Origin of the sequence: Pseudothauera nasutitermitis (assembly GCF_004801295.1) — a bacterium.
Lineage (GTDB): Bacteria > Pseudomonadota > Gammaproteobacteria > Burkholderiales > Rhodocyclaceae > Pseudothauera > Pseudothauera nasutitermitis.
The window spans coordinates 227,845-282,914 of sequence record NZ_SSOC01000004.1; the positions used below are offsets into that span (position 1 = coordinate 227,845).

Sequence of the window (55,070 nt, forward strand, 5' to 3'; positions counted from 1 at the left end):
GTCTTCGGCTCCAGGCACGCTGGTCTCGCTGACCCCGCCATGAATGGCGGGGATTGCGCTCGACCCGTGGTCAGTCAGAGGTAGTTGGATACCTCGATCAGGTTGCTGTCCGGATCGCGGAAATAGACCGACAGGATCGGCCCCATCGTGCCCGTTCTGCGAATCGGTCCTGCGATAATCCGCACTCCAACACGCTGAAGGTGGCTGATGACTGCGGAAATGGCGGTTTCCGCGATCAGGCAGATATCGGCCGAACCGGGTGTGGGCCTGTCTGCTTTCGGCTCGAACTCTTTCCCGACCTCGTGGAGATTGAACTTCTGCTGGCCGAAAGAAAGCGCCTTGCGCCCCTCGCCGAAGGTGACCACTTCCATGCCGAGGGTGCGGGCGTAGAACTCGCAGGCGACGTCGATGTCTGCGACGGTCAGGACGATATGGTCGATCCGGGATATCTTCAATGTCGAGGGCCGATTATTTCGAGAGACAAGTGTCAGTGATCTGCTCGTGCTTGAGCACGGTTTCGATATCGTACGCTTTCCGGGCAGCTTGGTTTGTCCGGCAGGGTGATCGCGGCCTCGTCGATATTGAGCATTGAGGCGTCCTTTGCTGGTCAACGATAGGGCAATCCGGCGCCGGATTGCATGAACTGTCAGGCGCTGTCCAAGCGGCTTTGGCGATATGCCTCAATGTCGGGGGTTGGGCAGTAGCAGTGCCGCACGAAGCTGTTGCGTTCATGCCAGATCACCTCAAGATCCCACAGGCAGAACGAGTAGCGCTCCGGGTCTTCCACCCAGCCATCCGGAGTCTGCACGGAAACCGAGGTGAACAGTTCATTGTCGTTGCCCCACCAGGCCAGAACCAGGTAGCGGGCACTTGCTCCGTCATGGAAGATGGCAAATGCGGGAGTGATGCCCCACGGTTTGTTCCGGGCCTGTTTCACCTCGGCGAGGCGTGACAGGTAGGGTGCCTGGTCGACATCATCACCGTGAGCGGAAATCGTGTAGATCTTGATTCCGTCGGTGTCCAGCCAGTCGGGGTAGCTCTCGGTTCTTCTGGGCAGGAATTGCATGCTTTCTCCTGGTGGACAATGCTCGGCATAACGACAAAGCTCAGCAGACGCCGAAGGCGGCCCGCTGGAGTGAATTGTTAGATTGACGATCTTCTGGAGCGCATCCAAGCAACAAGGCGTCCCAGTGCGAGACCAATCGACAAACCGCATAGCGCACCGACGCCTATACTTTCATCTGTGAAAGATGCGACGGCGTAGCCAATGATCAGTCCAAAGACTGCGAACGAGGAAAGGTCTCGGAGTTTCTCCCTGCGTTCGAATTCGGCGGCGTGCTTATTTTTGCGCTTATCGAGTTCCTGGACGTGTGGCTCCAGTATCGCTTGAGCAACTGCATCCGCTTGTGCTTTATTCATTTCTACACCTTATTGCAATCTAACGTGGAAACCGCCGAATGGCAAAGGCGTAGCTTTTGACGGTCCACTGTAAGCGCGGGTTAGCCGTTATTTGGGGGCTTGTTTTTTGCTGCAGCCTCGCCTTCCAATATCGCCACTTCTGCCGTAATTTTGCGCAACTGAAGCTCTGCAAGTTGGTCGTCTCGCTGCTGAACAGTCTGGTGCCACCTGGTGGCGCCAAAGACGCTAAATGCTATGCCAAAGGTGAGCGTCACAGCAATTACATGGCTTGCGGTGCTTTCGTTCGACAGCGTCACCTCGATAAGCTTCTTGTTCAAAGCAAGAAGGTCTTCTTCTGTCTTGGTTCGATCTGCTTTTGCCTCTAACGGGATGATACTCTCTGAGTACTTTACCTTTCGATCAAACGAAGAACTGTAAACCAGCACGAACGAGAAGATTGCGGAAACGATCAGAGCTAGCCCAAAGAGACATGCGAACTTGTAGATGTTGTCAGTTGGAATCGGGATAGATGGTTGCATGATATAAACGGCTAACAGTTGTAATGGACGGAAAGGGCCGATATCAAGTTAGACGGATTCCACATATCACTCTTATGCGGAAGGCTTCGTCTTCGCCCCCCTTCTTTCCCGGCATATCCCAATGACCGGACGGTAGCCCGCGCTCATTCCCATGTCAAACAGCTTTTCTCCACCATCGGTTCGTGCCGTGCATCATCGCTAAGCATCGAGTCGCCTGCCCTGATGGGTAGGGAGTTCGCCCCTGCTCCCTCTGCTTTCGCCAAGCGCAAGTCCGCAGCGGCGAGCCGTTCCGATTGGAGCGACAGATGGTATCGTCAGGCGGTACTTGATTCGGCGGTGCTGCAAAGAAGTGCATCGAAGAATATCCTTCACGCATCTTCAACACCGCAGCCCCCCCCCACCATGAGCACTTCCGCCGATCTCGTCGCCGCCCTCAAGTCGGAGTTGCGCGACGCTCACATTACCTATGCTGCGCTGGCCGAGCGCATCGGGCTGGCCGAATCTTCGGTCAAGCGCATGTTCTCGCGGGGCGGCGACATGCCGCTTTCCCGCGTGGATGAGATCTGCCGCGTGCTGGGGCTGGATTTCGCCGACCTCGCCCGCCGTGTGGCGGACCACCAGCCGTTGCTCGCCGAACTGACCCTGGAGCAGGAACAGGCCGTGGTGGCGGACCGCCGCCTGCTGTTGGTGGCGATCTGCTGCCTGAGCCTGTGGAGCGCGGAGCAGATCGTCGCCACCTATCGCATGGACGCGGCGGAATGCACCGCCCACCTGCTGCGCCTGGACCACCTGGGCATCATCGAGCTGCGCCCGCTCAACCGCTACCGCCTGCGCGTGGCCAAGGGGTTCCGCTGGCGCGCCAACGGGCCGGTGATGCAGTACTTCCGCGACGAGGTGCTGGACGACTACTTTGCCGGCGGTTTCGATGGCGAGGCCGAGATGCTCTCGGTGGTGCACGGGCAGATCGGCGCCGGACTGGCGAACAGTTTCCGCGAGCGCCTTGCGCGGGTGTGCGAAGACTTTGCCCGTCAGCACATCGTCGACCAGAAGCTGCCCGCCGCGCAGCGCCGCCCCTACACGCTGGTGATCGCCATGCGTTCCTGGCTGCTCGCCGCCTTCCGCGATCTGAAGCGCGACGACGTGGCCTGGCCGGACATCCGCTGACCGCTCGCGACTTTTCGCCGCATTTCCCCTTCCCTTTTTCTGCTACTGGAGCCACATCATGCTGCGTTCCCTGGCCAAGTTCGTTCTGCGCGCGGTGGCCCGCGTGCTGTTCCGCGTGCGCGTGGAGGGCTGCATGCCCGCGCCGCAGGACCGCCTGCTGGTCATCGCCAACCACGAATCGCTGCTCGACGGCCTGCTGCTCGGCCTGTTCCTGCCGCTGGACCCGGTGTTCGTGGTGCATACCACGGTGATCCGCAACCCCTTCTACCGACTGGTGCTGATGCTGGTGGATCACCTCACCGTCGATCCCACCAGCCCGATGGCGATGAAGCGCGTGGTGCGCCTGCTGGAGTCCGGCCGCCCAGTGGTGATCTTTCCGGAAGGGCGCATCACCACCACCGGCAGCCTGATGAAGACCTATGACGGCCCGGCCTTCGTGGCCGCGCGCACCGGCGCCACCCTCCTGCCGGTGCGCATCGACGGCGCCGCGCGCACCTATTTCTCGCGCCTCGACGGGCGTTACCCGCGCCGCCTGCTGCCGCAGATCAGCCTGTACATCCAGCCCACCACGCGCATCGAGATGCCCGCCGCGCCTACGGCGCGCGAGCGCCGCCGCAAGGCGGGTGAGGCCATGCGTCGCATCATGCAGGAGATGATCTTCGCCAGCCGTCCGCGCCAGACGCTGTTCGAGGCGTTGCTGGACACCGCCGCCATCCAGGGCCGTTCGCGCCGGCTGGTGGAAGACCTGAAGCGGCAGGAGTACTCCTATGCCGAACTGGTGCGCATGGCGCTGGCGCTCGGCCGCCTGGTTGAGCGCGAAACGGCGCCGGACGAGAACGTCGGCGTGCTGCTGCCCAACCTGGCGCCCACGCTGGCGCTGGTGTTCGGCCTCAGCGCGCGGCGGCGCGTGCCGGCCATGCTCAACTACACCGCCGGGGTGGAAGGCATGCAGGCCGCCTGCGACGCGGCGCGCATCCGCACGGTGATCACCTCGCGCGCCTTCGTCGAACAGGCCAAGCTGGGCGACAAGCTCGCCGCCTTGCACGATCTGCGCGTGCTCTACCTGGAAGACCTGCGCGCCAACATGAAGCTGGCCGACAAGCTGTGGCTGCTGCTGTGGGCGGCGCATTTTCCGCGCGCGGCCAGCCACATCGGCGACGCCGAGGACCCGGCGGTGGTCCTGTTCACCTCCGGCTCCGAGGGCAAGCCCAAGGGCGTGGTGCTCTCGCACCGCGCGCTGCTCGCCAACATCGCGCAGATCCGCGCGGTGGTGGATTTCTCGGTGGATGACAAGGTGCTCAACGCCCTGCCGCTGTTCCACTCCTTCGGGCTCACCGCCGGCGGGCTGCTGCCGGTACTGTGCGGCGCGCGGGTGTTCCTCTACCCCAGCCCGCTGCACTACCGGGTGATTCCGGAACTGGCCTACGACCGCGCGTGCACGGTGCTGCTGGGCACCTCCACCTTCCTGGGCAACTACGCCAGGCACGCCCACCCCTACGATTTCCACCGCCTGCGCTACGTCATCGCCGGGGCGGAAAAGCTGGCCGAGCTGGTGCGCGAGCAGTGGTTCGACAAGTTCGGCATCCGCATCTTCGAAGGCTACGGCGCCACCGAAACCGCTCCGGTGATCGCGGTGAACACGCCGATGGCCTTCCGGCGCGGCACTGTCGGCCAGGTGCTGCCCGGCCTGCACGCCAGGCTGGTGCCGGTGCCCGGCATCGACGCCGACGGCGGGCGGCGCGGCATGCTGCACGTGAGCGGCCCCAATCTGATGAGCGGCTACCTCAAGGCCGATGCGCCGGGCGTGCTGCAGGCGCCGGCCTCGGAAATCGGCGAGGGCTGGTACGACACCGGCGACGTGGTGGAGATCGACGACGAAGGCTTCGTGCGCATCGTCGGCCGGGTGAAGCGCTTCGCCAAGATCGCCGGCGAGATGGTCAGCCTGGAAGTGGTGGAGAAGATCGCCGCCACCGCCTCGCCGGCCGCCCAGCACGCCGCCAGCAGCCGCCCGGATGAGGGCAAGGGCGAGGCGCTGGTGCTGTTCACCACCGACCGCGCGCTGACCCGCGAGGCCCTGGCCGCCGCCGCACGCGCCAGCGGCGCGTCCGAACTGGCCGTGCCGCGTATTCTCGTCGGCGTGGAAACACTGCCGTTGCTGGGCACCGGTAAGATCGACCATGTCATCCTCAAACAGCGTGCGGAGGCCGCCTGATGCGCCTTGCTTCCTCTCCGATTTTGCCGGCGCGCCGGCGTTGGCTGCGTGCCGGGCTGGCCGGTGGCGCACTGGTGGCGGCCGGTGGCGTGGCGGCCGTGCTGGCTCGCGGCAAGGTGCTCAACCCCTGCCTGTCCGGCCTGCCGGCCGAACTGTCCAGCCACCCGCTGGTCGCCGCTTCCTGGCAGGGCCTCGACCCCGCGCAAGTCTGGGACGCCCACGCCCATCTGGCGGGCAGCGGCGACGGTGGCTACGGTGTGGCGCTGGGGCCGGACATGACCCGTCTGCGCAATCCGCTGCGTTATCTGCAGACCCATGTGTTCCTCAACGCAGCATGCGCCAACACGGAACCCGGCGGCGTGGATGACCGCTACGTCGAGCGCCTGCACACCCTGATGGCCGACATGGCGCCCGGCTACAAGACCGTGCTGTTCGCCTTCGACCGCGTGCATACGCCGGACGGCATGCCGGTGCCCGAATACAGCACCCTGTACGTGCCCAACGAATACGCCCGCGACGTGGCACGCGCCGCACCGCAGCGCTTCGAGTGGGTGTGTTCGGTGCACCCCTACCGTGCGGATGCCGAGGACGCCCTGGAGCGCGCGGCGGAAGAAGGCGCCCGCGCGGTCAAATGGTTGCCTCCGGCCATGGGTATCGATCCGGCCGTTCCGGCCTGCGAGCGTTTCTACCGCGTCCTGGCCCGCCTGGACCTGCCGCTGATCACCCACGTCGGCGAAGAACGCGTGGTGCATGGCCTGGGCCGCGCGGAATGGGGCAATCCGCTGCTGCTGCGCCGTGCGCTCGACCAGGGGGTGAGGGTGGTCATGGCGCACTGCGGGACGGCCGGCGAGGACATCGATCTGGACCGCGGCGTGCAGGGTCCGCGTGTGTCCAGCTTCGAACTGTTCCTGCGCATGATGGGCGACGAGCGCCATCGCGGGCTGCTGCATGGCGACATCGCCGCCGTCCTGTTGCGCAACCGTCCGCCCGAGGTGCTGCGCACGCTGCTGGAGCGCGACGATCTGCATCCCCGCCTGCTGTACGGCACCGACTACCCCCTGCCTGGCATCCTGCCGGTGATTTCGCCCGCAGCGCTGGCACGCGCCGGCCTGCTGGCCGAGGAGGCCGCACCGGTGCTTGAAACGATCCGGCGCTACAACCCGCTGCTGTTCATCTTCGTGCTCAACCGCCACCTGACCAGCCACGGCCGCCGCCTGCCGGCGAACGTGTTCGAAACCCGCCGCTTCTTCGACCGGAAGTCCAAATGAGCTCCCAGTTCAAACTGATGCGGGAACGCCGTTTCCTGCCCTTCTTCCTGACCCAGTTCCTCGGCGCGTTCAACGACAACTTCTACAAGAACGCCCTGGTGGTGCTGATCACCTTCCAGGCCGCGCGGCTCACCACCCTGTCGCCGGGCGTGCTGGTGAACCTGGCCGCCGGGCTGTTCATCCTGCCCTTTCTGCTGTTCTCCGCCACCGCCGGGCAGTTCGCCGACAAGTACGAGAAGAGCCGGCTGATCCGCTTCACCAAGCTGCTGGAAGTGGTGATCATGCTGCTCGCCACGGCGGCCTTCGCGCTGTCTTCAGTGGGGCTGATGCTGTTCTGCCTGTTCCTCATGGGCACGCAGTCGGCCATCTTCGGGCCGGTCAAGTACGCCATCCTGCCGCAGGTGCTCGACGAAACCGAACTGGTGGGCGGCAACGCGCTGGTGGAGTCCGGCACCTTCCTCGCCATCCTGCTCGGCACCATCGTCGGCGGCCTGCTGATCGCCGTGCCGTCGGGCAGTGTGTGGGTGTCGGCCGGCACGCTGGCGGTGGCGGTGCTGGGGTATCTGGCCAGCCGCGCCATCCCGCCGGCCGCGGCGGTCGATCCGGGCATGAAGATCGACTGGAACCCGGCCACTCAGACCTGGCAGATGCTTGGCTTCGTGCGCGAGAACCGCACGGTGTTCCTGTCCATCCTGGGCATCTCGTGGTTCTGGTTCTACGGCGCGGTGTTCCTCTCGCAGTTTCCCGGCTTCGCCTCCACCGTGCTGGGTGGCGACGAGAAGGCGGTGACCCTGCTGCTGGCGGTGTTCTCGGTGGGCATCGCGGCGGGTTCGCTGCTGTGCGAGCGCCTGTCCGGCAAGCACGTGGAAATCGGCCTGGTGCCCTTCGGCTCCATCGGCCTCACGGTGTTCGGCCTGGACCTGTGGTGGGCCAGCTCGGCGATGGATGCCGGCGGCGCCACGCTGCGCCCGCTTGCCGAACTGCTGGCCGAACCGGCCACCTGGCGCATCCTCTTCGATCTGGTCATGGTGGCGCTGTGCGGCGGTTTCTACATCGTGCCGCTGTACGCGCTGGTGCAGAGCCGCTCCGTGCCCTCGCACCGCTCGCGCATCATCGCCGCCAACAACATCCTCAACGCGCTGTTCATGGTGGTGGCCGCCGGCATGGGGGCGGGCCTGCTGGCCGCCGGGGCCAGCGTGCCGCAGCTGTTCCTGATTACCGCGCTGCTCAACGCCGCGGTGGCGATCTACATTTACACCCTGGTGCCGGAATTCCTGCTGCGCTTCATCGTCTGGCTGCTGGTGCACACGGTGTATCGCCTGCGCGTACAGGGCATGGAGCACGTGCCGGAGCAGGGCGGTGCGGTGATCGTCGCCAACCACGTGAGCTTCGTCGATGCGTTGATCATCATGGCGGCCTGCCGTCGGCCGATCCGCTTCGTCATGGACCATCGCATCTTCCGCTGGCCCATCCTGTCCTTCGTGTTCCGCACCAGCCGGGCGATTCCCATCGCCCCGGCGAAGGAAGACCCGGCGATGATGGAGCGCGCCTTCGACGAGGTCGCCCGCGCGCTGGAAGCCGGCGAACTGGTGGGCATCTTCCCGGAAGGGGGCATCACCGGGAACGGCGAACTGCAGCCCTTCCGCCCCGGCATCGCGCGCATCGTCGAGCGCACCCCGGTGCCGGTGGTGCCGCTGGCGCTGCGCGGGCTGTGGGGCAGCTTCTTCAGCCGCAAGGACGGCCCGGCGATGACCCGGCCGTTCCGCCGGGGGGCGTTCAGCCGCGTGGAGCTGCTGGCCGCGCCGCCGGTGGGGGCGGCGGAAGCGACGCCCGAGGGCTTGCGGGAGAAGGTGGTGGCCTTGCTAGGGGGCGTGCGCTATTGATATGGGATGATTCGGGGGTGGCGCCCCTCCTCAGAGGCGCCGCCCGGACCACACCACGCGGCCGACGACGGTCAGGTCGGATTGTTCCAGTTCGGCCAGTTTGATCAGCCAGGGAACGAAAGCCGCGTTGTCGCTGGAAATCTGCAAGGTGCCGCCAGGCATGGCCTGGATGCGCTTGACCAGCAGCATGCCGTCCATGCGCAGGATGTAGACGCCCTCCCGGTTGGGGTGGCGGGCGCGGGTATCGACCAGGATCACGTCGCCCGCACGCAGCATGGGCTCCATGGAGTCGCCGCTGACGCGGATGAAGCACAGGTCGGACGGCGCGGCGTCCAGCTCGATCCGGATCCAGTCTTTCCTGAACATCAGCGCATCGCCGCAGGCCCCGGAGTCGGCGCGCTCGCCGGGGTCCGCCGCGTCCCGTGCTGCGCTGCAGGGCGGGAGCGCGACGTAGTCGGCGGACGCGCCCTGGGTCTCCAGCTCCTGCGCGGAATCCGCCACCGGGCATGGCTGCCCGTCCAGCAGCATCGCCCCCGTCCCCGTCAGCAGCCAATGGGCATTGATCCCGAGCCGGGTGAACCGGACGATCGCCTCCGCCCCCGGCTGGCTCGGGCCATGCTCGTATTTGCGTAGCGTCCCCAAAGGTATCCCGGATATCCTCGCCGCCTCGGACTGCGACAATTTGAGCACATCACGGGCTTTTTTGATCCGCTCGGCGATCATGCTGCTCTTCCGCAATGAAAGCGCGACGCCCGGGACAGACGGACACCCATGTGCCGTTCTGCCAGGAAAACCGATATACGCCTCGATTTCAGCGCCACATCAATCCTCACCGGATGGCACTGAAGCAGATGGTTCAAATTTGAATATGCATCGTTGTTGACAGTTAGCAAATTTGAGTATGTAATCCATCCAACGCACCTGCCAAGGGAGGTAAAGGGCATGCACTGCTCCTGCGTGGAAAGCCGGTCGAACGGTTTGACGCCCAGCCGGCATCGGCACCTCCCCTGGAAAAGGGCAGGCGCTGTATGCACGCTGGTACATCCGGCTGACACCACAGCCTGAGGCCTTTCGCTTCGCTTGCGCATGCCCCCGCCGCGTTTTGCGTCGGCCAACAAACGGCCCGCCGGGAGACGCATGGCGTCCCCGGGCAGGAAATCCGGCCGGATTGCGACAACGATAACGAACGCCGAGGCCGCACGGGCTTCGGGGAATGCATGGGCTCGCCCAGTCTACCGCGAGCGTACGCCAGCGCAATGGTAATCAACAGGCAGTGGCGCAGACACCCGCTGCATCGCTAGCGATCGAACCAAACTATGCGCATGGACAAGCATGCCGGTTTCACGCTTATCGAACTGATGGTGGCGCTTGCCATTCTCGCGGTCATCGCCGGGCTGGCGGCACCGTCCTTCACCCAGATGATCCAGCGCAACCGGGTCGCGGTGGCCGCCAATGAGTTGCTGGCGGCGCTGCAACTGGCCCGTACGGAAGCCATCCGGCAGCGCAAGCCGATCACCGCCTGCCGGCGCAACGAAGCGGGGGATGCCTGCGAGGACGGCACCGACTGGTCGGCGGGCTGGCTGGTCCTGAGTGCGAATGGCGTGATCCGTGTATGGGATCCGTCTCAAGTCGTTTTCACGGGCCCGGAAGGGGGCGCGGTGTTTCTGGCCGACGGACGCGCCGGCGGCGCCCGGGTCTTTACCGTCGAATCCGGCAACGCTTCACGGGGCGTCAACCTCGACGCCACTGGGCGGGCCGGCATCGCGCACTGACCTCACGCCCCGGACCGCGGCAGGCCATTCACAACTCAAGGCCCAGCATGAACAAGCAAACAGGCTCCTCGCTGCTCGAAGTACTGGTGGCCATGCTCGTCCTTGCGTTCGGCCTGCTCGGGCTGGCAGGGCTGCAGGCCACCTCGGTGCGGAGCAACCACAGCGCCTATCTGCGCACCCAGGCCACCCTGCTTGCCTACGATCTTGCCGACCGCATGCGCGCCATGCAGGCAGCCGTGGAAAACGGCGATTACGACGACAGCAGCACCGGGGACGAGCGCAGTGCCTGGAACCAGAGCGTCACGCGCGCACTCGGCGCCGGGGCCACGGGTACGGTCGTGCGCAACGGCGGCTTCGTCACCATCACCATCGCCTGGGACGACAACCGCGGCCGTATCCGCCAGAGCGGCGCGGCCGACGAAAACGCCCAGTCCTTCGTTTATGAAACGGAGCTTTAGCGCCGTGCCGGCCATCCAAGCATCCCAACGGGGCCTGACCATCGTCGAGCTGATGATCGGCCTGCTGCTCGGCGTGCTGCTGCTGGGCGGCGTGCTGTACGTCTATCTCGGCAGCAGCCAGACCTACCGCAGCACGGAGGCGCTGTCCCGCGTGCAGGAAAGCGGCCGCTTCGCCATGGATTTCCTTTCCTCCGACCTGCGCCAGGCCGGCTACAAGGGAGTCTGTAGCCGCGATACCGAGGTCGTGAGCCACCTGAACACGGGCGGCACCGGCTACACCGCCGAAAAATTCGAACTGGACGAAGGCATTCGCGGCTGGAACGGCGGAAACGGCGGGTACGCGCTGACCGGCTACCGCGCCGGCAGCGATACCCTGCTGCTGAAGCACGCGGCCGCGCCGGCCGGGGTGAGCATCGCCGACGACGACATCCCCACCAGCGCGGAAGAAATCAACCTCACCGCCAGCAGCGGCATCCCCGCGGGCCAGATCGTCCTGATTTCCGACAGTGAAGGCTGCGACCTCTTCCAGAACAGCGCGCAGAGCAGTGCCAGTGTATTGGCCCGGCAAGGCGGGGCAGGCGAGGGCACGGAGGAGGAAGGATCGGGGGAAGAAGGGGAAGCGGAAGAAACGGCGCTCGAACCGGGCAACAGGTCCGGCTCCCCGCTCAGCCACGACTACACCGGGGACACGGACGTCCACCTCTTCCGCAGCGCCATCTATTACATCGGCGACGGCGCGGGCGGCCTGCCCGCACTCAGGCGGCTGCGCTTCGACCGGGGCGCCCCCATCGGCGAGGAGCTCGTCGAAGGCATCGTCGACATGCAGATCTGCTACGGCGTCGACACCGACCAGGACAGCGACGCGGACAACTACGTCGCCGCCGGCGCGGTGGCCGACTGGGACGAGGTCGTCGCCGCGCGCGTCACGCTGGTGGCGATCAGCCCGGAATCCAACGTGGCCACGGGAGCCCCCACGGTCTCCTTCGCCGACTGCGACGGCACGGTGCTGACCCGCGACTCCACCCACTACCCCGCACTGGGCGAGCTCCGGCTCGCGCGGGTGTTCACCTCGACCATCGCCCTGCGGAACAAGCTGCCATGATGCACGGCCTCCTCCCTCAAGACCGGCGGCAATCCGGCACCGTGCTGCTGATCGCCCTGGTCATGCTGCTGGTCATGACGCTGCTGGGACTGAGCAGCATGCGCGGCACCGCGCTCGAAGAGCGCATGGCGGGCAACTGGCGGGACCAGAACATCGCCCTCCAGGCCGCCGAAGCGGCCCTGCGCGCCGCGGAAACGGCGATCGCTCCGCTGATTTCGCCGCCCACGCCCAGAAGTTTCCCCTGCGCCACGGAATCGGACACCGGCTGCCAGGTGTTCGAGTTCGACCCGGCGCACACCAGCGTGCTGCTTTCCAGCGATCTGGACGAGCTTCATGCGTGGATCGCGGGATTCACGCAATACGGAAGCGGAAGCGAAAGCGAGGATGAAGGCGAAGGCGAAAGTTCAGGCGGAAACAGCATGACCAGCACGGTGGAGGCCCCCCGCTACCTGATCGAGCACCGCGGCTACCTGCGCGACCACCTGGGCGTCGGCCACGGCGCCGACAAGGAAACCGGCCGCGACCTGTATCAGACCACCGCCGTGGGCAGCGGGCAGACCAGGGAAGCCGTGCGCCTCCTGCAATCCATCTATGCCAAACGCTACAACTGAAGGAGCCGCGACGATGAGAGCCGGTGGCACTGCCCGTACCCTGCGAATCGCGCTGGCCCTGTGCGCGGCCAGCGCCGCGGGCGCGTTTGCCGGGCCCCTGGCCCTGTCCGACACCCCGCTGACGGTGTCGACCTCGATCGACCCCAACGTCATGCTGCTGATCGACAACTCCGGCAGCATGGACCACATGATCTGGCACGAGGATTTCGACCAAGCAGGCAGCTATGGCCACTGGCAATACCGCAGCGGCAATTCGTGGGTCGATATCGATGCCGAGACGACGTATTACCCGAACAACCTCGGGCGCGACAGCTGTTCAAGCGGATACAGCCGGTTCCGCCTGGGCAGTTCGAGCACGTACAAATGCCTCAGGCTGCCACAGCCCCGCGGCAGCGGCAGCACGCGCTACCTGGGCAACTACCTGCGCTTCCTGCTCGACAGATTCCTCGACGGCGACACTGACCTGACCCAGGGGCAGATTCCCGCCGACTATCGCATGAACGTGGCACGCGACGTCGCCAAGGATCTCGTCCAGAACACGCCGGGCATGCGCTTCGGCGTCAGCCGTTTCAATTACGGTTACGAGAACACCCGGAACGGCTACAGAGACGGAGGGAGCATCCTTGCCAACTGCGGCAGCGGCACGAGCACGCTGGTCAGCGCGATCGACGGGCTGAACGCGGACAACTGGACGCCGCTGGCCGAGAGCCTGTACGAAGTCACCCGGTATTTCCGCGGCCTGTCGAGCGCCTACAACACCGGCGTCAGCTACACCAGTCCCATCCAGTACCGCTGCCAGAAGAATTTCACCATCGTCATCACCGACGGTCTGCCCACCTACGACGCCACCTTTCCCACCAACGACCCGGACGACCCCGACGGGAAACTGCCCAACTGGGATGGCATCGACAACGACGGCTCCAATCCGACGGTGGAATCCGCCACCGAAGGCCATGCGCTTTTCCTCGACGACATCGCCAAGTTCGCCTGGGACATCGACATGCGCAAGGGTGGGACCGATGCGGCCGGCGAGAGCTTCGACGACCCGCGCTACCCCCAGCAGAACATGTACACCTATACCGTCGGTTTCACCACGGACAACGATATGCTGCGGGATGCGGCCGCCTACGGAAACGGCCTCTACCTGACCGCGGACAACGCCGAGCAATTGAGCGAGGCACTGGGCGGGGCACTGGCCGACATCCAGGGCAAGCTCGGCTCCGCCTCCTCTGCTGCGGCGTCCGGCGGCTTCATTTCCGACGGCACCAAGGTCTATCAGGGCCGCATGAACAGCGAGTACTGGACGGGCCAACTGCTCGCCTTCGGCATCAATACCACCCCCGGCCCGACGTTCGGGCAACTGCTGAAAAACGGCCCGGGCCCGGACGGTTCGCTGTGGGACGCCGGCAGCCTGATCAATGGCGCCAACTGGGGAACGCGGACCATCATCACCAACAAGGCCGGCGGCATTCCGTTCCGTTGGGATGGGTTCACCGCCACCGAGCGCAACGACTACTTCAACGGCCAGCAGAACCTGCTCGAATACCTGCGTGGCAGCAGCGTCGCCGCCTACCGCAGCCGGCCCAGCCTGCTCGGCGACATCGTCAACTCCGCGCCGCAATATGTCGCCGCGCCCAGCGCGCGCTACCCAGACAGCCTTGAAACCGCCCCCTACAGCGCATTCAAGCAGGCCCGGGCCAACCGGACGCCGATGATCTACGTGGGCGCCAACGACGGCATGCTGCACGGCTTCAACGCCCAGACGGGGGCCGAAGGCCTGGCCTACATTCCCGGCCATCTGCTGGGCCGCCTGAAGCTGCTGGCGGACCCCGATTACAACGACAACCACAAGTTCTACGTGGACGGCACCCCGACGGTGGTGGACGCCTTCATCGGCGGGGCCTGGAAAACGGTGCTGGCCGGCGGGCTCAACAAGGGCGGCCAGGCAATCTATGCGCTGGACGTGACCAATCCGGCGCAGTTTTCCGAGGCCAATGCGTCCTCCATCTTCCTGTGGGAGTTCACCGACGCGGATGACGCCGACCTGGGCTATACCTACAGCCGGCCGGCCATCGTCAAACTGCGCAACGGCACCTGGGCCGCGGTGTTCGGCAACGGCTACAACAACACCATCGCCGACGGCCATGCGAGCACCACCGGCAACGCGGTGCTCTACATCGTCGACCTGCGCACCGGAGCGCTCATCAAGAAGATCAGCACGGGAGTGGGCACGGCGCAGGACCCCACCGGGCAGAATCGCCCGAACGGCCTGGCGACGGTCACGCCGATCGACCTCAACGGCGACAACCTGGTCGATTACGTCTACGCCGGCGATCTGTTCGGCAATATGTGGAAGTTCGACCTGAACGACAGCAGCGCCAGCAACTGGACGCTGGCCTACAAACTGTTCCAGGCCTGCGCGGCAAACACCTGCACCGCCGACAACCGTCAGCCGATCACCACCGCGCCAACGGTGATCCGCCACCCGAACCTCGGCGGCCAGATCGTGCTGTTCGGCACGGGCAAATACCTCGAACAGGCGGACAACATTTCCCAGAACGGCGGCGTGCAGTCCTTTTATGCCATCTGGGATCGAAACACATCGACCTCCATGCCGGTCGGCCGCAACCTGCTGCGCCAGCAGCGCATCCTTTTCGAATCGACGTACACGTTCACCGATCCGGACGGCGAGGAGATCGAGGAGGGCCTGCGGGTCACGACGGACCATGCGGTCAACTGGGCCAGCCAGCGCGGCTGGTACATCGATCTGGTCTCGCCGCACGGTTTCGAGGGCGAACGCCAGGTCACCGAATCGCTGGTGCGCAACGGCCGCCTGGTGTTCACCACCATGATTCCATCCAATTCGAGCGACCCCTGCGCACCGGCGGGCACGAGCTGGATCATGGAGATGAATGCCGTCACGGGCGCGCGCCTGACCTATTCGCCATTCGATCTCGACCGCGACGGCCAGTTTTCGGCGACCGACTACGTGACCGTGACCATCGACGGCGAAACGTTCAGGGTGCCCGCCACCGGCAGAAAGACCGAGGGCGGCCATGCGCAAACCCCAACGGTGGTGTCCGCCGACGGACGGGAACTCAAGTACGTCTCGTCGACCGAGGGCCTTGAAGTGATCGTCGAAAATCCCGGGCACCTTCTCACCGGCCGCCAGAGTTGGCGCGAACTCTTCCTCCAGTGACAGGAATGAACATGTCCATACGGCTCAACAGGGCGCTATGCGCGGCCCTTTTCCTTGGATTCGTGGCCTCTCCGCCATCCGGTGCGCAAAGCGGCGGTGATGCGGACTTCCCGCAAAACGACGAAATCCGCCGGACCGGCATCGTGGAGAGCCTGGACGGGGCCCGCGTCGTCATCAGTGGCGAACCCTTCCAGATTCCCGCCCTGACGCCGATCAGGGAACCGTCCGGCCACATTCACCACGACCCGCAGAGCCTCGGCACGGGCATGCACGTCGAATTCACCGGCGAACCCCCCGCCGGCCCGGACGGCGTGGGCATCATCAAGACGATTCGCATCATCCCGAACTGAAGGTGATACGCCCTATGATGCAGACCCGCTCCCACGGCGCGCAGCGGCCACCGGGCCAGCGCGGCTTTTCGCTGATCGAACTGATGATCGTCGTCGTCATCGTCGGCGTGCTGGCATCGATCGTCTATCCGTCCTATCAGGAACACGTCCGCAAGACCCGCCGGGCTGACGCCCAGGCGGCCTTGATGGAACTGACGCAGTTCATGGAACGCCGTTACACGACGAACGGCCGTTACGGCGCCGCGGGCTGCGCGGGCGTTGCCCTGCCGTTCACCCGTTCCCCCAAGGATGGCGGAACCGTGTTCTACAACATCGGCATCGTGTGCAACGCCGACACGTTTACCCTGACGGCGGTGCCGACCGGCCCGATGGCCAACGACGCCTGCGGCAATCTGGCCATGACCCACACGGGCGCGAGGGGCCGCTCGGGAGGTGCCCCGATGGAGTTGTGCTGGCGGCGTTAGAGCCGGCCTTTGGCAATACAGTTTGATCACGCCGGGCAAAGCCCCTCCCGTGGGAGGCGGGCCGTTCAGCGGCGCAGCACCAGCAGGCCGCCGAGGGAGCGCAGGCCGACGACTTCCTCCAGCACCAGCCCGGCGCGTTCCTCCAGCCCGGCCAGCGTCCAGCCCTCGCCGAGCAGCAGCATGCGGGTGTGCAGATCCTCGCGCACGGTGGGTTCCACGCTTTCGCCCAGGTAGCGCAGGGTCTTGCAGCGCAGGTCGACGAAACCCAGCGGGTGCCGGCGGCCCAGGCGCAGCCACAGCGCGTGGGCGCCGGGGGATTGGCGCGCGCCGCTGAGCAGGCAGAAGCCGCGCGCCAGCGCCCAGCCGTAGATCGCCGTGGCGATGCCGCGCCGGCGGTATTCCGGGCGGTATTTGGAGTGCGGCGCGCGCAGATGGCGGTCGGCGCGGCGGTCGATTTCGATCAGGCGGTTGAACACGGTGTAGCCCGCCAGGCGGCGCCGTTGCGGGTCTTCCACGTAGACGTAGTGTTCGCCGTCGGCCTCGCGGTAGTGGAAGATCAAGTCCGGCAGCAGCGGAGTCAGCCGTTCCAGGCCGTGCAGGATGTCGTCCGGCGTGTTCAGGCGCTGTTCCAGCGTGGCGAGTTCGTTTTCCAGGGTGTCCGGCGGGTGCTGGACGTCGATGCGCAGTTCCAGCCAGGGCCGCAGCAGCGCGCGCACGGCGGCTGCCCAGTCGCCGGCGGGCACGGCCGGCCATTCCAGAGTGTGCATGGGCGGCGCCTCATCGACCGGCTTCCGGCCCGGTCCACAGGCCGCTCATCAGGCCGTCCGGGCGTCGCGCGGCGACGATGCGCGCCGAGCTTTCCCAGTCCGCGCGCTGCACGTCCAGCCCGGCGAAGATGCCGTAGTCGCGCCCGGCGCGGATTTCCCCGCCCGCTTCCAGCCCCTCGCCGCTGCGGATGGCGCCGCCGGCCGTGATGGCGTCGCCCGCGCGGATGCCCCAGCCGGCTTCCAGGTGGGTACCGCATTCGATGGATTGTCCGGCAAGGATGCCCTGCGCCGCGCGGATGCGCGCGGCGATCAGGTCTTCGCCGCATTGCAGGCCCTTGCCGCAGCGCACCTCGCCGTCGGCCTGCAGCGTGCCGCCGACGTGGGCATTGCCGCCCAGCGCGAGGCCGCCGCCGCAGGTCACGCCCCAGCCGCTGCGCAGTTCCCCGCCCACGTTCATGTCGCCGTGGGCGTCGATGCTCCAATGCACGCGCAGGTCGCCACCGACTTCGAGCTGGCCGCCGACGTGCAGCGCGCCTTCGCAGCGCAGGTCTTCGCCGGTGCGCAGGTCGCCGCCGCAGCGGATGCCGCCGTCCACGTGCAGGCTGCGCCCGCAGCGCAGGAGTTGCCCGGCGTCGACGTGGCCGCGCACGATCAGCGTGCCGGCGAACACCATCGCCTCGGCGTCCAGGCTGTCCAGTTCGCGCACCCCGTCGGTGGGGCCGAACTGGTCGAGCAGCCAGCAGGCGTCGTTGGCGCGCCCGTCCGCGACCAGCGCGTCGAGGGTTTCCTGATAGTTGCTGACATCCGGGCAGTGGCGGATGTACCAGCGGAACCCGTCGGTGCACGGGCGCTTGGCTTTGAGAAAGTGCTTGCTGAAATCCATGGCGGGGCCTTGTGTGCGTGCCGGCGCCGTACATGGGGTACGGCGCTCTGATCGCAGCCGGGGTGGCCCTGTGGTGTCTCTTTCCGCCTGGCCTTAAAGGCCGGTGCCGCCCGGTATGGGGCGGAAAGTGCGGAATTGCGTGGGGTGCTTGAGGAACCGCTCCGGCTGCACGTTGAACGGGGCGTGTCGCGGGTGCCCCGGGCAAGGTGCCGTGCGGGGCGGCCGGGTTTCAGTCCCCGAACCGGCCCCGCACGGCCATGGAAAGCACGGCGGGCGACCCCTTGACCTTGAAAGCCAGCTCCGGGCCGACGCAGCGCAGCGCCTGGGCGGCCCGGCCGGCGCCCACGCGCCCGCCCGCGCGTTGCGGCGCGGGGAATACGGCGGCGTGGGAGAAGGCGGTCATGTTCGGAAGTGAAGGCGGAGGGTGTTCAGCAACGGCTATTGTAGGCGAAGCGGCGGCGAGCAGGGACAAGCGCCGCGTCCTGCCTCAATGCGAGATCGACCTGGAGAACACGTTGATCACCACCACGCCGGCGATGATCAACCCCAGCCCGATGATGGCCGGCAGGTCCAGCGACTGGCGAAACACCACGTAGCCCACTAGCGAGATCAGCACGATGCCCAGCCCGCTCCAGATCGCATACGCTAGCCCCACCGGGATCACCCGCAGCGCCAGCGAGAGAAAGTAGAACGCCCCCAGGTAGCACACGGCCATGACCAGCGTGGGCATCAGACGGGTGAACTGTTCGGACTTCTGCAGGAAGGTGGTGCCGATGATTTCCAGCACGATGGCCACGCCGAGCACGGCGTAGGCGGAGAGCAGGGGGTTCATCATGGTTCGCGGGTGGGTTGGGGGAGGCAGTGTACCGCTGCCGCCCCGGATTCCGGCAGTGATGGCCGGCCAGGTCGCGGATGTGCCGTCCGCCCGGGTACGATCCATCTGTACCTATAGATAGTCCAGCGTTGCAGTGGCCGCCGGCCACTGATTCAAGCAAGCCTTCGCAAAGGAGAACACCATGTCCATCCCCATGCCCGCCATCGGCCTCGGCACCTTCCGCCTGAAGGGCCAGACCGCCATCGATTCCGTGCGTACCGGCCTGGAACTCGGCTACCGCCACATCGACACCGCGCAGATCTACGGCAACGAGGCCGAGGTCGGCCAGGCCATCGCCGAAAGCGGCGTGGCGCGCGAACAGCTCTTCCTCACCACCAAGATCTGGACCGACCGCTACACCCGGGACAAGCTCATCGCCAGCCTGGAAGAAAGCCTCGCCAGGCTGCGCGTGGAGCAGGTCGACCTCACCCTGATCCACTGGCCCTCGCCGGATGCTGCGGTGCCGCTCGCCGAAACGCTGGGTGCGCTGGCTGAAGCCAAGCGGCGCGGGCTGACCCGGCTGATCGGCGTCTCCAACTTCCCCATCGCCCTTCTGCGCGAAGCCATCGCACTCGTGGGCGCGGGCGAGATCGCCACCAACCAGGTGGAAATCCACCCGCTGCTGCAAAACCGCGTGCTGGCCGAGTTCGCCCGCAGCCAGGGCATCCACCTCACCGCCTACATGCCGCTGGCCTACCGCAAGGTGCTGGTCGAGCCGGTCATCCAGCGCATCGCCCAGTCCCGCAGCGCCACGCCCGCGCAGGTGGCGCTGGCCTGGCTGCTGCAACAGGGCTACGCGGTGATTCCGTCTTCCACCAAGCGCGAGAACCTGGCGAGCAACCTGGCCGCCGCCGGCCTGCAACTGAGCGAGGCGGAGATGGCGGAAATCACCGCGCTGGACCGTGGCGAGCGGGTGGTGAATCCGGATTTCGCGCCGGCCTGGGACTGAGGGAAGCAGCCCGTCCGCCCTACCGGAGCCGTACGCGGCGGGCTCCGGTGGGGCATGTGCGCCACGCAAACAGGAATGCATCTCAATAAGCTTATCCGCTACCATGCGGATGCTCGTTCCTCCCGCCTCTTGCCATGAATCCGCCCGCGCCCTGCACCGCCCCCACCACTGCCGACGTCTCGCCGAATGGCGCCAGCGATGGCCTGCTCGCGGTCTTCCAGCACCAGTACGGCGCGCTGCTGCGCTACGTGGCGCGGCGCCTGGGCAACGGCGACGACGCGCAGGAAGTTGTACAGGAACTCGGCGCCCGGCTCAGCCTGGGTACTGAGCAGACCCGCCCGGACAACCCGCGCGCCTATCTCTTCGCCATGGCGCACAACATGGCCGCGGACCATCTGCGCCAGCTCCAGCGCAAGCGCCAGCTCTTCGTCGCGCACGCAGGCGATGCGCTGCCGGAGCCGGAAGGCCACGCCAGCGCCGATACGCTGGACCGGCACCTGCACCGCGAAGCCCTGCGGGAAGTCGCCCTTGCCCTGCATGCGCTGCCGGAACGCACGCGCGAAATTTTCCTGCTTTCCCGTGCCGAAGGCATCGGCCACGACGAACTGGCCGTGCGCTACGGCGTCACCCGCAGCACCATCGAGCGCGAAGTCATCCGCGCGACCGACCGCCTGCACAACGCCCTCGGGCACTGGCGCGGCGATGCGCCCGCCGGCCTGGCCGAACGCGGGCGCAAGCGGCGCAGCCTGCAAGCCCTGCTCGGCATGCTGGTACTGGGCGTCGGCGCGGGTGGCGCGGCCTGGCAGGCGCAGCGCGAAAGCCGTGTGGAATGGCGGCAGGCGTGGCGCAACCCGCAGCGCTGGGCGCAGCCGTACGGCCTGCCCGACGGTTCGCAGATCGTCCTCGATGCCGGCAGCGCCGCCGAAATCGTCTTCGAAGCCGGCCGCCGCCACGTGCGCTTGCTGCGCGGTAGCGCCTGGTTCGACGTCGCCCATGCGCCGGAACGGCCTTTCGTGGTGGACATGGCCGACGTGCGTGTCACTGTGCTCGGCACCCGCTTTGCCGTGGAAAGCGAGCGCACGGCGCAGGACGACGGCTGGATCGAGGTGCACGTTGCCGCCGGCCGAGTTGCCGTGACGCCGCGCGGCTGGCGTGCCTGGCTGAGCGGCGAGCGGGAAGTGGTGCTGGGCGCGGCGCAGCGCATGCGCATCGTTCCCGGCCTGCCTTGGCAGGCCGCCCCCGCGCAGGCCGGCGCGGCGGAGGAAGTCGCCCCGTGGCGGAATGGCCGCATCGGCTTCAGCCGCGTGCCGTTGAAGGAAGCCGTCCAAAGGCTGGCGCGTTACCACGACCGTAGCGTGCAGGTGGATGAAACCGTGGCCGCGCTGCCGGTCAGCGGCGATGTCCGCCTGGATCGCGTCGAGGACTGGCTGCGCGCGCTGCCTGCCGCCTTGCCGGTCGAACTGCGGGACACCGCCGCCGGCTTCTTCATCGACGCCAGCACGATACCGGCGCGGCCCTTGGGGTGAGGCGCGGCGCCCGGCGGACTCGGTGCTTTGTCACCCCGACAGGCCGGCGATCCAAAAATTCGTGCTGGAATCCGCGCGCAAATCCGACTTGTGGACGGTAAGCCCAACCACGACCGATCGGAGTCTTGCCCATGAAACCGCACAAATGCCGTGAACCCCGGCCCTTCCTCACCCGTCGCACGCTCGCCCGGTGGATCGCCGGCGCCCTGCTGGCCGGCGCCCAGGCCGCCCACGCGCAAAATTTGAATCTCGACCTGCCGGCACAATCGCTGGAAGGCGCCCTGGCCAGCGTCGCCCGCCAGAGCGGCCTGCAGCTGGCACTGGACCCCGCGCTCGCCGCCGGCCGCGCCGCGCCGGCGCTCAACGGCCAATACACCACCACACAGGCCCTTGACCGCCTGCTCGCCGGCACCGGCCTGCAGGCCGTGCGGCGAGGGGAGACGCTGGTGATCCAGCCCGCGCCGAGAGGCGGGGATGTGCTGCTGGCGTCCGTCACGGTCACCGCCGGCACCGGCTACAGTGGCACCACCGAGGGCACCGGCAGCTACACCCAGCAAGGCCCCAGTCGCGCGGCGACCAGGCTGGCGCTGACGCCGAAAGAAACGCCGCAGTCCGTCAGTGTCGTCACGCGCCAGCGGCTGGATGATCAGCGGCTGGAAAAAATAGTCGATGTGCTGGAGGCAACCGTTGGTGTTTCGACTTTCCGCCAAAGTGTCGGGGCCGACCTGGACCAGCCCTATTCCCGAGGATTTTCCATTTCCAATTACCTCGTTGATGGTGTATCCCGCTCAAAATCGGCAAGAAGCACGCAAATGAACACGGCCGCATTTGACCGTGTCGAGATACTGCGCGGCGCCACCGGCCTGACCAGTGGCATGGGTTACCCCGGCGCATCCGTCAACATGGTTCGCAAGCGGCCGACCCGTGAAGCACAGACCAGCCTCAGCCTGGAGGCGGGCAGTTGGGATCGCTATGGCGTGGGCCTGGATATGGCTGGCCCACTGACCGATAGCGGTCATGTTCGAGGCCGCCTGGTGGTCGATTACAAGGATCAGAAAAGCTGGTTGGATCGTTATGAAACCCAGCGCAGCCTGATTTATGGCGTTACCGAGATAGACCTGAGCAATGATACGTTGCTGACTCTGGGATTCAGCCATCAGAAAAACGGCAATGATTCTCCCTTGAGGTCAGGTGTCACCCTGTACTACAGCGATGGCAGCAAGATTGACTTGCCACGTTCCTATAATAATGCGCCAGACTGGTCTTACTCCGACATCGAGGAGTCGTATGCATTTGCCTCCCTTCGCCACAGCTTTTCCAATGGCTGGAAAGCCAATCTCGAATTCAATTATCTGGAGGACCGCCATGATGAAATTTCATACTGGCGCACCGGGAGTGTCGATCGTGCAACCGGGCTGGGGCAGGCTATAGCCCCGGCACGTTGGTACGGCGATGGTCGGCAATATGACGTCGATGCATCTCTGAGTGGTGATTTTTCCCTGTTCGGCCGCAGCCATGAATTCGTTTCCGGGCTCTCTCTTTCTCAGCGAAAAAATCGCAGCGACAACTATGGTGGTTACGGGGGGTGGCTCTGGCCCTGGAACAGCAGTTACGACGGGACGATCAACAGCCCCATCCGGGAGTGGGATGGAAGCCAGGCCAACTATCCGGAATTCACCAAGAATAGCGATGGCAGGGGAAAGACAACGGAATATACCGCCTACTTCTCGTCGCGTTTCAACTTGACCGATCAGGCTAATCTGATCGTCGGCGCCAGGGTGATGGACTGGGAAGACGTGAGGGAAACGATTCCCTTGTCGGGCGCCAGGAGCAAAACCGTCAAAAAAGAGACGGGTGTCGTGGTGCCCTATGCCGGTGTTACCTATGACCTGAACGATACCTGGACACTGTACGGCAGCTACACACAGATATTCCAACCACAGAGTGCATCGGTAGTCGATATCAACAGAAAACCGCTGGACCCGGAAGAAGGTACTGCGTATGAAGTCGGCGTCAAGGCCGGTTTCTTCGATCAGAAGCTGAACGCTAACCTGGCCTTGTTCAAGGTGGAACAGGAGAAGGTGGCGGAATTCGATGCTACGACCAACGCTTACAAGTTGCTGGAAGGTATCAATACCCAAGGCGCGGAAGTGGAACTGAGTGGCGAATTGGCCGATGGCTGGAACGTCTCCGCAGGTTACGCCTACAGCGTGAGCGAGGACAAGGAAGGCATGCGTGTGATGGAACGCATTCCGCGCCATACGGTAAAAGCCTTCACGACCTACCGTCTGCCGGGCGAGTTCAATCGCTGGACCCTCGGCGGCGGTGCCATCTGGCAAAGCAGGTATGGTTGGGAAGGCGCCAGGGACTATGGATGGGACGATCAAAAAAGCTACGTTCTGGCAAATTTGATGGTGCGCTACAAGCTGTCCGGTTCGACGGAGATCACTGCCAATCTCAATAACGTCTTTGACAAGAAATACTATACGGCGCTTGCCGATATCGGCGTGTATGGCCCCCCGCGGAACGTCATGCTTTCCCTGAAGCACAGGTTCTGAGCTTCGATTCCACAGCGGCGCATGGCGCCGCTGTGGGTGGTTCTCCCTGTCGCCCGCACCCGCGTGCTTGCAAAGAACTGTGTCGCGCGCAGTGGTTCGTGATGAACCGTGTGCTGCGTCACGGTATACATCCGCCACGGCGCTAGGCTGCTTGCAAACAAAAACGCGCCAGCGTTGCGCCCCCTGCCCCAATCTTCCCGACACGGAGTCGATCATGAAGCCTTATTTCGCTGAGTTTCTTGGAACCTTCTGGCTGGTCCTGGGCGGCTGCGGCAGCGCCGTGCTGGCGGCGGCCTTTCCGGAACTCGGCATCGGCCTGCTCGGCGTATCGCTGGCTTTCGGCCTCACCGTGCTGACCATGGCCTTCGCCATCGGCCACATTTCCGGCTGCCACCTCAATCCGGCGGTATCCATCGGCCTGTGGCTGGGCGGGCGCTTCTCCGCCAATCAACTGCTGCCCTACATCGTCGCGCAGGTGCTGGGCGGCATCACCGCCGGCGCGGTGCTGTACGCCATCGCCTCCGGCGCCCCGGGCTTCGACGTATCCGCCGGCTTCGCCGCCAACGGTTACGGCGAGCACTCGCCCGGCGGCTATACGCTGGGGGCCGCGCTGATCACCGAGATCGTCATGACCATGTTCTTCCTCATCGTGATCCTCGGCGCTACCGACAAGCTCGCCCCGCAAGGCTTCGCCGGCCTGCCCATCGGCCTGGCGCTCACGCTGATCCACCTGATCAGCATCCCGGTGACCAACACCTCGGTGAACCCCGCGCGCAGCACCGGCGTGGCGGTTTTCGTGGGTGACTGGGCCGTCGCGCAACTGTGGGCGTTCTGGCTGGCGCCGATTGCCGGCGCGGCACTGGGCGCGCTGGCCTACAAGGCCATCCAGCCGCGCATGGCCTGAGCCGTTCTCGCCGGCAATGCAACGGAGCAGGGCAGCGCGCCCTGTTCCGCGCTTGCGCACCGCGCAGGCAAGGTAAGCTGTGCCCCGGGTCCGCCCCGCCAACGGCGACAAGGAGGCAAGCATGCACGAAGAAATCCTGCGTTTCTGGTTCCAGGAGATCCAGCCCGCGCAATGGTGGAAGGTCGATCCCGCCTTCGATACCCTGCTGCGCGAGCGCCATGCCGGGCTGCTGGATCAGGCCGCCCAGGGCGAATGCCATGCCTGGCGCGGCAGCGCCCGGGGCCGCCTGGCCGAAATCATCGTGCTCGATCAGTTCTCCCGCAACATCCACCGCAACACTCCGCGCGCCTTCGCCCAGGACGGCATGGCCCTGGCGCTGGCCCAGGAGGCCGTCGCCGGCGGTGCACTGGATCGACTCGAGCCCATCGAGCGCGCCTTCCTGCTGATGCCCTGGATGCACAGCGAATCGCGCCTGATCCACGCGGAAGCGGAACGCCTGTTCAAGGCCTGGGCGCCGGAAAGCAATTACGACTTCGAACTGCGCCACAAGGCCATCATCGACCGCTTCGGACGCTATCCGCACCGCAACGCCATCCTGGGGCGGGAATCCAGCGCAGAGGAGGTGGAGTTCCTGAAGCAGCCGGGGTCGAGTTTCTGAGGATGGGTTGGTGGAGGGCGGCTTCGATCCGCTCAACCGTTTGGGGCGAGTTGGCCTGAAGGCATTCAGATATCGTTCATCCGTTTCAGATGCGCGGCCAGCGCCGAATCCATGGTGCTCAGGTGCAGGTCGAACCATCCCGGCAGGCTTTCGCACACGTAGGCGCGCGCCAGTTGCAGACGGCCGGCCTGCACGCTGCGGTTGAAGGCCATGAGTTCGCCGAGCACGCGCTGGTGTTCGTTGGTGTGCTCGCCGATGGCCGGGAAGCGGGTGGCGCGCATGCGGGCGTCTTCGGCGGCGAAATGCGCGCGGGTGTGTTCGAACAGTTCGGCGTACAGCGCGGGGAAATGTTCGTTGTCGGCCGTGGCCAGCGCGGCGGCCAGGGCGACGAATTCGCGGTGGGTGTCGTCCATTTCCGCCACGCCGAGGGTGTGGCGGTCTTCCTGGAAGGTAATCATGCACAGGCCGCCGGTTCGGGCAGGCCGGCGAGTTCGCGCACGTCGGCTTCCACCAGGGTGAGGCCGAGGCGGGCGCAGAAGCGGCGCTCCTTGTCGTTGGGCTCGGCGATCAGCGCCCAGCCTGCGGGTTCGGCGGCGCCGAAGATGAAGTCGGAGAGCAGCATGCGCGTGGTGTCGCGGTTGAGCCGCGTGCCAGCCACCAGGTACTTGAGGCCCTTGCGGCGTTCCTTGAGGAAGGGCGGGATGGCGAAGCCGCCCATCAGTTCGGTGATGTAGTCGACGTAGTCGGCGTCGGAGGCGATCCATTGCGGCACCGGCCACGGCGTGCCACAGGGCTTGAACAGCACCGGGGCGGCGGGGTCGATGCCGTCGTCGGTGGTTTCCGCGCCGTAATCCTGGCCGTCGTGGCGGTAGAGCCGGTAGCGCAGGCCGCTGTTGATGCGCGCGGTGCCGACGATGAGGGTGTGCGGGCGTTGGGCGTAGCGTTTCTGCAGGCCAGTGTCGCGGTTCAGGTCGATGAGATAGGGCAGTTCCAGCCCGGCCAGCCAGCGGTGCACGCCGGCCTCGCTCCAGGCGTCGTCGGCGTAGATGCGCTCCAGCGCGCGATTGACCGCACTGCGCCCGCGCTTGAGTTCGATGTTCATCGCTGCGCGGGGGAATTCGTACATCAGCCGGGGGGCCATGGGCTGGCCGTTGTTGAGCGCGAGGATGAGTTCGTCGCTGCTGGCGGGGATCTTCTGCCCGGTGTCGCGGTGGGTGACGTCGGCCAGCGTGTCGGCGCCCAGAAAGGGCACGACCGTGCCGGCGGCGAGTCCGGTACGGATTTCGTCCAGGACGGTTTGCATGGCGGCTCTCCTGTCGGATGGGCGGGGTGTACCGCGTTTTCCGCAAGAAAGGTGCCATGCCGGCCGTATGCGCGCCGCGCCCCTGCCACGGCGCTCCGGCGGTAGCAGGTGCCGGTGCAAGGCTGTCGCCTTTGCGACAAATACGACATTAGAGCTAAATTTCGGTCGCGCGGTGTCGATATGCTGGCATCGGCATTCGGTGAACAGAGCGGGCCACGGGTGTGGCCGCCTGCACAGCGGGGTACGGCGTGAAGAACAAGAACATCGTGGTGACCGGGCGTGAGGTGAAGCTCCACCCGGACGAGCAGATCATCAGCAAGACCGACCTCGCGGGGCGGCTGACGTACGCCAACCGCGCGTTCATGCGCGTGGCGGACTATGCCGAGCCGGATTTGCTGGGGGTGCAGCACAACATCGTGCGCCACCCGGACATGCCGCGCGGGGTGTACCAGATGATGTGGGAAACCCTGAAGGCCGGAAACGAGTTCTTCGGCTTCGTGAAGAATCTGACCGCCAACGGCGATCATTACTGGGTGTTCGCCAACGTCACCCCCGACCGGGATCTGGGCGGCGAGCCAGTGGGCTATTACTCGGTGCGCCGTATTCCGTCGGTGCGCGGCGTGCAGGTGGCCAGCGCGCTGTACGCCGAAATGGTCGCCGCCGAGCGCCAGGCCGGTCCGGCGCGCGCCATGGAGGCCTCGCGCGCGCTGCTCGCCCAGCGCCTGGGCGGGGAATCGTACGAGCGCTTCGTGCTCGCACTGCAACTGGGTTGAGGAACGCGCCATGCCGCCCGTCGTGGATTCCGAACTGCATCATCCCGCGCACCACCAGAGCCACCATGCGCTGTTCCTGTCGCGCCGCATGCTGGTGCTGTGCTGCGTGTTCTGCGCCATCACCATCGCGCTGGCGGTGAGCGAGGCCGTGCGCAACGGCTTCTACTACAGCCATGCGCTGTTTCCGCTGGTTTCGGTGGTGTTCGCGGTGTTCGCCTACCAGCAGTTCCACCGCCCGCTGCACACCCTGGGTTCGATGCGCGCGGTGCTGCGCGAGGCGCGCCGGGGCCGCCTGCACAAGCGCATCACGCGCACCGCCAAGCTCGGCGAGGTGGGCCAGGTGGCCTGGGAACTCAACGAGATGCTCGATCTGGTGGAGACCTACTTCAAGGAGGTGTCCACCTGCTTCGCGCGCGCGGCCAAGGGCGAGTACCACCGCCGCGCGCTCGACGGCGCCATGCCGGGGCAGTTCGCCGAATCCATGCACCGCATCAACGAAGCCTTGCAGGCCATGGAGGACAACGCCCACTACATCGCGCGCAACCGCCTCAGTTCCGGCATGCACGGGCTCAATATGAGCAAGCTGCTGGGCAATCTGCAGGGCAACCAGTCCGACCTGAGCACGGTGAGCCGCGAGATGGACGAGGTGACCCAGATCGCCGACGACAACCTGGTGGCTGCGCGCGAAAGCCGGCAGACCGCCGAGGAGATCAGCGGCGCGTTGGAGAACATCGGTACGCGCATGGAGGAAATGCGCCTGGCCGCCGAGGAACTGGGCGAGGCCAGCCGGCAGATCGACCGCACCATCCTGATCATCGCGGAGATTTCCGACCAGACTAACCTGCTGGCGCTCAACGCCGCCATCGAGGCTGCGCGCGCCGGCGAGCACGGCCGGGGCTTCGCGGTGGTGGCCGACGAGGTGCGCAAGCTGGCCGAGCGTACCAAGAGCGCGGCCAGCGAGGTGGGCGGCATCATCGAGGGGCTGCGCGGGCGCGTCGACGGCATGATCGGCCAGACCGGACAGGCCAGCGAACTGTCTTCCGCCGCTGCCGGGCGCGTCACCGATTTCCGCGCGCGCTTCCAACGTCTGGCCGATTCTTCCGAACGCACCCTGCAATTGCTCGACCGCGCCAAGGATGTCTCCGACGCCTCGCTGGCCAAGCTGGATCACGTGCTCTACATGCAGAACGCCTACATGGCGATCGAGCGCAACGGCGAGGGCGACGAAGCCGGCCGCGCGGCGCAGAGTGCGCAGGATGCCGAACTGGGGCGCTGGTACCTGCACGGTACCGGACACACGCGTTTCGGTGCCACCGCCGCGTTCCGCCGCATCGCCAAGCCCAACGAGCGCGTGCACGAACGCGTGCACGAAGTGCTCGGCCTGCTCGGGCAGAACTGGGAGAACGATCCGGCGCTGTGCGAGCGCATGGTGGCGGCGATGCGCGAGGCCGAGGCGGCGAGCAGCGAGGTGCTGGCGTCCATCGACGCCATGGTGGCCGAGCGCCACGGTTGAGCGGGCTGCCGGTCGGCTGCCCGGTGCGTGTTCAATCCACCCGGCGCACGGCGGCCACGCCGCCGATCACTAGGTATTCGTCCTCGCCCTGCAGGCGGCCGGGCAGCAGGCGGGAGTGGGCGAGGATCTTCGCGGCGGGTACCGCGCATTCCAGCACCCGGTCGCCGAATTCGCCGGCGCGTTCGCGGCTGGCGGAAAACGAACTCAGATTGTTCAGCACCACCACCAGGCGGCCGTCCGCCAGGCGCTCCAGCGGCGCCAGCGTGTCGCGTCCGGAAACGCCCCGGTACAGCGTGAGGTGGCGGCGCGCGTCGGGCTGGCGCGCCAGTTCGTACTGCGCATAGGCGTACAGCAGGTCTACCTGGGCTTCCAGCGCGCCGGTGGCATACAGGCCGGCGGCGCGCTCGCGTTCGAAGGCCGCGCGCGCCGGGCAGTCGGCGTCACCCAGCGGCGCGCGGTGAAAACCGGTGAGCAGGCCGAAGCGCGATTCCACCCAGCCTTTCAGCACGGCGCCCTCGCGTCCTTCCGAATCGAACAGCCAGCCGCGCAGCAGGCGCAGGTAGTCCAGCCGGCTGCGGTCGATGCGCGCGCCTTCGGTCAGGCCCTGCGCGGCAGCGTCGCCGAGCAGGAAGTGGGCGGCCATGTACTGCATGAACAGCTGGGCGCGCGTTGTCGCATCGCCGACAACCGACAGATGCTCGAACAGGGCATGGTGCAGCGGCAGCACGCCGTCCAGTTCCAGTTCCGCCGGGGCGAGCTGGAAGGCCAGGCTGGCCAGGGCTTCGGCCGGCAGATTGCAGCGGTTGTAGGACAGGCGGGCGGCAGGCGGGGCGCTGAGCCGGGCGAGTTCGGGGGGAATGTCCGTGGCCCGACAAATTGTAGGGGCTTTGTCGCACGCGTCGTGCGCGCAGAGGGCTTGCGGTGCCCCGCCAAATGTATTCATTTCAATGCGTTAAGTCTTGTTTTCGGGATTGGCACAGTCCTTGCGGAAACCTCCGCGTGGTCCTGAGCAGCACGATCGATTCACGAATCCCGTTTCGACAAGGAGTAACGCATCATGGCAAAACTTCGTCAAGCCGCCATCTACGGCAAGGGTGGCATCGGCAAGTCCACCACCACCCAGAACCTGGTCGCCGCGCTGGCCGAGGCCGGCAAGAAGGTGATGATCGTCGGCTGCGACCCGAAGGCCGACTCCACCCGCCTGATCCTGCACAGCAAGGCGCAGAACTCGGTGATGGAACTGGCTGCCGAGGCCGGCTCCGTGGAAGACCTCGAACTCGAGGACGTGATGTCCGTGGGCTTCGGCGGCGTCAAGTGCGTCGAGTCCGGTGGCCCGGAACCCGGCGTGGGCTGCGCCGGCCGCGGGGTGATCACCGCGATCAACTTCCTGGAAGAGGAAGGCGCCTACGACGAAGACCTCGACTTCGTGTTCTACGACGTGCTCGGCGACGTGGTCTGTGGCGGCTTTGCCATGCCGATCCGCGAGAACAAGGCGCAGGAAATCTACATCGTGTGCTCGGGCGAGATGATGGCCATGTACGCGGCCAACAACATCTCCAAGGGCATCGTGAAGTACGCCAACTCGGGCGGCGTGCGCCTGGCCGGACTGATCTGCAACAGCCGCAACACCGACCGCGAAGACGAACTGATCATCGCCCTGGCCGCCAAGCTGGGCACCCAGATGATCCACTTCGTGCCGCGCGACAACGTGGTGCAGCACGCCGAAATCCGCCGCATGACCGTCATCGAGTACGACCCCAAGGCCAAGCAGGCCGACGAATACCGCGCGTTGGCGCAGAAGGTCATCGACAACAAGCTGTTTGTCATTCCCACGCCCTGCACCATGGACGAGCTGGAAGAGCTGCTGATGGAATTCGGCATCATGGAAGTGGAAGACGAGTCCATCGTCGGCAAGACCGCCGCCGAACTGGCCGCTGCTGCTGCCGCCTGATCTGCCGGAGCGGGTTTGCACCCGCGCAAACTGCCTGGCGGGACGGCTGCCGCCCTGCCGGGTATAGAGCAAACCTACGCATGCCGTGCACGGATTGGTGCCGGCGTGAACAGGAGAAGCAGCATGACCACGCTCACCCGTGAAGAAACCGAGAGCCTGATCCAGGAGGTCCTGGAGGTCTATCCGGAGAAGGCCCGCAAGGACCGCGCCAAGCATCTGGCGGTCAATGACCAGTCCATCGAGCAGTCGAAGAAGTGCATCACCTCCAACCGCAAGTCGCAGCCCGGGGTGATGACCATCCGCGGCTGTGCCTACGCCGGCTCGCGCGGCGTGGTGTGGGGCCCGGTGAAGGACATGATCCACATCTCCCACGGCCCGGTGGGCTGCGGGCAGTACTCGCGCGGCGGCCGGCGCAACTATTACGTCGGCGCCACCGGCGTGAACACCTTCTCGGAGATCAACTTTACCTCCGATTTCCAGGAGAAGGACATCGTCTTCGGCGGCGACAAGAAGCTTGCCAAGCTGATCCAGGAGATCGAGCAGCTGTTTCCGCTCAACAAGGGCATCTCGGTGCAGTCCGAGTGCCCGATCGGCCTGATCGGCGACGACATCGAGGCGGTTTCCAAGAAAGCCGGCAAGGAGCTCAACAAGATCGTCGTGCCGGTGCGCTGCGAAGGTTTCCGCGGCGTGTCCCAGTCGCTCGGCCACCACATCGCCAACGACGCGATCCGCGACTGGGTGCTCTCCAACCGCGACGGCCAGGAATTCGAATCCACCCCGTACGACGTCACCATCATCGGCGACTACAACATCGGCGGAGACGCCTGGGCCTCGCGCATCTTTCTGGAAGAGATGGGCCTGCGCGTGATCGCCCAGTGGTCGGGCGACGGCACCGTGGCGGAAATGGAGAACACCCCCAAGGCCAAGCTCAACCTGCTGCACTGCTACCGCTCGATGAACTACATCAGCCGGCACATGGAAGAGAAGTACGGCATCCCCTGGATGGAATACAACTTCTTCGGCCCCACCAAGATCGAGGAATCCCTGCGCCGCATCGCCGCATTCTTCGACGATTCCATCAAGGAAGGCGCCGAGCGCGTGATCGCCCGGTACAAGCCGATGATGGAAGCGGTGATCGCCAAGTACAAGCCGCGCCTGCAGGGCAAGAAGGTCATGCTGTACGTCGGCGGCCTGCGCCCGCGCCACGTCATCGGCGCGTACGAGGACCTGGGCATGGAAGTGGTCGGCACCGGCTACGAGTTCGCCCACAACGACGACTACGACCGCACCATCAAGGAAATGGGCAACGCCACGCTGCTCTACGACGACGTCACCGGCTTCGAGCTGGAAGAGTTCGTCAAGCGCGTCAAGCCCGACCTGGTGGGCTCCGGCATCAAGGAAAAGTACATCTTCCAGAAGATGGGCATCCCCTTCCGCCAGATGCACTCGTGGGACTACTCCGGCCCCTACCACGGCTACGACGGCTTCGCGATCTTCGCGCGCGACATGGACATGACGCTCAACAACCCGTGCTGGGGCCAGCAGACCCCGCCGTGGAAGAAGGGCGCCGCCGCTGGCGACGAAGTCAAGGCCGCAGCGTAAGCGCGTAGCCACCAGGCGGGCGCCGGCCGCGATCCGGTGCCCGCCGCAAGGAATAAACCTCATGCCCGCGTCCACAGATGGGTGGCCGGGCCAAGGAGCCTCAAATGCAGATCGTTGATGACATCAAGCCGTGCTACCCGCTGTTCCGCGACGACGATTACCAGGCGTCGCTGAAGAACAAGCAGGACAAGTTCGAAGAGAAGGTGCCGGACGACAAGATCGCCGAAACCTTCGAATGGACCACCACCAAGGAATACCAGGAACTCAACTTCGCCCGCGAGGCGCTCACCATCAACCCCGCCAAGGCCTGCCAGCCGCTGGGCGCGGTGCTGTGCGCGCTGGGCTTCGAGAAGACCCTGCCCTACGTGCATGGCTCGCAAGGGTGTGTGGCCTACTTCCGCACCTACTTCAACCGCCACTTCAAGGAGCCGATCGCCTGCGTGTCCGACTCCATGACCGAGGACGCGGCGGTGTTCGGCGGCCAGAAGAACATGTTCGACGGCCTGGCCAACGCCAAGGCGCTGTACAAGCCCGAAGTCATCGCGGTGAGCACCACCTGCATGGCCGAGGTCATCGGCGACGACCTCAACGCCTTCATCAACAACTCGAAGAAGGAAGGGCACATCCCGCAGGATTTCCCGGTGCCGTTCGCGCACACCCCGTCCTTCGTCGGCAGCCACGTCACCGGCTGGGACAACATGTTCGAGGGCATCGCGCGCCATTTCACCCTCAACCACATGGAAGGCAAGGAGCCGGGCAAGAACGGCAAGATCAACTTCGTGCCGGGCTTCGAGACCTATCTGGGCAACTACCGCGTGCTCGCCCGCATGATGAAGGAAATGGGGGTGGAGGCCACCATCCTCTCCAACCCCACCGAAGTGCTCGACACCCCGTCGGATGGCGAATACCGCATGTACGCCGGCGGCACCACGCTGGACGAGATCAAGGACGCGCCCAACGCGCACACCACCTTCCTGCTGCAGCCCTGGCACCTGGAAAAGACCAGGAAGTTCGTCGAAAACACCTGGAACCACGACATTCCCAAGCTCAACATCCCGATGGGCCTGGAATGGACCGACGAGTTCCTGATGAAGGTGGCCGAAGTCACCGGCAAGGAAATCTCGGCCTCGCTGGAAGTGGAACGCGGCCGCCTGGTGGACATGATCCAGGACAGCCACACCTGGCTGCACGGCAAGAAGTTCGCGCTGTACGGCGACCCTGACTTCGTCCTGGGCATGACCAAGTTCCTGCTCGAACTGGGCGCCGAGCCGCTGCACGTGCTCAGCCACAACGCCAACAAGCGCTGGGGCAAGGCGATCGCCAAGGTGCTGGAATCCAGCCCCTATGGCGCCAAGGCCAAGGTGTATGTCGGCAACGACCTGTGGCACCTGCGCAGCCTGTGCTTCACCGAGAAGCCCGATTTCCTCATCGGCAACTCCTACGGCAAGTACATCCAGCGCGACACCGCCCACAAGGGCCCGCAGTTCGAAGTGCCGCTGATCCGCCTCGGCTTCCCGATCTTCGACCGCCACCACCTGCACCGCATGACCACCCTGGGCTACGAGGGCGCGATGTACATCCTCACCACCCTGGTCAACGCCGTGCTGGAAAAGCTCGACGACGAGACCCGCGGCTTCGGCACCACCGACTTCAATCACGACCTGGTGCGCTGAGGCGCAGACGCCCGGATGGCGTCTGGCGCCATCCGGGTTTTCCGCGTTCCACGACCGACAGAAAGGACAGCCATGGCCAACATCATGATCCGCAAGACCGCCGAGGGCGGTCTGTCGTTCTACCTGCCCAAGCGCGACCTGGAAGACGGCATCGTCTCCATCGAATTCGACCAGGCCGACAAGTGGGGCGGCGAACTGAGGCTGGCCAACGGCGGCACGTACTACGTGGACCCGCTGGATGCGCCGCCCAAGCTGCCCATCTCCCTGCGCGCCAAGCGCGTCGATGCTCCGGAATGATTTTTCCGACCACTGTTACACCAGGAGACCCACCATGGCGCTGAAGATCCTGCCTGACGAATGCACCACCTGTGGCGACTGCAAGCCGGTCTGTCCCACCCAGTCCATCTCCTCCAAGGGAGGGCTGTACAAGATCAACCCCGACTCCTGTACGGAGTGCGACGGCGACGAGCCGCAGTGCGTGTCGGTCTGCCCAGGGGCCGACAACACCATCGTCCCGCTCGCGGCCTGAGCGGGGCCCGCGTGGCGTGGCGGCGCAACGGCCGCCACGCCTGCACCCGCATCCCCCGTACCCCAGGAGAGACCCGCCATGAATGCTCCCGCCCCCTCCGGCAGCCCCGTCTCGCGCGAGACCGCGCTGCGCATCGCCATGGCGGCGCGCACGTTGCCCGGCGTCAACGTGGCCGCCTTCGTCCATGCCCTGGGCGAGCGCCTGGGCCTGCCGGTGACCGATGAAAAGCTCGCGCGCATGACCGTCGCCGACCTCAAGGCCATGCTGCAGGGCGACGAGATCGTCGATCCCGGCGTCGACGGCGACGCGCTGAAGACCGCCGTGCGCTACCTGTGGGGCGAGGGCATCGCCGACGACGCGCCGGTGCCCGACAGCGGCGTGCCCGAAGGCCCGGGCGCGCTCACCGTGGCGGTGGCCTCCAACCGCGGCGAGCAGCTCGACGGCCACTTCGGCTCCTGCACCCGCTTCCTGATCTACCGCGTGGCCGAGGACGGCATCTGGCTCACCGGCGTGCGTCCGACGCTGGAAGCCGACGGCGCGGAGGACCGCAACGCCGCGCGCGCGGAACTGCTGGCCGGTTGCCAACTGGTCTATGTGCACTCCATCGGCGGCCCGGCCGCCGCCAAGGTGGTGCGCGCCGGCGTGCATCCGGTCAAGTTCCCGGCCGGCGGCGCCGCGCGCGACGCGCTCGCGCAACTGCGCCAGGTGCTCAACAGCCCGCCGCCCTGGCTGGCCCGCACGCTCGGCAAGGAGGCCGGCCTGCTGGCCCGCTTCGCGCCGCAGACCGGAGCCGAGGCATGATCGGCGCAGAGGTGCTCAGCGGCGCGCGCAGCGTGCTGGAGCGCCACGGTCACGGCGAGGCCGCGCTCGCCGCGTTGCGCGGGCAATGGCCCGGGCTGCGCTTCGTCGGCTGCTCCGAGGACGACGTGCCGCCCCGCCTGAAGCCCGCCGATACGGGCGGCGGCTGGGCGCTGTACTACATCGCCGGCGGCGGGCACTGCCTGGCGCTGACCACCGACCCGGGCGCGGCCATCGGCCTGGTGGTGGCCGAATGCCTGCCGGACGACTGAACCGTCCGTTCTGACCGGAGTGCCAGGGCGGTGGCATGACCGCCGCAGATACCGGGAATACGCCCTAAAATGCGCGCGTGACCCATCCCGATGCCTCCGCTCCCACCGACCGTCTGTTCCTGGCCCTGTGGCCGGATACCCGGCTGCGCGGCGCGCTGGCGCGCCATGCCGACGACTGGCGCTGGCCGCGCAGCGCGCGCCGGGTGCGTACCGAAAAGCTCCATCTCACCCTGCATTTCATCGGTGAAGTGGTGCGCTCGCGCACAGCCGCGCTGATCGACGCACTGGCGGTGCCCTGCGCGCCGTTCCAGCTCGCCCTGGGCCGTCCGGCCAACTGGGCGCATGGCCTGGCCGTGCTGGAAATCGTCCGTCCGCCCGCGGCGCTTGCCGATCTGCACGGCGCGCTCGGCGAGGCCCTGCAACGTGCCGGGCTGGCGGTGGAGCGCCGTGCCTTCCGGCCGCACGTCACCCTGGCGCGCCAGGCCGCCGGCGCCCTGCCGCCGGCACAAGGCCCGGAACTGGCCTGGGCAGTACGCGGCTATGCGCTGGTGGTGTCCGATCCGGGGGCCGGCGGCGGCTACCGCGTGCTGGCGCACTACCCGGCCCAGGGGGCGGGTGGGTGAGCCGCGTCTTCAGCTTTCCGCCCATCGCCGCGCCGGACGCGCGCGTGCTCATCCTCGGCAGCATGCCAGGTGCCGCCTCGCTGGCCGCCGCGCAGTACTACGCCCATCCGCGCAACGCCTTCTGGCCGATCCTCGGCGAACTGCTCGGCTTCGACCCGGGCGCCGATTACGCCGAGCGCGTGGGCCATCTGCACGCCGCCGGCGTGGCGGTGTGGGACGTGATGGCCTCCTGCGTGCGCCCCGGCAGCCTGGACGCGGCCATCGACGCGGCCAGCGTCGTGCCCAACGATTTTCGCGCCTTCTTCGCCGCGCATCCGCATATCGCGCGCATCGGCTTCAACGGCACGGCCGCCGCCGACAGCTACCGCCGCCACGTATTGCCGCAGGGCGCCTGGGCGGGGCTGCCCGCGCTGCGCCTGCCTTCGACCAGCCCGGCGCATGCCGCGCTGGACCGGACCGCCAAGCTGGCGGCCTGGCGGGCGCTGTTCGCCGGACTGTGACCACGGACCAAAGCGCAAGCCTCGCCCTTCAGGGCGAGGTCAAGCGAGGCAAACCCACCCTGGCGCCGAAGGCGCCCCCATTTTGTGGCGAGGAAGCGCCCGCCTTCAGGCGGGAGTGACTCATTTTCGTCCGCCAGGGAACTGTGAACTCTTGTTAGCCATCGGCATGGACGGGCCGACCTTTGGTACGCTGCCGGCGAGGGCGGGAATTCGCCCGCCACCAACAGGAGAATCCGCATGAGCCTGATCAGCTTTCTGAAGAACGTGGGCGAAAAACTGTTCGGCGCCAGCGAAGTGCAGGCCGCCACGCCCGATGTGCTGCAAAAGGAACTCGCCAAGCACGCGCTGTCCGCCGAGGGACTGACCATCACCGTCGATGGCGACAAGGTCACCGTCGCCGGCAAGGCCAAATCCACCGAGGAAGCCGAGAAGATCGTCCTGGCGCTGGGCAACACCGTGGGCGTGGCTTCCGTCGACAATCAGCTGGAAGTGGACAAGCCGGCGCCGGAAGCGGCCATGTACACCGTGCAGAAGGGCGACACGCTGTGGAAGATCGCCGAAACGCATTACGGCAAGGGCCACGGCGCCAAGTACACTGCCATCTTCGAGGCCAACAAGCCGCTGCTCAGCCACCCGGACAAGATCTACCCGGGCCAGGTGCTGCGCATTCCGCCGCTGAACTGAAGACCGGATCGTGCCACGGCGGCGGCCGTGGCACAGCGACCGATGGGGCCGGCGAACATCGCCGGCCCTTTTTCATGCTGTCTCGTTTGTCACACGGGTGACAAGGTTTTCGCACGCTTGCGGATGGAACTCTATAAAGTTGGACGGCAGCCTGTCCGATAACTCCGAGAAGCACGGGCGTGTCCCGTTTCAACTTCTTCCGGGAGTGTGTGAATCATGCTCGATGCAATGAAACTGAAGACCAAGATCGTGCTGTTGGTGCTCGCCGCCTTCGTCGGCCTGTCCATCAACATCACGCTGGGTGCGCTGGCCGTCAAGGACGACCTGATGGATGCGCGCAAGCTGCAGGTGCAGTCGGTGGTGGAAAGCGCCATGCAGATCGCCATCGCCTACCATGCGCGCGCGCAGGCCGGCCAGCTTGGCGATGCCGAGGCGCGCGCGCAGGCCCTGCAGGCAATGCACGCGATGCGCTTCGGCGGCGCCGACGGCAAGAGCGAGTACGTGTATGTCTGGTCCACCGGCGGGGTGTCGGTGATGCACCCGATCCGCCCCGAATGGGCCGGCCGCGACATGCGCGAGGAAGTGCGCGACGCCAGCGGGCGCTACACCATCAAGGACATCGTGGCGGCGGCCAACGCGCGCGGCGCGGGCTTCGTCGATACCTCGTTTCCGCGTCCGGGCAGCACCGTGGCGGTGGACAAGCTGCAGTACATCGCCACCTTCAAGCCGTGGGACTGGGTGATCGGCACCGGGGTGTATGTGGATGACGTATCCCATGACTTTTTCTCCCGCCTGGTGGTCGATCTGGCGTTGAGCGGCGTGATCATGCTGGTCATCGTCGGCCTGGGCGTGCTGATCGCGCGCTCGGTGCTGCGCCAGATCGGCGGCGAACCGGCCGAGGCCATGGAGATCATGGAGCGGGCGGCGGGCGGCGACCTCACCGTGGATGTCGCGCGCGCCGCGCCGGACAGCCTGCTCGGCGGGCTGTCGCGTATGCTCGGTGCGTTGCGCGGCATGGTCGGGCAGGTCGCCAGCGGCGCGCAGACGCTGAAGGGCACCGCGGAAAGCATCTCGCACGCCTCCGGCCAGGTCGCCACCGCCTCGCACCGCCAGGCCGACTCCACCTCGTCGATGGCCGCCGCCATCGAGCAGATGACCGTGTCGATCAACCACATCTCCGACTCCGCGCGCGACACCGAGGACAACTCTTCTTCCGCCGCGACGATGGCCGAGCACGGCGAGCAGAAGGTGGCCACCGCCACCGACGAGATGCACCGCATCGCCGGCACCGTGTCGTCCGCCGCCGAGCTGATCCGCTCGCTGGAAGTGCGTACTGGGGAAATCTCCTCGATCGCCAACGTCATCAAGGAAATCGCCGCGCAGACCAACCTGCTCGCGCTCAACGCGGCCATCGAGGCGGCGCGCGCCGGCGAACAGGGGCGCGGCTTCGCCGTGGTGGCCGACGAGGTACGCAAGCTGGCCGAACGCACCTCGTCCGCCACCGAGGAGATCGGCGGCATGATCGGCGCCATCCAGAGCGACACCGCCAGCGCGGTGGGCGCCATGGACCAGGCCCTGCCGCAGGCCGAACGCGGCGTGGAGCTGGCGCGCGAGGCCGCCCAGTCGCTGCGCGACATCCGCGACGGCGCCAGCGCCACGCTGACGCGCATTCGCGACGTGGCGCTCGCCACCCGCGAACAGAGCGCGGCCAGCAACGCCATCGCCCAGCAGGTCGAAAGCATCGCGCAGATGGTCGAGCAGACCAGCGCCTCCACGCAGCAGACCGCCGAATCGGCGCAAAGCCTGGAGAAGGTGGCGCGCGAACTGGGCGATCTGGTGGCGCGCTTCCGCTACTGATCCGCCCTGGCCGGCCGGGCACATCCCGGCCGGCGCACCGCGCCCGCGGGCATCCGGGCTATCATCGGCCGCATGGCCGAACCCCCATCCCCTGCCGACGTATTCGCCTATCCGCTGGACGGCATCCGCCTCATCGAGGCCTCCGCCGGCACCGGCAAGACCTGGAGCATCTGCGGGCTGTACCTGCGCTTGCTGCTCGAACTCGAACTGAGCGTCGATCAGGTGCTGGTGGTCACCTTCACCAAGGCCGCCACTGCCGAACTGTCTGCGCGCATCCGCGCGCGCATCGTCGACACCCTGCGTGTGCTGGGCGGCGGCGACCCCGGCGCCGATCCCTTCGTTCCCCGTCTGATCGACACCGTGCAGGCCGCCGGGTTGAGCCCGGCACGCATGGCGGAGCGCCTGCGCGAGGCCCTGCAGGGCTTCGACGAAGCCGCCATCTTCACCATCCACGGCTTCTGCCAGCGTGCGCTCGCCGATGCGCCGTTCGCCGCCGGCCAGCCGTATGCGCTGGAGCTGGTGGAAGACGACGCCGAGGCGCGCCGCGAGGTGGTCGAGGACTTCTGGCGCCGCCGCGTCGCCGGTGGCGAACTGGCCCCCGCGCTGGCCCGCCTGCTTGCCGCGCGCGGCGACTGCCCGGCGCAGTGGGCCGAATACCTGAAGGCCGACATGGCTCGCCCGCTGGCCCGCCGGCTGTGGGATGCCGACCTGGCCACCGCTGCCGGCCCCGCCGCCGATGCCGGAGCCGAAGCGGCGCTGCAGGCGGCCTGGCGCACGCTGCTCGCCCTGGCCGATGAATTGCCCGCCGCGCGCGCCCTGCTGGAAGCGCCTGGCGTCAAACTGCACAAGGGCACCTACAAGCCGGAAAGCATCGCCACCGCCGCCGCCCAGTGGGCGGACTGGCTGGCCAGCGGCGACGCGCTGGCCGTGCTGCCGGGCAAGGAAAGCCGGCTCGACCTGTTCAGCGCCGCCAGGCTCGCCGCCAAGGCCACCGGCGGCGCGGCGCCGCCCGCGCATGCCTTCTTCGACGCTGCAGAAGCGCTGCTGGCCGCGCGCGCCGCGCTCGACGACATGCTCGAAGCCGGCCGCCTGGCGCTGCTGCGCGACTGCCTGGCCGAATGCGCGGAAGAACTGCGCGCGCGCAAGCAGGCCCGCCGCCAGATCGCCTTCGACGACATCCTGTGGAACGCCCACCGCGCGCTGGCCGGCGGCGAGCGCCCGTGGCTGGCCGAAGCCCTGCACGCGCGCTATCCGGCCGCGCTGATCGACGAGTTCCAGGACACGGATCCGCTGCAGTTCGCGGTGTTCTCCAGCATCTACGCGCGTCCCGGCGCGCGCGGCACGCTGTTCCTGGTCGGCGACCCCAAGCAGGCCATCTACAGCTTCCGCGGTGCTGATTTGTTCGCTTACCTGGGCGCACGCGCCGATGCCGACGCCTGCTACGGACTGGACTCCAACCAGCGTTCCGCCCCGGCGCTCATCGAGGCCTGCAACGCGCTGTTCATGGCCAATCCGGCGGTGTTCATGCTGCCGGGGCTGGAGTACACCGAGGTGCGGGCCGGCACCCGCCCGCGTCCGCCCTTCGTGGACCGCACACCCTCCGGCAGCGAGCCCGCCGCGCTGCGCCTGTGGCAACTGCCCGCCGCGTCCGGGGCCGACGACGAACGCCTGCCGCGCGCCGAGGCCATGGCACGCGCCGCGCGCGCCACGGCCGCCGAGATCGCCCGCCTGCTCGCCGCCGGGCAGCGCGGGGAGGCGTGCATCGGCGAACGCCCGCTGGCGCCCGCCGACATCGCCGTGCTGGTGCGCAGCCACGGCCAGGGCGCCCGCATGCGCCGCGCGCTGGCCGCCTTCGGCGTGGGCAGCGTGGAACTGGCGCAGGCCAGCGTGTTCCACAGCGAGGACGCCGAAGCGCTCGAATGCGTGCTGCACGCCATCGCCGAACCTACCCGCCCGGCGCGTGTGCTGGCCGCGCTGGCGACCCCGGCGATGGGCCGCGATGCCGCCGCGCTGAACAGGCTGGCCGGCGACGAGAACACCCTGCCGGCCGTGCTGGAACGCTTCGCGCGCTGGCGCGAGCTGTGGCTGGCGCGCGGCTTCGGCGTGATGCTGCGGCGCTGGATGGCCGACGAAGGCGTGGCCGCCCGCCTGCTCGCGCGTGCCGACGGCGAACGCCGGCTGACCAATCTGATGCATCTGGCCGAACTGTTGCAGCAGGCCGCCGGCCAGGCCGCGCCGGAAGCCCTGCTGCACATGCTGGCCGCGCGGCGCGCGGAAAGCGCCGGGGGCGAGGCCGCCCAGCTGCGTCTGGAATCCGACCGCAACCTGGTGCGCATCGTCACCATCCACCGCGCCAAGGGGCTGGAATACGGCGTGGTGTTCTGCCCCTTCCTGTTCGACGGCCATGCCTGCCGGGGCGACGGCGGCCCGCTGCGCGCCTGGCACGCCGAAGACGGCACCCTGCTGCTCGATTACCGTCGCGCGCCGGACGATGCCGACGCGGTCAAGGCCCGCCTGCGCGCCGAGGCCGCCGCCGAGGACCTGCGGCTGATCTACGTGGCGCTCACGCGCGCGGTGTATCGCTGCCATCTGGTGGTCGGCGGCTATGCCAAGGCCGTGCGCAACGGCGTGAGCCACACCGAGAGCACGCGTTCACTGCTCAACTGGATGGTCGCCGGCGGCGCCCGCGAGCCGGCGGCCTGGTTCGAGGCCAGGCTGGGCGTGGAGGAAATCGACGCCGCCTGGGCCGCGCTGGCCGAACGGACACCGGGCATCGACCTGCAAACCCTGCCGGACGATGGCGGCGCGCCACTGCCCCCGCCGGGAGAAGCCGAACAGCCGCCGCGCGCGCTGCCGGCGCCGGCCATCCCGCCCGGCTGGCGCATGGGCAGCTTCAGCGCGCTGCTGTTCGGCGCCACGCACGAACAGGCCGCGCGCGACCACGACGCGCGCGCGCTGCCCGGCGACCCCGAGGCGCCGCCCGAGGCCGCGCCGCCGGCCGGCGACATCCTGCGCTTTCCGCGCGGGCCGGCGGCGGGCGACTGCATCCACGCGGTGTTCGAGCGCATCGAATTCACCGATCCGGCGACCTGGCCGGCGGCCATCGAACGCGCGCTGGCCGAACATCCGCAGCGCGGCGGCGAGGCGCCGGAAACGCTTGCGCGCATGCTGCACGGCCTGCTCGACGACGTGCTGCGCAGCGAGATCGTCCCCGGCCTGCGCCTGGACAGCGTGCCCGCCGCGCGGCGCGCTACCGAGCTGGGTTTCCACCTGCCCGCGCCGCGTCTGTTTGCCACCGAACTCAACGCCTGGCTGGCGGCGTGCGGCTTTCGCGTGCCGCGTCTGGGCTTCGGCGAACTGCACGGCTATCTGAAGGGCTACATTGACCTGCTGTTCGAGCACGATGGGCGCTACTGGGTGCTCGACTGGAAGTCCAACCATCTCGGCGAGCGCCCGGCCGACTACGCTCCGGCGGCGCTGGAAGAGGCCATGGCGGCACACGGCTATCACCTGCAACACCTGCTGTACACCGTGGCGGTGCACCGCCATCTGCGCCGCAGCGTGGCGGACTACGACTACCGCCGCCATTTCGGCGGCGTGCTCTACCTGTTCGTGCGCGGTGTGCGGCCCGGCTGGCGGGTGGAAGGCGAGGCGACCGGGGTGTTCCGCCGGCAGGTGCCGCTGGAACTGGTCGAGGAACTCGATCACCTGCTGGCCGGTGAACGCCTGGGAGCGTACGCATGAACATGGCAGCGGGTTTCCTGCCGGCCTTCGATTCCGCCGCCGCCGGCGCGGGCGATCTCGCCCAGGGCTTCGCCGAACACGCGCAGGCCTGGGCCGCCACGCTCGGCGCCCCGCCGGCCGCGCAACGCGCACTGGGCCGCGCGGCGCGGCGCCTGGCGCTGGCCGGCACGGCCGGCCACGTCTGCCTGCCGCTGAACGATCTGGCCGATGGGGAAGACCCCGATGCGCTCGGCGCACTGCTGCGCGACAGCGGCGTGGTGGCCGGCGCGCACGAGGCCGCCAGTCCCGAGGACGCCCGGCCACTGGTGCTCGACGAAGATGGAAGACTCTATCTGCGCCGCCACTTCGACCTGGAACGCGGCCTGGCCGCCGCCCTGCATGCGCGCGCCATCGCCGGGGTGGCGGTGGTTGACGATCCGCCGGCCGTGCGCGCCCTGCTCGCGCGCTTCTTCCCGCCGCGCGCGGACGGCCGCGCGGACTGGCAGCAGACCGCCGCCGCGCTCGCCCTGCTGCGCCGGCTGGTGGTCATCAGCGGCGGCCCCGGCACCGGCAAGACCACCACGGTGGCGGCGCTGCTGGCTTGTCTGCTGAGCCTGCATCCGGAAACCCGCGTGGCGCTCGCCGCGCCCACCGGCAAGGCCGCCGCGCGCATGCTCGAAGCCCTGCGCGCGCGCGCCGCCCACCTGCCCGCCGAACTGCGCGACCGCCTGCCGGACGAGGCTGCCACCGTGCATCGCCTGCTCGGCGCCACGCCGCGCAGCGGACACTTCGTGCACCACGCCGGCAATCCGCTGCCCTACGACGTGGTGGTGGTCGATGAAGCCTCCATGCTGGATCTGGCCCTGGCCGCCCGCCTGGTCGATGCAGTGCCGGCGCACGCGCGGCTGATCCTGCTCGGCGACAAGGACCAGCTGGCCGCCGTGGAGGCCGGCGCGGTGTTCGCCGAACTGTCCGCCGGCTGCCGTTTCTCCGCCGCCTGCGCGGATCGTCTGGAGGCGCTTACCGGCCATCGCCCGGACGGTGCACGCGAGGATGCGGCGGTGCTGCCCGACGCGGTGGTCTGGCTGCGTGAGAGCCACCGCTTCGCCACCGATTCCGGCATCGGCCGGCTGGCCGCCGGCATCAACGCGGGCGAGGGCGCGGCCACGCTGGATTGGCTGCGCGCCGCCGCCGACCCGGCGGTGCGCTGGCTGGAGGATGCCGGTCGTTCGCCAACTGCCGCCACGCGCGCGCGATGCGAGGCCGGCTACGCCGCGTATCTGGAGGCTTTGCGTGCGGGCATGGACGATCCGGCGGCGGCCTTCGCGGCCTTTGAACGCTTCCGCGTGCTGGCCGCTGTCCACGAGGGGCCGCGCGGCGTGCGCGCGCTCAACGTGCAACTGAGCCAGTGGCTGCGCGCGGCGCTCGACCACCCGGCCGACCGGGGCGCGGCCTCGCCGTGGTATCCGGGGCGGCCGGTGATCGTGCTGCGCAACGATTACGCGCTGGGGCTGTTCAACGGTGACGTCGGGCTGACCCTGGCGGGCGCGGACGGCGTGCCGGCGGTGTGGTTTCCGGCCCCCGGGGGCGGCTACCGGGCGGTCTCGCCGGCTCGCCTGCCGGCGCACGACACGGCTTTCGCGCTCACCGTGCACAAGTCGCAGGGTTCGGAATTCGAAGAAGTGCTGGTGGTGTTGCCGGAGGCCGACGTGCCGGTGCTGACCCGCGAACTGCTGTACACCGGGGTGACCCGCGCGGCGCGGCGGGTGGCGCTGGCGGGCGGCGAGGCTGCCTTCGTGGCTGCCTGCGCCCGCCGCACCACGCGCCATTCCGGCCTGGCGGCGCGGCTGGCCGCGGTGCCACAGCCGGCGTAGGCCAGGGTGTTCAGCGGAACAGGCGGGTGAGCGAACGGGCGAGCCAGCCTTCCTTGGCGTCGTCCCCGGCCGCGTTCTGCATTTCTTCCGGCTTCAACAAACTGACGTAGTCGGCGTCTTCATGCCGGATGTGGCTGATCAGCCAGGTGCTCAGGAGCCTGTGGATGTCGCCGGCGACGTCCTCACCGGCGCGGAAGCGCTGCAGATATTCATTCACCCGGCGCACGAAAAGTTCGTGCACCCGCTTGTGTGCCTTGACGAAAGGGTAGCCGGCTTCCTCCATCAGGCTTTCCTCGAAGATGAAATGCGACAGCGTGTAGTCGACCAGTTCGTCGAGCACCTTGCCGACCGCGGTGCGATCCAGGGTCTGCTGCGCGCCTTCCAGCCGGTTGATGTAATCGACGATGCGCCGGTGTTGCTGGTCGATGACGGCGATCCCGGTGTCGAGATCGATGGTCCAGGCAATGGCCATGCGTGCTTCTCCATATCTCACCGCAAATGGATGGCGGGCTCATGTCGCTCGCCTTTTCGCGGTTTCCTTTCAGGAGATATGTATATTCAATTCGTATTAATATACCATTTTGGGATAAATGGCATGGCGAGCCAGACTGGCGAATGCCCAGTGCCCTGCATCGTTCCCAATATCGAATCCTGCGCTCGCTGCTCGTATGCACCAGGGAGCAGGCCGGGCTCACCCAGCAGGATGTCGCCCGGGCCCTGGGCAAGCCGCAAAGCTTCGTGTCCAAGTACGAAAGGGGGGAACGGCGCCTGGATGTGACGGAATTCGTCGAGGTTGCGTTCGTTCTCGGCGTCGACCCCGGGGAACTGATCACGGCGTACCGCAATCGCCTCGAAGGCGCCAACCAGCTGTTCGGCATTGGTGCGGACGGGGAGGTCCGCCAGCAGTCCGCCGGGAGCCGCGGCAGGACACGGCGCCGATAGGATGGCGCTGTCGGGTCCGGAGCGCTGCCGAACAAGGAAAACCCCCGCAAGCGGGGGGCGCCGATAGTTCAAGGCCGTGCAGCGCACGGCCTTGAACTGCGCCTGTCGAGAGAAGGACGGCAGGCAGCCGGACTTTCCGCTATGCCGCGCTCAGACCGGGCCGCGCCCGCCGTGCTTCACTTCGATGGTGCTGGCCAGCGCGGTTTCCAGGCTGACTTCCTCGCCCCTGGGCTTGTAGTCCTTCAGCGCGCTACAGACGGTGGCCACCTTCTCGCCGGCGGACTGGCCCTTCAGGTCGCCCTTTTCCAGGCGCAGTTCTTCGAGCAGTTCGTTCCACACCATGCCGTCCTCGAGCGGCAGCAGGCAGGCCTTCACGCCCGGCAGGGAGAGTCGCAGCGGCTTGCCGATGTTGTTCACGAAGAACACGGCGTGCATGTCGGCTGCGAAGTCGGCGCTGTAGCGCTCGATGAACAGCGGCAGCTTGGCGACGTCGTCGAGCAGGCCGGCGGCGAACACCAGCTTGTCGGCGCTGCCCAGCAGCACGGCCTGGCGGACGCTGGCGGTGGGCGGCTTGCGGCGGCCGGAGGCGTCGGCCACTTCGCCCTCGGTCAGTACCAGATCGCCCCGGTAGGCGCTCAGGCCGGGGCCGGCGGCCTCGGTGAAGTTGGAATTGAACAGCAGGCCTTGTTCCTCGTAGCGCTTGAGCGGCATGTCGCGTCCTCGCATGGTGGATGAAATGCCCGGCTACAGCAGGAAGCGCGCCAGCCGCGCCGCTGGCGCGCGGATGCGGCGCGATGCCGCGCCATTCAAGACGCTGCGCTGCGGAGGGACGAAAGGAAGCCGCCCCGTGGGCGGGGCGGCTGTCCGACAGATTGTCGGGTTTGCGACGTCGTCCGAGGCTGCCTGCGCGCGTCCGGACAGGCGCTCAGGCCGGCACGCCGAGCACCACGTGTGAGGCCTTGATGACCGCCGTGGCGGGTACGCCCGGCTTCAGCCCGAGTTCCTTGACCGCATCGCGGGTGATCACCGCCATGACCTCGGTGCCGCCGGGCAGGGCGATGGCGACTTCCGCGTTGACCGCGCCGATCTCGACGCTCTTGACCGTGCCGACCAGGTTGTTGCGCGCGGACAGCTTCACGCCGCTGGTGTCGGTGAGCACGATCACCCAGGGCGCCTTGACCAGCGCGATGACCTCGCTGCCGACGGCCAGGCCGAGATCGTCCAGACTGGCCATGGTGACCACGGCCACCAGATGGTCGCCGCCGCCCAGGTCGATATCCACTTCGGCGTTCACCGTGCCCGGGTGGGTGGCGGCGACCGTGCCGCGGAAAACATTGCGGGCGCTGACCTTCATCGTGTGCTCCTCGTTGTCGCGTGTCGTGTCGGGTAGTCGACGCGTTGTGTTGTTGCCTACATATAATGTCGGCCACGCGTCGTGCGGCGATGCGTGGATTCTAGTGGCGAGCGTTGTGACATCTCAACCATAGCGCGGCATCCGGCGCGCGCAGAGTGGGCACGAAAATCGCTATATAAGCACATAAATAAAAATGGACGCACGAGGAGGTGCGATGAACGATTGCGTGTTGTCCGACGAGGCCCTGCTGCGGCTGCTCGCCGAGGATGTCCCGGCGGGCGACCTGACCACCGCCACCCTGGGCATCGGCGGCGCACCGGCACGGCTGGAGTTCCGCGCGCGGCGCGCAATGCAGGTGTGCGCCACCGAAGAGGCGCGCCGGCTGTTCGAACTGGGCGGCGCGTCGCGCTGCCTGGTGTTTTCCCCTTCCGGCACCTGGGCGGAGGCCGACACCCTGCTGCTGTGGGCGGAAGGCCCGGCCGGCGCGCTGCACCGGGTGTGGAAGAGCGCGCAGAACCTGGTGGAATGGGCGAGCGGGGTGGCCGGCGCGGCGGCCGCGCTGACCAAGGCGGCGTGGCCGCTGCCGGTGGCCTGTACGCGCAAGAACGTGCCCGGCACCAAGAGCCTGTCGATCAAGGCGATCCGCGCGGGCGGGGCCATCGTGCACCGGCTCGGCCTGTCCGAAACGCTGCTGGTGTTCGCCGAGCACCGGCTGTTTCTCGACATGCCGCCCGCGGACACGATCAACGCCCTGCGCCAGCGGCAGCCGGAAAAGCGCGTGGTGGTCGAGGTCGGGGAAATCGAGGAGGCAATGACCTGGGCCGTGGCCGGGGCGGAGATCCTGCAGCTGGAGCGTTTTCCGCCGGCCGCGGTGACCGCCCTGCGCGCCCGGCTCGCCGAGGCGGGGCTGAAGCCGCTGCTGGTGGCCACCGGCGGGGTGACCGCCGCCAATGCGATGAACTATGCGGCGGCCGGCGCCGACCTGATCGCCAGCTCCGCGCCTTACAGCGCACCACCGGCCGACGTGGCCACGCGTTTCGTGCGCACCGCCCAGGGAGAACAGCATGGATGAATGGCTGGCCCGCTCCACCACCCGCCCGCAGGGCGTGCCCTGGCGCCGCGAGCCGCGCTGGGCCGACGGCCTGCCGGCCGCCTGGCGTGAGCAGGTGGTGGCGCCGCTGGATTTCGAGGTGCATCGCGACGTCGAGTTGTCGGCCCGCCGGGTGTTCGGCCGCGATGCCGACGGGCGCAAGTGCTATTACGCGCATGCCTGGATGATGACCGCGCCGTGTACCGACGACGACGAGGAGTTCTATCTGCAGCCCACCGCCGGAGAATCGGTGACCGCCTGGCTGCTGCGCGACGAGCGCTGGCTGGTGCGCAAGGTGGTGATCGGCAACGACGGCTGCGCGCCGTCACAGCCCTTCTACGTGTTCAGCGAGTCGATGCCGCGCTGAGGCCGGCATACCGATGACCGTCCATCCCCCATACCGGAGTAAACCCATCATGCGAGTCTTTTCTTCCCGTGTCCTGAATGCCGTCCGCCATCATCTGCTGTGCTGCGCCCTGCTGTGCGCGGCCGGCCCGGCGCTGGCGCAGGAGGCGCTGCTGGTCGCCGCCGGCGCCGGCTATCGCCGTCCGGTGACCGAGCTGGCGCAGGATTTCGAGCGCCGCAGCGGCGTGAAGGTGGAACAGCTGTACGGCCACATGGGGCAGATCCTCGGCCAGGTGGCGCAGGGCGGCAAGGTGGCGGTGGTGTTCGGCGACCGCGCCTTCCTGGAAAACGCCCCGAATGTGCAGTTCGCGCGCTACCTGCCGGCCGGCGCCGGGCGCCTGGTGGTGGCCTGGCCCAGGGAGAAGACGCTGGCCTCTGTGGACGATCTGGCCGGTGCGGGGGTGGGCCGCGTGGCGCTGCCCGACCCGGTGCACGCGGTGTACGGCAAGGCGGCCATCCAGTTCCTCGAGCGCAGCGGCCTGCGCGCGCGCATCGGCGAGCGTCTGGTGCCGGTGTCCACGGTGCCGCAGGTGTCCTCCTACCTGGTCAGCGGCGACGTGGATGCGGGCTTCATCAACCTGACCGACGCGCTGGGCATCGCCGAGCGCATCGGCGGCTACCTGGAAATCGACCAGAAGCTGTACGACCCGGTGGACATCGTCATCGGCGTGGTCGGCGGGCAGGAGCACAACGCCGCCGTGCAGGCGCTGGCCACCTACCTGGGTTCTTCCGAGGCGCGCGCCATCCTGTCCCGCCACGGCCTGTGAGGCCATGCTCGACACGCTGAACGCCATGCCGGCGGTGCTGGCCGAGGCGGACGTGCGCCACGCCCTCGCGCTGACCGCGCGGGTGGCAGCGGCCACCCTCGTCCTGCACCTGCTTGCCGCCCTGGCGCTGGGTGCCGCGCTCGCCCGCCCGGCCTGGCCGGGGCGCGGGGTGCTGGATGCCCTGGTCACCCTGCCGCTGGTGTTCCCGCCCATCGCCACCGGCTTCGCGCTGCTGTTGCTGTTCGGCCGGCGCGGGCCGCTGGGCGGCTGGCTGGAAGGCTTCGGCGTGGAGATCATCTTTTCCTTCTGGGGTGTGCTGATCGCCTCCTTCATCGCCGGCCTGCCGCTGGTGGTCAAGCCGGTGCAGGCGGCGCTGGAAGCGGCCTCGGCGCGTTTGTCGGAGGCCGCGCGCACGCTGGGCAAGAACGAGCTGCAGATCTTCTTCCGCGTGCTGCTGCCCAACGTGCGCGGCGCGCTGGCCGCCGGGCTGGTGCTCGGCCTGGGGCGTTCGCTGGGCGAGGTGGGCATCACCCTGATGCTGGGCGGCAACGTCATGGGGCGCACCAACACGGTGTCGCTGGAAATCTACAACGCGGTGAGCGGCGGGGATTTCCAGCGCGCGGCGGTGCTCTCGCTGCTACTCGGCGCGTTCACCCTGCTGCTGTTCTGGGGGCTGCGCCGGCTGGGCGCGGTGTAGCGCGCCGGGGCCGACCGGGCGCGCGGTCCACCGCTCGGCGGTCAGCGTGACCACGCTGCCCGGCGCCAGCACGGCACCGCCGGCGGCGCGTGCGAGCAGGGCGCGGCCGTCCGCGTCGATGCGGTACAGCACTCCGTCCGGACCGTCTTCCACGGCCAGCACACGCCCGCCCAGGGTGAGTGCCTCGCCGCGCCCGCCGTACAGCTCGGCGGGCGGAGCGTCGGCGACGATGCGCCCGCCTTCGAGCAGAATCGCGCGCCCCGCCAGGCGGACCGCCTCGCCCGGATCGTGGGTGACCAGGATGGTGGTCAGCCCGTACTGGCGGCGCAGGGCGATCAGTTCGTCCTGCAGGCTGCGGCGCAGCCCGGCGTCGAGCGCGGAGAGCGGTTCGTCGAGCAGCAGCAGTTCCGGTTCGGCGGCGATGGCGCGCGCCAGCGCCAGGCGCTGCTGCTGGCCGCCGGAGAGTTCCGCCGGGCGGCGCGCGGCCAGTGCCGACAGGCCCACGGTTTCCAGCAGGCGGTCGGCCAGTTGCGCGGGGCTGTCGCGGCGCTGGGCGAAGCGCACGTTGCCGCGCACGCTCATGTGCGGGAACAGGGCGTAATCCTGGAACACGTAGCCGATGCGCCGCTTGCGCGTGGGCAGAGAGAAGCCGCGCGGGTGGTCGAGCCAACAGCGCCCGAAGGCATGGATGTGGCCGCCATCGGCGGCCGCCAGGCCGGCGAGCAGGCGCAGCAGGGTGGTCTTGCCGGCGCCCGAGGCGCCCAGCACCGCCAGGCAGTCGCCGCGCCGCAACTGGAGCGCGGCGCGCAGTTCGAAGGCGCCGCGGGCGGTGCCGATGCGCTTGTGCACATCGAAGGAGAACAGGTCCGGCTGGGGGGGGCTGGATTTGGTCATGGCGGGTTTTCCGGGAGATGGCCGGGCCATTGCAAACGCCATGCCGCGCGTTCTGCCCGCGCGGCCGGGCGGTGCGCGGCTGCCGGCTGTCGCGATGGTGACACGTTGTAGTGTTGACTACATATATTTGTTCGAGCATCTTCCGTCTGTCACCCATGCTTTTCCGCGGAAGTCCGGCCGGTTTCGGACGGCAGCCGTGGCATGGTTTTCGCTATATACAAGCAAATATACCTAGGAACAAACATGACTCCGCAATGCCCCGAACGTCTGATGGGCCGTTTGTCGATCGACGCGCCGGCCGGCAGCACGTTGTCCGACACCCGGGTGCGGCTGCTGGAGGCCATCGACCGGCTCGGCTCGATCAACCAGGCCGCCAAGGCGGTGCCGCTGTCCTACAAGGCCGCCTGGGACGCGGTGGACACCATGAACAACCTGTCGCCCGAACCGCTGGTGGTACGCGTGACCGGCGGCCGCCAGGGCGGCGGCACGCTGCTCACCGACTACGGCCGGCGCATGGTGGCGATGTACCGCGCGCTGGAGATCGAGACCCAGGCCGCGCTGGAGCGCGTGGCCGCGCGCCTGGCCGACGACGGCCCGCAGAGCGTGGAGGATTTCCGCCGCCTGATGCACCGCATGTCCATGAAGACCAGCGCGCGCAACCAGTTTTCCGGCCCCATCGTGGCGCTGCGCGACGGCGAGGTCGATTACGAGGTGCGCCTGCGGCTGGACAAGAACACCGAGATCGTCGCGGTGATCACCAAGGCCAGCGCGGAGAACCTCGCCCTGGCCATCGGCAAGGAAGTGTTCGCCATGGTCAAGTCCTCGTCGGTGCTGATCTCGGTCGACGACGCCATCCGCCTCACCGCGCGCAACCAGCTGTGGGGCGAGATCAGCGCCGTCCACGAAGGCTCGGTGAACGATGAAGTGACCCTGTTGCTGCCTTCGGGCAAGAACGTCACCGCCGTGGTCACCCACGGCAGTTGCGAGGCGCTCGGGCTGGCTCCCGGCAAGCGTGCGTGCGCCGTCTTCAAGTCGTCCAGCGTGATCCTGGCGACCTACGACTGACTGTTTTCCCCCTCTCATCCGAAATACGGAGTCCGCGATGAAATTCCTTTCCCGCACCCTCGTCGTCCTCACCGCCGCCGCGCTGCCGGCCCTGGCTTCCGCCGCCGAGATCAAGGTCGCCGTGGCGGCCAACTTCCACGGCACGCTGCAGAAACTGGCACCGCAGTACGCCGCCGCCAGTGGTAACACGCTGACGCTGAGCTCGGGCTCTTCCGGCCAGTTCTACACCCAGATCACCAACGGCGCGCCGTTCGACGTATTCCTGTCCGCCGACGCCGAGCGTCCGGCAAAGCTCGAACAAGAGGGCTACGCCGTGGAAGGCACGCGCTTCATCTACGCCATCGGCGTGCCGGTGCTGTGGAGCGCCACGCCGGGCGTGGTCGACAGCGAAGGCAAGGTGCTCACCGAGAACAAGTTCAAGCACATCGCCATCGCCGAACCGCGCAACGCGCCCTACGGCGCCGCCGCGCAGGAAGTGCTGACCAAGCTGGGCGTGTGGGATGCGCTGGAGTCCGGCGGCAAGGTCGCCAAGGGCAACAGCATCGGCCAGACCCACAGCCAGGTCGCCACCGGCGCCGCCGAGCTCGGCTTCGTCGCGCTGGCGCAGGTCAAGACGCCGGAAGGCATTCCGGGCTCCCACTGGATTCCGCCGTCCGACCTGTACACCCCGATCGCCCAGGCCGCCGTGGTGCTCAAGCGTGCCGACGACGTGGAAGCCGCCAAGCACTTCCTGAACTGGCTGCGCAACGATCCGGTGTCCCGCAAGGCCATCGAAGACGCCGGCTACGGCCTGGAGTAAGAGCGCGGCATGCAGTTGTCCGCTCAAGACCTGACGGCACTGTGGATTACCTTCAAGCTGGCGGCGGTAGGGACCTCGATCCTGATCGTGATCTGTACCCCGCTGGCCTGGTGGCTGGCACGCACCCAATGGCGCGGCAAGATCTTCATCGAAGCGATGGTCTCGCTGCCGCTGGTGCTGCCCCCCACGGTGCTGGGCTTTTACCTGCTGCTGCTGCTCGGCCCGCGTGGGCCGATCGGCGGTTTCTTCGAGGACATCGGCGTGGGCCATCTGGCCTTCACCTTCACCGGCCTGGTGATCGGCTCGATGCTCTACTCCCTGCCCTTCGTTGTGCAGCCCCTGCAGAACGCCTTCGCGGCCACCGGACAGCGCGTCATGGAGGCCGCCGCCACGCTGCGCGCCTCGCCGCTCGACCGCTTTCTGACGGTGTCGCTGCCGCTGGCGCGGCGCGGCTTCCTGACCGCGGCGGTGCTGTCCTTCGCCCATACGCTGGGTGAATTCGGCGTCATTATCATGATCGGCGGCAACATCCCGGGGCGCACCCAGGTGGCCTCCATCGCCATCTTCAACCACGTGGAAGCGCTCGACTTCGAGGCGGCCCACGCGCTCGCGGCGATCCTCGTGGTGCTGGCCTTCTCGATGCTGTTCGCGGTGTATGCGATCAACCGCCGCTTCAAGGTGGTGGGGGTGGGGCAATGAGCATCGAGGCACGTTTCCGCTTCGACCGCGGCGATTTCGTCCTCGATGTGGACCTGTCGCTGCCCGCGCGCGGGGTCACCGCGCTGTTCGGCCGCTCCGGTTCCGGCAAGACCACGCTGCTACGCTGCGTGGCAGGGCTGGAACGCGCGCCCGGCCGCCTGGTGGTCGATGGCGCGGTGTGGCAGGACGAACATGCCTTCCTGCCCACCCACAAGCGTCCGCTCGGCTATGTGTTCCAGGAAGCCAGCCTGTTCCCCCACCTCAAGGCGGCCGCCAACATGCGTTACGGCATGCGCCGCACGCCGGAGGCGGAGCGCCGCGTGGGCTGGGACGAGGTGGTGGACCTGCTGGGCATCGGCCACCTGCTCGACCGCTACCCGGACGCCTTGTCCGGCGGCGAGCGCCAGCGTGTGTCCCTGGCGCGCGCGCTGCTCACCAGCCCGCGCCTGCTGCTGATGGACGAACCGCTGTCGGCGCTCGACCATGCGCGCAAGCAGGAAATCCTGCCGTATCTGGAGCGCCTGCACGACGAACTGGACATCCCGGTGCTCTACGTCAGCCATTCGCCCGACGAGGTCGCGCGCCTCGCCGACCATGTGGTGCTGATGGAGAACGGCCGCGCGGTGGCCAGCGGCGGCCTGCAGGACACCCTGGCCCGCCTCGACCTGCCCACCGCGCTGGCCGAGGACGCCGGGGTGGTGGTGGCCGCCACCGTGGGCGCGCACGACGCGCAGTACAACCTGACCCGGCTGGATTTCTCCGGCGGCAGCGTGTTCGTCGCCGAACGTCCGCAGGCGCTCGGCGAGCGCCTGCGCTTCCGCGTGCATGCGCGCGACGTCAGTCTGGCGCGTGAGCGGGTGGAAGGCACCAGCATCACCAATCTGCTGCCGGCCACGGTGGTGGAGGTGGGCGCGGCGGATAACCCGGCGCACGTGCTGGTGCGCCTGGACGCGGAGGGCACTTCGCTGTTGGCGCGCATCACCCGGCGTTCGCTCGACCAGTTGGGCGTCGAGCCGGGGCTGCGCATGTGGGCGCAGATCAAGGCGGTCGCGCTGCTGGGCTGAAAAAGGGGATGGAAGCCGGGATGAAACCGAACCTAGTGTCGCGACACCCATCGGATGTCGTAGGCTGTGCGCAGCCATCG

At 67.5% G+C, this 55,070-nt stretch carries 56 protein-coding genes and 1 pseudogene; 41 read left to right on the forward strand and 16 right to left on the reverse strand.

The window, feature by feature from the left end:
• Positions 1–74: 74 nt before the first annotated feature.
• The 4 genes from E6C76_RS11425 to E6C76_RS11440 form a co-directional block, all read right to left on the reverse strand.
• Positions 75–455, reverse strand: a complete 381-nt coding sequence (locus E6C76_RS11425) for a VOC family protein (protein WP_136348376.1) — start codon at positions 453–455, stop codon at positions 75–77.
• A gap of 191 nt (positions 456–646) precedes the next feature.
• Positions 647–1,066: a hypothetical protein gene (locus tag E6C76_RS11430; protein ID WP_136348377.1), complete on the reverse strand. Its 420-nt coding sequence runs from the start codon at positions 1,064–1,066 to the stop codon at positions 647–649.
• A 77-nt stretch (positions 1,067–1,143) separates the two neighbouring features.
• A complete protein-coding gene (locus tag E6C76_RS11435; RefSeq protein ID WP_136348378.1) occupies positions 1,144–1,419 on the reverse strand; it encodes a hypothetical protein in 276 nt (91 codons plus the stop codon).
• 80 nt (positions 1,420–1,499) lie between these two features.
• On the reverse strand, positions 1,500–1,937 hold the full coding sequence (locus tag E6C76_RS11440) for a hypothetical protein (protein ID WP_136348379.1): 438 nt from the start codon (positions 1,935–1,937) through the stop codon (positions 1,500–1,502).
• A 402-nt stretch (positions 1,938–2,339) separates the two neighbouring features.
• Here E6C76_RS11440 and E6C76_RS11445 point away from each other — a divergent pair, with 402 nt between their 5' ends.
• The 4 genes from E6C76_RS11445 to E6C76_RS11460 are packed head-to-tail and all read left to right on the forward strand — an operon-like array spanning position 2,340 to position 8,464.
• On the forward strand, positions 2,340–3,101 hold the full coding sequence (locus E6C76_RS11445) for a helix-turn-helix domain-containing protein (protein ID WP_136348380.1): 762 nt from the start codon (positions 2,340–2,342) through the stop codon (positions 3,099–3,101).
• Between the two features lie 58 nt (positions 3,102–3,159).
• On the forward strand, positions 3,160–5,313 hold the full coding sequence (aas, locus tag E6C76_RS11450; protein WP_136348381.1) for a bifunctional acyl-ACP--phospholipid O-acyltransferase/long-chain-fatty-acid--ACP ligase: 2,154 nt from the start codon (positions 3,160–3,162) through the stop codon (positions 5,311–5,313).
• The gene (locus tag E6C76_RS11455; RefSeq protein ID WP_136348382.1) at positions 5,313–6,581 is read left to right on the forward strand and encodes an amidohydrolase family protein; all 1,269 of its coding nucleotides are present in this window, start codon (positions 5,313–5,315) and stop codon (positions 6,579–6,581) included. The genes aas and E6C76_RS11455 overlap by 1 nt, the downstream gene beginning before the upstream one ends.
• The gene (locus E6C76_RS11460; protein ID WP_136348383.1) at positions 6,578–8,464 is read left to right on the forward strand and encodes an MFS transporter; all 1,887 of its coding nucleotides are present in this window, start codon (positions 6,578–6,580) and stop codon (positions 8,462–8,464) included. Before E6C76_RS11455 ends, E6C76_RS11460 begins: the two co-directional genes overlap by 4 nt.
• Before the next feature lie 30 nt (positions 8,465–8,494).
• Here E6C76_RS11460 and E6C76_RS11465 read toward each other — a convergent pair whose 3' ends face one another.
• Positions 8,495–9,187 (reverse strand): XRE family transcriptional regulator, encoded by a 693-nt coding sequence (locus E6C76_RS11465; protein ID WP_136348384.1) that lies wholly within the window; start codon positions 9,185–9,187, stop codon positions 8,495–8,497.
• A 599-nt stretch (positions 9,188–9,786) separates the two neighbouring features.
• Between E6C76_RS11465 and E6C76_RS11470 the strand changes: the two genes are divergently transcribed.
• Genes E6C76_RS11470 through E6C76_RS22415 form a run of 7 tightly spaced genes read left to right on the forward strand, consistent with a single transcriptional unit; the run spans position 9,787 to position 16,420 of the window.
• A complete protein-coding gene (locus E6C76_RS11470; protein WP_168734322.1) occupies positions 9,787–10,236 on the forward strand; it encodes a GspH/FimT family pseudopilin in 450 nt (149 codons plus the stop codon).
• Positions 10,237–10,283: 47 nt separating this feature from the next.
• The gene (pilV, locus tag E6C76_RS11475) at positions 10,284–10,694 is read left to right on the forward strand and encodes a type IV pilus modification protein PilV (protein ID WP_136348385.1); all 411 of its coding nucleotides are present in this window, start codon (positions 10,284–10,286) and stop codon (positions 10,692–10,694) included.
• 4 nt (positions 10,695–10,698) lie between these two features.
• Positions 10,699–11,796 carry a PilW family protein gene (locus E6C76_RS11480; RefSeq protein WP_168734323.1) on the forward strand — a complete coding sequence of 366 codons (1,098 nt, stop codon included), beginning with the start codon at positions 10,699–10,701 and terminating at the stop codon, positions 11,794–11,796.
• Positions 11,793–12,407, forward strand: coding sequence for a pilus assembly PilX family protein (locus E6C76_RS22065; protein ID WP_168734324.1), 615 nt, complete (start codon positions 11,793–11,795; stop codon positions 12,405–12,407). Before E6C76_RS11480 ends, E6C76_RS22065 begins: the two co-directional genes overlap by 4 nt.
• Positions 12,408–12,420: 13 nt before the next feature.
• Positions 12,421–15,606 carry a pilus assembly protein gene (locus E6C76_RS11490; protein WP_168734325.1) on the forward strand — a complete coding sequence of 1,062 codons (3,186 nt, stop codon included), beginning with the start codon at positions 12,421–12,423 and terminating at the stop codon, positions 15,604–15,606.
• 11 nt (positions 15,607–15,617) lie between these two features.
• Entirely contained in the window at positions 15,618–15,956 is a 339-nt protein-coding gene (locus E6C76_RS11495; RefSeq protein WP_136348388.1) for a hypothetical protein, read from the forward strand.
• 14 nt (positions 15,957–15,970) lie between these two features.
• Positions 15,971–16,420, forward strand: coding sequence for a type IV pilin protein (locus E6C76_RS22415; protein WP_331000013.1), 450 nt, complete (start codon positions 15,971–15,973; stop codon positions 16,418–16,420).
• 65 nt (positions 16,421–16,485) lie between these two features.
• Here the strand turns inward: E6C76_RS22415 and E6C76_RS11505 are convergent, their stop codons facing one another.
• The 4 genes from E6C76_RS11505 to E6C76_RS11520 form a co-directional block, all read right to left on the reverse strand.
• Positions 16,486–17,187: a hypothetical protein gene (locus E6C76_RS11505; protein ID WP_211090197.1), complete on the reverse strand. Its 702-nt coding sequence runs from the start codon at positions 17,185–17,187 to the stop codon at positions 16,486–16,488.
• A gap of 10 nt (positions 17,188–17,197) precedes the next feature.
• On the reverse strand, positions 17,198–18,070 hold the full coding sequence (locus tag E6C76_RS11510) for a DUF342 domain-containing protein (protein ID WP_136348389.1): 873 nt from the start codon (positions 18,068–18,070) through the stop codon (positions 17,198–17,200).
• Between the two features lie 229 nt (positions 18,071–18,299).
• The gene (locus E6C76_RS11515; protein WP_136348390.1) at positions 18,300–18,542 is read right to left on the reverse strand and encodes a hypothetical protein; all 243 of its coding nucleotides are present in this window, start codon (positions 18,540–18,542) and stop codon (positions 18,300–18,302) included.
• A gap of 15 nt (positions 18,543–18,557) precedes the next feature.
• The gene (locus E6C76_RS11520) at positions 18,558–18,905 is read right to left on the reverse strand and encodes a DMT family transporter (RefSeq protein WP_408003482.1); all 348 of its coding nucleotides are present in this window, start codon (positions 18,903–18,905) and stop codon (positions 18,558–18,560) included.
• A gap of 181 nt (positions 18,906–19,086) precedes the next feature.
• Between E6C76_RS11520 and dkgB the strand changes: the two genes are divergently transcribed.
• The 5 genes from dkgB to E6C76_RS11545 all read left to right on the forward strand — a co-directional run bounded on the left by dkgB (position 19,087) and on the right by E6C76_RS11545 (position 25,539).
• On the forward strand, positions 19,087–19,893 hold the full coding sequence (dkgB, locus tag E6C76_RS11525; RefSeq protein ID WP_136348391.1) for a 2,5-didehydrogluconate reductase DkgB: 807 nt from the start codon (positions 19,087–19,089) through the stop codon (positions 19,891–19,893).
• Positions 19,894–20,027: 134 nt separating this feature from the next.
• The gene (locus E6C76_RS11530) at positions 20,028–21,419 is read left to right on the forward strand and encodes a sigma-70 family RNA polymerase sigma factor (protein ID WP_136348392.1); all 1,392 of its coding nucleotides are present in this window, start codon (positions 20,028–20,030) and stop codon (positions 21,417–21,419) included.
• A gap of 131 nt (positions 21,420–21,550) precedes the next feature.
• Positions 21,551–23,977, forward strand: coding sequence for a TonB-dependent siderophore receptor (locus E6C76_RS11535; protein ID WP_136348393.1), 2,427 nt, complete (start codon positions 21,551–21,553; stop codon positions 23,975–23,977).
• 214 nt (positions 23,978–24,191) lie between these two features.
• Complete coding sequence (gene aqpZ / locus E6C76_RS11540) at positions 24,192–24,881, forward strand: aquaporin Z (RefSeq protein WP_136348394.1); 690 nt, start codon at positions 24,192–24,194, stop codon at positions 24,879–24,881.
• Between the two features lie 121 nt (positions 24,882–25,002).
• Positions 25,003–25,539, forward strand: coding sequence for a DUF924 family protein (locus E6C76_RS11545; protein WP_136348395.1), 537 nt, complete (start codon positions 25,003–25,005; stop codon positions 25,537–25,539).
• Positions 25,540–25,604: 65 nt separating this feature from the next.
• On the opposite strand, the gene E6C76_RS11550 is transcribed toward E6C76_RS11545, so the two are convergent.
• Both E6C76_RS11550 and E6C76_RS11555 read right to left on the reverse strand, forming a co-directional pair.
• Entirely contained in the window at positions 25,605–25,997 is a 393-nt protein-coding gene (locus E6C76_RS11550) for a bacteriohemerythrin (RefSeq protein WP_136348396.1), read from the reverse strand.
• On the reverse strand, positions 25,994–26,842 hold the full coding sequence (locus E6C76_RS11555; protein WP_136348397.1) for an SIR2 family protein: 849 nt from the start codon (positions 26,840–26,842) through the stop codon (positions 25,994–25,996). Before E6C76_RS11555 ends, E6C76_RS11550 begins: the two co-directional genes overlap by 4 nt.
• 248 nt (positions 26,843–27,090) lie before the next feature.
• On the opposite strand from E6C76_RS11555, the gene E6C76_RS11560 reads away from it, so the two are divergent.
• From E6C76_RS11560 to E6C76_RS22710, 3 genes and pseudogenes are all read left to right on the forward strand, one after another.
• Positions 27,091–27,615, forward strand: a complete 525-nt coding sequence (locus tag E6C76_RS11560; protein WP_136348398.1) for a PAS domain-containing protein — start codon at positions 27,091–27,093, stop codon at positions 27,613–27,615.
• 637 nt (positions 27,616–28,252) lie between these two features.
• Positions 28,253–28,681, forward strand: a pseudogene (locus E6C76_RS22705) (methyl-accepting chemotaxis protein); the annotation flags it as partial.
• A 114-nt stretch (positions 28,682–28,795) separates the two neighbouring features.
• Positions 28,796–29,128 carry a CZB domain-containing protein gene (locus E6C76_RS22710; protein ID WP_408003484.1) on the forward strand — a complete coding sequence of 111 codons (333 nt, stop codon included), beginning with the start codon at positions 28,796–28,798 and terminating at the stop codon, positions 29,126–29,128.
• 31 nt (positions 29,129–29,159) lie between these two features.
• Here the strand turns inward: E6C76_RS22710 and E6C76_RS11570 are convergent, their stop codons facing one another.
• On the reverse strand, positions 29,160–30,071 hold the full coding sequence (locus E6C76_RS11570; RefSeq protein ID WP_136348400.1) for an NAD(+)--dinitrogen-reductase ADP-D-ribosyltransferase: 912 nt from the start codon (positions 30,069–30,071) through the stop codon (positions 29,160–29,162).
• Positions 30,072–30,185: 114 nt separating this feature from the next.
• Between E6C76_RS11570 and nifH the strand changes: the two genes are divergently transcribed.
• The 13 genes from nifH to recD all read left to right on the forward strand — a co-directional run bounded on the left by nifH (position 30,186) and on the right by recD (position 45,214).
• The gene (gene nifH / locus E6C76_RS11575) at positions 30,186–31,079 is read left to right on the forward strand and encodes a nitrogenase iron protein (RefSeq protein ID WP_136348401.1); all 894 of its coding nucleotides are present in this window, start codon (positions 30,186–30,188) and stop codon (positions 31,077–31,079) included.
• A gap of 123 nt (positions 31,080–31,202) precedes the next feature.
• Positions 31,203–32,681: a nitrogenase molybdenum-iron protein alpha chain gene (gene nifD, locus E6C76_RS11580; protein WP_136348402.1), complete on the forward strand. Its 1,479-nt coding sequence runs from the start codon at positions 31,203–31,205 to the stop codon at positions 32,679–32,681.
• A gap of 104 nt (positions 32,682–32,785) precedes the next feature.
• Positions 32,786–34,354: a nitrogenase molybdenum-iron protein subunit beta gene (gene nifK / locus E6C76_RS11585; RefSeq protein WP_136348403.1), complete on the forward strand. Its 1,569-nt coding sequence runs from the start codon at positions 32,786–32,788 to the stop codon at positions 34,352–34,354.
• A gap of 72 nt (positions 34,355–34,426) precedes the next feature.
• On the forward strand, positions 34,427–34,651 hold the full coding sequence (nifT, locus tag E6C76_RS11590) for a putative nitrogen fixation protein NifT (RefSeq protein WP_136348404.1): 225 nt from the start codon (positions 34,427–34,429) through the stop codon (positions 34,649–34,651).
• 34 nt (positions 34,652–34,685) lie between these two features.
• The gene (locus E6C76_RS11595) at positions 34,686–34,883 is read left to right on the forward strand and encodes a 4Fe-4S dicluster domain-containing protein (protein ID WP_136348405.1); all 198 of its coding nucleotides are present in this window, start codon (positions 34,686–34,688) and stop codon (positions 34,881–34,883) included.
• Positions 34,884–34,961: 78 nt separating this feature from the next.
• The gene (locus E6C76_RS11600; RefSeq protein ID WP_136348406.1) at positions 34,962–35,684 is read left to right on the forward strand and encodes a dinitrogenase iron-molybdenum cofactor biosynthesis protein; all 723 of its coding nucleotides are present in this window, start codon (positions 34,962–34,964) and stop codon (positions 35,682–35,684) included.
• Positions 35,681–35,953, forward strand: a complete 273-nt coding sequence (locus tag E6C76_RS11605) for a DUF6129 family protein (protein WP_136348407.1) — start codon at positions 35,681–35,683, stop codon at positions 35,951–35,953. Before E6C76_RS11600 ends, E6C76_RS11605 begins: the two co-directional genes overlap by 4 nt.
• Positions 35,954–36,030: 77 nt before the next feature.
• On the forward strand, positions 36,031–36,576 hold the full coding sequence (gene thpR / locus E6C76_RS11610) for an RNA 2',3'-cyclic phosphodiesterase (protein ID WP_136348408.1): 546 nt from the start codon (positions 36,031–36,033) through the stop codon (positions 36,574–36,576).
• A complete protein-coding gene (locus E6C76_RS11615; protein ID WP_136348409.1) occupies positions 36,573–37,076 on the forward strand; it encodes a DNA-deoxyinosine glycosylase in 504 nt (167 codons plus the stop codon). The genes thpR and E6C76_RS11615 overlap by 4 nt, the downstream gene beginning before the upstream one ends.
• A 237-nt stretch (positions 37,077–37,313) precedes the next feature.
• The gene (gene lysM / locus E6C76_RS11620; protein WP_136348410.1) at positions 37,314–37,760 is read left to right on the forward strand and encodes a peptidoglycan-binding protein LysM; all 447 of its coding nucleotides are present in this window, start codon (positions 37,314–37,316) and stop codon (positions 37,758–37,760) included.
• Positions 37,761–37,976: 216 nt separating this feature from the next.
• Positions 37,977–39,617 carry a methyl-accepting chemotaxis protein gene (locus E6C76_RS11625; RefSeq protein WP_136348411.1) on the forward strand — a complete coding sequence of 547 codons (1,641 nt, stop codon included), beginning with the start codon at positions 37,977–37,979 and terminating at the stop codon, positions 39,615–39,617.
• Between the two features lie 72 nt (positions 39,618–39,689).
• Positions 39,690–43,361 (forward strand): exodeoxyribonuclease V subunit beta, encoded by a 3,672-nt coding sequence (recB, locus tag E6C76_RS11630; RefSeq protein ID WP_136348412.1) that lies wholly within the window; start codon positions 39,690–39,692, stop codon positions 43,359–43,361.
• Positions 43,358–45,214, forward strand: coding sequence for an exodeoxyribonuclease V subunit alpha (gene recD, locus E6C76_RS11635; protein WP_230976248.1), 1,857 nt, complete (start codon positions 43,358–43,360; stop codon positions 45,212–45,214). Before recB ends, recD begins: the two co-directional genes overlap by 4 nt.
• A 10-nt stretch (positions 45,215–45,224) precedes the next feature.
• Here the strand turns inward: recD and E6C76_RS11640 are convergent, their stop codons facing one another.
• Positions 45,225–45,686: a bacteriohemerythrin gene (locus E6C76_RS11640; protein WP_136348413.1), complete on the reverse strand. Its 462-nt coding sequence runs from the start codon at positions 45,684–45,686 to the stop codon at positions 45,225–45,227.
• A gap of 143 nt (positions 45,687–45,829) precedes the next feature.
• Here E6C76_RS11640 and E6C76_RS11645 point away from each other — a divergent pair, with 143 nt between their 5' ends.
• On the forward strand, positions 45,830–46,156 hold the full coding sequence (locus tag E6C76_RS11645; protein ID WP_136348414.1) for a helix-turn-helix domain-containing protein: 327 nt from the start codon (positions 45,830–45,832) through the stop codon (positions 46,154–46,156).
• Between the two features lie 150 nt (positions 46,157–46,306).
• Here the strand turns inward: E6C76_RS11645 and E6C76_RS11650 are convergent, their stop codons facing one another.
• Together E6C76_RS11650 and E6C76_RS11655 are read right to left on the reverse strand one after the other, a co-directional pair.
• The gene (locus E6C76_RS11650; protein WP_136348415.1) at positions 46,307–46,867 is read right to left on the reverse strand and encodes a hypothetical protein; all 561 of its coding nucleotides are present in this window, start codon (positions 46,865–46,867) and stop codon (positions 46,307–46,309) included.
• A 214-nt stretch (positions 46,868–47,081) separates the two neighbouring features.
• The gene (locus E6C76_RS11655) at positions 47,082–47,510 is read right to left on the reverse strand and encodes a TOBE domain-containing protein (RefSeq protein WP_136348416.1); all 429 of its coding nucleotides are present in this window, start codon (positions 47,508–47,510) and stop codon (positions 47,082–47,084) included.
• A gap of 214 nt (positions 47,511–47,724) precedes the next feature.
• Here E6C76_RS11655 and modD point away from each other — a divergent pair, with 214 nt between their 5' ends.
• The 4 genes from modD to modB (E6C76_RS11675) are packed head-to-tail and all read left to right on the forward strand — an operon-like array spanning position 47,725 to position 50,469.
• Positions 47,725–48,582, forward strand: a complete 858-nt coding sequence (gene modD / locus E6C76_RS11660) for a ModD protein (protein WP_136348417.1) — start codon at positions 47,725–47,727, stop codon at positions 48,580–48,582.
• Complete coding sequence (locus tag E6C76_RS11665; protein ID WP_136348418.1) at positions 48,575–48,967, forward strand: hypothetical protein; 393 nt, start codon at positions 48,575–48,577, stop codon at positions 48,965–48,967. Before modD ends, E6C76_RS11665 begins: the two co-directional genes overlap by 8 nt.
• A gap of 49 nt (positions 48,968–49,016) precedes the next feature.
• The gene (modA, locus tag E6C76_RS11670; RefSeq protein WP_136348419.1) at positions 49,017–49,772 is read left to right on the forward strand and encodes a molybdate ABC transporter substrate-binding protein; all 756 of its coding nucleotides are present in this window, start codon (positions 49,017–49,019) and stop codon (positions 49,770–49,772) included.
• 4 nt (positions 49,773–49,776) lie between these two features.
• Positions 49,777–50,469, forward strand: a complete 693-nt coding sequence (modB, locus tag E6C76_RS11675; protein ID WP_136348420.1) for a molybdate ABC transporter permease subunit — start codon at positions 49,777–49,779, stop codon at positions 50,467–50,469.
• Here the strand turns inward: modB (E6C76_RS11675) and E6C76_RS11680 are convergent.
• On the reverse strand, positions 50,410–51,363 hold the full coding sequence (locus E6C76_RS11680) for an ATP-binding cassette domain-containing protein (RefSeq protein ID WP_230976249.1): 954 nt from the start codon (positions 51,361–51,363) through the stop codon (positions 50,410–50,412). The genes modB (E6C76_RS11675) and E6C76_RS11680 overlap by 60 nt on opposite strands.
• 243 nt (positions 51,364–51,606) lie before the next feature.
• On the opposite strand from E6C76_RS11680, the gene E6C76_RS11685 reads away from it, so the two are divergent.
• The 4 genes from E6C76_RS11685 to modC are packed head-to-tail and all read left to right on the forward strand — an operon-like array spanning position 51,607 to position 54,990.
• Positions 51,607–52,428, forward strand: coding sequence for a TOBE domain-containing protein (locus tag E6C76_RS11685; protein ID WP_136348422.1), 822 nt, complete (start codon positions 51,607–51,609; stop codon positions 52,426–52,428).
• 37 nt (positions 52,429–52,465) lie between these two features.
• Positions 52,466–53,227, forward strand: a complete 762-nt coding sequence (modA, locus tag E6C76_RS11690; RefSeq protein WP_136348423.1) for a molybdate ABC transporter substrate-binding protein — start codon at positions 52,466–52,468, stop codon at positions 53,225–53,227.
• Positions 53,228–53,236: 9 nt separating this feature from the next.
• Positions 53,237–53,926, forward strand: a complete 690-nt coding sequence (gene modB / locus E6C76_RS11695; protein ID WP_136348424.1) for a molybdate ABC transporter permease subunit — start codon at positions 53,237–53,239, stop codon at positions 53,924–53,926.
• Positions 53,923–54,990, forward strand: a complete 1,068-nt coding sequence (gene modC, locus E6C76_RS11700) for a molybdenum ABC transporter ATP-binding protein (RefSeq protein ID WP_136348425.1) — start codon at positions 53,923–53,925, stop codon at positions 54,988–54,990. The genes modB (E6C76_RS11695) and modC overlap by 4 nt, the downstream gene beginning before the upstream one ends.
• The last annotated feature ends 80 nt before the right edge of the window (positions 54,991–55,070 follow it).

Coding starts and splice junctions, on each gene's coding strand:
- E6C76_RS11430 (WP_136348377.1), bottom strand. CDS start 1,066: ATGCAATTCCTGCCCAGAAGAACCGAGAGCTACCCCGACTGGCTGGAC.
- E6C76_RS11435 (WP_136348378.1), bottom strand. CDS start 1,419: ATGAATAAAGCACAAGCGGATGCAGTTGCTCAAGCGATACTGGAGCCA.
- E6C76_RS11440 (WP_136348379.1), bottom strand. CDS start 1,937: ATGCAACCATCTATCCCGATTCCAACTGACAACATCTACAAGTTCGCA.
- E6C76_RS11445 (WP_136348380.1), top strand. CDS start 2,340: ATGAGCACTTCCGCCGATCTCGTCGCCGCCCTCAAGTCGGAGTTGCGC.
- aas (WP_136348381.1), top strand. CDS start 3,160: ATGCTGCGTTCCCTGGCCAAGTTCGTTCTGCGCGCGGTGGCCCGCGTG.
- E6C76_RS11455 (WP_136348382.1), top strand. CDS start 5,313: ATGCGCCTTGCTTCCTCTCCGATTTTGCCGGCGCGCCGGCGTTGGCTG.
- E6C76_RS11460 (WP_136348383.1), top strand. CDS start 6,578: ATGAGCTCCCAGTTCAAACTGATGCGGGAACGCCGTTTCCTGCCCTTC.
- E6C76_RS11465 (WP_136348384.1), bottom strand. CDS start 9,187: ATGATCGCCGAGCGGATCAAAAAAGCCCGTGATGTGCTCAAATTGTCG.
- E6C76_RS11470 (WP_168734322.1), top strand. CDS start 9,787: ATGGACAAGCATGCCGGTTTCACGCTTATCGAACTGATGGTGGCGCTT.
- pilV (WP_136348385.1), top strand. CDS start 10,284: ATGAACAAGCAAACAGGCTCCTCGCTGCTCGAAGTACTGGTGGCCATG.
- E6C76_RS22065 (WP_168734324.1), top strand. CDS start 11,793: ATGATGCACGGCCTCCTCCCTCAAGACCGGCGGCAATCCGGCACCGTG.
- E6C76_RS11490 (WP_168734325.1), top strand. CDS start 12,421: ATGAGAGCCGGTGGCACTGCCCGTACCCTGCGAATCGCGCTGGCCCTG.
- E6C76_RS11495 (WP_136348388.1), top strand. CDS start 15,618: ATGTCCATACGGCTCAACAGGGCGCTATGCGCGGCCCTTTTCCTTGGA.
- E6C76_RS22415 (WP_331000013.1), top strand. CDS start 15,971: ATGATGCAGACCCGCTCCCACGGCGCGCAGCGGCCACCGGGCCAGCGC.
- E6C76_RS11505 (WP_211090197.1), bottom strand. CDS start 17,187: ATGCACACTCTGGAATGGCCGGCCGTGCCCGCCGGCGACTGGGCAGCC.
- E6C76_RS11510 (WP_136348389.1), bottom strand. CDS start 18,070: ATGGATTTCAGCAAGCACTTTCTCAAAGCCAAGCGCCCGTGCACCGAC.
- E6C76_RS11520 (WP_408003482.1), bottom strand. CDS start 18,905: ATGATGAACCCCCTGCTCTCCGCCTACGCCGTGCTCGGCGTGGCCATC.
- dkgB (WP_136348391.1), top strand. CDS start 19,087: ATGTCCATCCCCATGCCCGCCATCGGCCTCGGCACCTTCCGCCTGAAG.
- E6C76_RS11530 (WP_136348392.1), top strand. CDS start 20,028: ATGAATCCGCCCGCGCCCTGCACCGCCCCCACCACTGCCGACGTCTCG.
- E6C76_RS11535 (WP_136348393.1), top strand. CDS start 21,551: ATGAAACCGCACAAATGCCGTGAACCCCGGCCCTTCCTCACCCGTCGC.
- aqpZ (WP_136348394.1), top strand. CDS start 24,192: ATGAAGCCTTATTTCGCTGAGTTTCTTGGAACCTTCTGGCTGGTCCTG.
- E6C76_RS11545 (WP_136348395.1), top strand. CDS start 25,003: ATGCACGAAGAAATCCTGCGTTTCTGGTTCCAGGAGATCCAGCCCGCG.
- E6C76_RS11550 (WP_136348396.1), bottom strand. CDS start 25,997: ATGATTACCTTCCAGGAAGACCGCCACACCCTCGGCGTGGCGGAAATG.
- E6C76_RS11555 (WP_136348397.1), bottom strand. CDS start 26,842: ATGCAAACCGTCCTGGACGAAATCCGTACCGGACTCGCCGCCGGCACG.
- E6C76_RS22710 (WP_408003484.1), top strand. CDS start 28,796: ATGCAGAACGCCTACATGGCGATCGAGCGCAACGGCGAGGGCGACGAA.
- E6C76_RS11570 (WP_136348400.1), bottom strand. CDS start 30,071: ATGAATACATTTGGCGGGGCACCGCAAGCCCTCTGCGCGCACGACGCG.
- nifH (WP_136348401.1), top strand. CDS start 30,186: ATGGCAAAACTTCGTCAAGCCGCCATCTACGGCAAGGGTGGCATCGGC.
- nifD (WP_136348402.1), top strand. CDS start 31,203: ATGACCACGCTCACCCGTGAAGAAACCGAGAGCCTGATCCAGGAGGTC.
- nifK (WP_136348403.1), top strand. CDS start 32,786: ATGCAGATCGTTGATGACATCAAGCCGTGCTACCCGCTGTTCCGCGAC.
- nifT (WP_136348404.1), top strand. CDS start 34,427: ATGGCCAACATCATGATCCGCAAGACCGCCGAGGGCGGTCTGTCGTTC.
- E6C76_RS11595 (WP_136348405.1), top strand. CDS start 34,686: ATGGCGCTGAAGATCCTGCCTGACGAATGCACCACCTGTGGCGACTGC.
- E6C76_RS11600 (WP_136348406.1), top strand. CDS start 34,962: ATGAATGCTCCCGCCCCCTCCGGCAGCCCCGTCTCGCGCGAGACCGCG.
- E6C76_RS11605 (WP_136348407.1), top strand. CDS start 35,681: ATGATCGGCGCAGAGGTGCTCAGCGGCGCGCGCAGCGTGCTGGAGCGC.
- lysM (WP_136348410.1), top strand. CDS start 37,314: ATGAGCCTGATCAGCTTTCTGAAGAACGTGGGCGAAAAACTGTTCGGC.
- E6C76_RS11625 (WP_136348411.1), top strand. CDS start 37,977: ATGCTCGATGCAATGAAACTGAAGACCAAGATCGTGCTGTTGGTGCTC.
- recB (WP_136348412.1), top strand. CDS start 39,690: ATGGCCGAACCCCCATCCCCTGCCGACGTATTCGCCTATCCGCTGGAC.
- recD (WP_230976248.1), top strand. CDS start 43,358: ATGAACATGGCAGCGGGTTTCCTGCCGGCCTTCGATTCCGCCGCCGCC.
- E6C76_RS11640 (WP_136348413.1), bottom strand. CDS start 45,686: ATGGCCATTGCCTGGACCATCGATCTCGACACCGGGATCGCCGTCATC.
- E6C76_RS11645 (WP_136348414.1), top strand. CDS start 45,830: ATGCCCAGTGCCCTGCATCGTTCCCAATATCGAATCCTGCGCTCGCTG.
- E6C76_RS11650 (WP_136348415.1), bottom strand. CDS start 46,867: ATGCCGCTCAAGCGCTACGAGGAACAAGGCCTGCTGTTCAATTCCAAC.
- E6C76_RS11655 (WP_136348416.1), bottom strand. CDS start 47,510: ATGAAGGTCAGCGCCCGCAATGTTTTCCGCGGCACGGTCGCCGCCACC.
- modD (WP_136348417.1), top strand. CDS start 47,725: ATGAACGATTGCGTGTTGTCCGACGAGGCCCTGCTGCGGCTGCTCGCC.
- E6C76_RS11665 (WP_136348418.1), top strand. CDS start 48,575: ATGGATGAATGGCTGGCCCGCTCCACCACCCGCCCGCAGGGCGTGCCC.
- modA (WP_136348419.1), top strand. CDS start 49,017: ATGCGAGTCTTTTCTTCCCGTGTCCTGAATGCCGTCCGCCATCATCTG.
- modB (WP_136348420.1), top strand. CDS start 49,777: ATGCTCGACACGCTGAACGCCATGCCGGCGGTGCTGGCCGAGGCGGAC.
- E6C76_RS11680 (WP_230976249.1), bottom strand. CDS start 51,363: ATGACCAAATCCAGCCCCCCCCAGCCGGACCTGTTCTCCTTCGATGTG.
- E6C76_RS11685 (WP_136348422.1), top strand. CDS start 51,607: ATGACTCCGCAATGCCCCGAACGTCTGATGGGCCGTTTGTCGATCGAC.
- modA (WP_136348423.1), top strand. CDS start 52,466: ATGAAATTCCTTTCCCGCACCCTCGTCGTCCTCACCGCCGCCGCGCTG.
- modB (WP_136348424.1), top strand. CDS start 53,237: ATGCAGTTGTCCGCTCAAGACCTGACGGCACTGTGGATTACCTTCAAG.
- modC (WP_136348425.1), top strand. CDS start 53,923: ATGAGCATCGAGGCACGTTTCCGCTTCGACCGCGGCGATTTCGTCCTC.